A 56197-nucleotide genomic window follows, 5' to 3' on the forward strand; every position below is an offset into this window, starting at 1 on the left:
CATCGAGGATCTCGATCGAGGCCTGTACCCGAGCAGCAGGTGTCATCGCGTTTTCCGTTCGTCTACACGATCAATTTCGAGAGACCCCCTGAAGGGTCTCACAAACTTACATCACGCGATAATTGGGGCTTTCCCGTGTGATCTGAACGTCATGCACATGGCTTTCCTTCAAACCTGCGCCAGTGATTTTGACAAAGTTGCAGTTCTGGCGCATCTCATCGACGGTGGCACAACCGGTATAGCCCATCGCCGCGCGCAAACCTCCAACCAGTTGGTGCACAACAGCGCTTGCGGACCCTTTGTACGGCACCTGACCTTCGATCCCTTCGGGCACCAGCTTGTCATTCGCGGCGTCCTTCTGGAAATAGCGATCCGCCGAGCCGCGTGCCATCGCACCCAGGCTGCCCATGCCGCGATAGGATTTGAACGAACGTCCTTGATACAGAATGACTTCGCCCGGGCTTTCATCCGTACCAGCGATCATTGAGCCGACCATGGCACAAGACGCACCCGCCGCTATGGCCTTGGCAAAATCGCCCGAGAATTTGATCCCGCCATCCGCGATGACCGGAACATCCCCGGCCGCAGCAGCGCAATCCATGATCGCCGTCAACTGTGGAACCCCAACGCCCGCAACCATCCGTGTTGTGCAGATAGATCCCGGCCCGATGCCCACCTTGATTGCGTCAGCGCCCGCGTCGATCAACGCCTTCGTTGCCTCAGCTGTGGCGACGTTCCCGGCGATGATCTGCACCTCATTCGACAGTGTCTTGGCGCGCTTTACCGCGTCCAGCACCCCCTGCGAATGGCCGTGTGCCGTGTCCACAACGATGATGTCGACGCCTGAATCCACCAGCTGCTCAGACCGCTCAAATCCTGTATCACCAACCGAGGTAGCCGCTGCCACCCTCAGGCGACCCAGGCGGTCTTTGCATGCAGTAGGGTTCAGCACAGCCTGTTCGGTGTCTTTCAGGGTCAGCAAACCGGTCAGTTTGCCACCACCGTCAACAACCAACAGTTTTTCGATCCGGCGCGCGCGCATCAGGCTTTTGGCTTCTTCGAGATCGGCAGGCTCTTGCAGCATCGCCAGATTGTCCGAAGTCATCATCGCGTGGATCGGCGTATCATCCGAGGTTGCAAAGCGCATATCTCGGTTCGTGACGATACCAACGACCCGGCCACTTTCGTCTACCACAGGGAAACCTGTGAAATTATACCGCTCGACCAAAGCCTGCGCATCCGCCAGTGTCTGATCCGCGCGCAACGTCACAGGGTTATAGACGATACCGGATTCGAACCGCTTTACCCGACGAATTTCACGCGCCTGTTCCTCGACTGAGAGGTTCTTGTGCACAACTCCGATCCCTCCGGCTTGTGCCATCGCGATGGCCATGCGCGCCTCGGTCACCGTGTCCATCGCCGAACTGAGCAGCGGGATGTTCATAGTGATTTCACGCGTCACGCGTGTGCTCGTATCTGCCGTTGCCGGCAGCACAGAAGATGCGCCCGGAACCAGAAGAACGTCGTCGAAGGTGAGTGCCTCACGAATCTGCATTTGATAACCCCATGCAAAAGCCCGTTTGACGGTGACCCTATTGCATGGATTTCACCAGAGGGAAAGCCCCGAACCCAAGTTGTTTTCCCCTGCGGGCTTCTACCACGCCCGAAAACGACGCAAGCAATGCAAAACGTGCCGCTGAATGCCCTTTCCCTTTGCGTTCAAACCCATATGTTCGCCGGCATACGCGCGAATACAAAGGCAGGCCATTCATGACCACCGATCCTCTTGTCGTTTTCACCCCGTCCGGCAAACGCGGGCACTTTCCCGTTGGCACGCCAATCCTGACGGCAGCGCGCCAGTTGGGTGTCGATCTTGATTCAGTCTGCGGTGGACGCGGTATTTGTTCGAAATGTCAGATCACCCCCAGCTATGGCGAGTTTCCCAAGCATGGCGTGACCGTCTCGGAGGACGCGCTGAGCGAATGGAACGCGGTTGAACAGCGTTATGACGACAAGCGAGGCTTGAAACCCGGGCGCCGTTTGGGCTGTCAGGCCTCGGTTCAGGGTGACGTGGTGATCGACGTGCCTCCTGAAAGCCAGGTTCACCGTCAGGTGGTCCGCAAGGCCGCCGCCGCCCGCGCCATCACCATGGACCCTGCTACACGCCTGTATTTCGTGGTGGTGGAAGAACCCGACATGCACTCGCCCACAGGCGATCTGGAACGGTTAGAGCGCGCCTTGCGCGAGCAGTGGAAGATCGACGCAATAACCGCCGACCTGTCCCTGATGTCCAAGCTGCAGCCAGTGCTTCGCAAAGGGAAATGGGAGGTCACGGTCGCCGTCCACAAAGGCCTCAAGGACAACGTGGCCCGTATCGTCGAAATTTGGCCCGGCCTGCACGAACATGGGCTTTACGGTCTGGCTATCGACCTCGGCTCGACCACCATCGCTGCGCACCTGACCGATCTGGAAACAGGTGAAGTCAAGGCTTCTTCCGGCCTGATGAACCCGCAAATTCGTTTCGGCGAAGACCTGATGAGCCGCGTGTCTTACGCCATGATGAATCCCGGTGGCGACAAGGAAATGACCCGGGCCGTGCGCGAAGCGATCAACGATCTGACCACTTCAATCGCTGATGAGGCCGGGATCGATGCCGCTTTGATCGTCGAAACGGTGTTCGTCTGCAATCCGGTCATGCACCATCTTTTGCTGGGTCTGGACCCAGTCGAACTGGGTCAGGCGCCATTTGCGCTCGCGACGTCCGAAAGCATGTCCCTGCCTGCGCATGAGATGGACCTGACCACGATGAATCCACGCGCGCAGGTCTACATCCTGCCGTGTATTGCGGGCCATGTGGGTGCGGACTGCGCTGCCGTTGCCCTATCCGAGGAACCCGGCAAGTCCGACGATCTGGTACTGATCGTGGATGTGGGTACCAATGCGGAAATCTTGCTGGGCAACACCCACCGCGTTCTGGCCTGTTCGTCACCCACCGGCCCCGCATTTGAGGGTGCCCAGATTAGCTCGGGCCAGAGAGCCGCGCCCGGTGCGATTGAACGAATCGAAATCGATCCTGTCACCAAAGAACCGCGTTTCCGCGTGATCGGGTCCGAAAAATGGTCGAATGACGAAGGCTTTGATCAGGACATTGCCACCACGGGCATCACCGGTATCTGCGGCTCAGGCATTATCGAGGCCGTGGCCGAGATGCGCATTGCAGGTCTTCTGGACGAAAGCGGGCTGATCGGCTCGGCCGCGCAGACGGGCACACCGCGTTGCGTTCCCGAAGGCCGCACCAACTCCTATCTGATCCACGACGCCAGCGCCGAGGGCGGTCCGCGTATCACGGTAACTCAGGGTGATATCCGTGCCATCCAGTTGGCTAAATCCGCGCTCTACGCCGGAGCGCGTCTCCTAATGGATGAGATGGAGGTTGACCGTGTGGATCGCGTGGTACTTGCCGGTGCCTTCGGCGCGCATATTTCGACCAAACACGCGATGGTGCTGGGTATGATCCCTGATGCACCGCTGGAGAAGGTCTCCAGCGCGGGTAATGCCGCTGGAACCGGTGCCCGGATCGCGCTGTGTAACATCGGATCGCGGGCCGAGATCGAACGCGTGGTGCGCGAGATCACCAAGGTCGAAACGGCAATCGAGCCCAAGTTTCAGGACCATTTCGTCGCCGCCAATGCGATCCCGCACAAAACCGATCCGTTCCCTGAATTGGCGCAGGTCGTCACCCTGCCCGCTCCGTCCTTCAATACCGGCGGCGGGGATGAGGAAAAATCTGGCCGTCGACGCCGCCGGAGGTCATAGTCGCCCCATCCACAGGAGGCGAATATGACATCAGTGAACGAGGAACAGGCGGAATTCTGGGGAAACTCGGAACAAGGCACCAAATGGCTGACCTTTGAGGATCAGCTTGACCACGCCTTCGCGCCCGTTCTTGATCTCGTTCTGGACCGGGCCGCCCTGTCGGCGGGTATGCAAGTGCTGGATATCGGATGCGGCACAGGCGTCAGTGCAATCGCAGCGGCGCGCGCGGTTGGGGCCGAAGGACACGTATTGGCGGCCGATATATCGCAGCCGTTTCTGGACCGCGCAGCCAAACGTGCTGAAAGCAACGGGATACAGACTATCACTTTTCAGCACGCGGATGCGCAAACCTACGCGTTTGAACCCGGACAAATGGATGCCGCAATCTCCCGGTTTGGTGTCATGTTTTTTAGCGACTCGATCGCAGCATTCCGAAACATCGCCTTGGCACTGAAACCCGGTGGGCAAATGACGTTCGCTTCCTGGGGGCCATTGGACGTCAACCCGTGGTTCAAGATACCCCATGTCGCCGCCGTTCGGCGAATGGGTCAACCGCCCCGCGTAGACCGCTATGCGCCCGGGCCGCTGGCGTTCCACGACATCAACCATGTCAAAGGTCTGATGACCCAAGCGGGGTTGTCTGAAATAACCGGCGACGCGATCACAGTGAACCTGACGGGTTTTGGCGGCGTTGAAGGCACGGCGAGGCTGGTGACACGTGTTGGTCCTGCGGGCCGTGTTGTTGCTCATTTCGAAGGGAGTGAGGCTGATACTGACGCTATTCAAGAAGCGGTCGCAAAAGAGTTCCGACAGTATAAGTCTGGTTCGGAGATCCTCATCCCGGCGATGATCAACCTCTATCAGGCCCGACGCGCAGAATGATTGGAGCGGGTAGCGGGAATCGAACCCGCGCGTTCAGCTTGGGAAGCTGACAGGCTACCATTACATCATACCCGCCGCTGGGCATTGATTAGCACTGCTCTTTACTGGGGTTCAAGGGTCAACAAACGCTGACGAATCGAAAAGGCCGGATCAAAAAATCCGGCCCAATCCATTGTTTTATTTACCTTAAGCGCGGCGACGACGACCACCGCCACGACGTCCGCGTGCACCCTCGCCTTCGGCTCCGGCCTCGGCGGGTGGTTTGTTGAACCTGATCCACTCACCGCCATGTGCGTCGTTGTTGGTCAGCAGGTTGGCGGCGCGGATGGCCTCCATCTCTTTGCCCGCACGCGGAAGGGTCGAACCCAGACCGAACATCTGTACAAAGGTTTCGTCGTCCATATCCTCGGGCAGAATGATACCGGCGGCAGCAACGGCCTCTTTCTTTTCAGCAATCTTCTTCTGCGTAACCGGCAGAGCCACCGGGTTCATGATCGCTGAAGTCATTCCAGCACCCATTGCCATCGGCAGGAAGGCGTTGTTGATACCGTGACGGTTCGGCAGGCCGAACGAGATGTTGGACGCACCGCATGTGGTGTTCACGCCCAGCTCTTCCCGCAGACGACGGACCAGAGCAAACACCTGCTGGCCAGCAGTTGCCATCGCACCAATCGGCATGACCAGCGGATCGACCACGATGTCGTGAGCCGGGATGCCGTGATCGGCTGCACGCTCAACGATGGTTTTGGCGACGGCAAAACGCACATCAGGGTCTTCCGAGATTCCGGTGTCATCGTTCGAGATCGCCACAACGGGTACGTTGTATTTCTTGACCAGTGGCAGAACCAGTTCCAGACGCTCTTCTTCACCGGTGACCGAGTTCAACAGCGGACGACCTTCCGCCGCCTCAAGACCGGCTTCCAAAGCGCCCGGAACCGAAGAATCGATGCAAAGCGGTACATCAACAAGCCCCTGCACCAGCTCGACGATCTTGGTCATCAGCGGCGGCTCGGTCTCGTTCGGGTTGGGGTTCGAGTTGTAGACGACACCTGCGTTGATATCCAGAACGGTCGCACCTGCAGCGACCTGCGCCAGAGCATCCTTTTCGACTGTCGAGAAATCGCCTGCTTCCAATTCGGCAGCCAGTTTCTTACGGCCCGTTGGGTTGATCCGCTCACCGATAACGCAGAACGGTTCGTCAAAGCCCAGAACGGCAGTTTTTGTTTTTGATTCTACGACTGTACGGGTCATGTCCGTTCCTTAGGAGTTAACTGGCTTTGCCGAAGCGCCGCCGTTGTTGATCGCCCAGTTGGCGTTGGTCTTGATCCCCCCCAGCGGGAAGAAGTGAACCTTGGTGATATTGAAATCCGGGTTGGCTGCCTTGTGATTGGCCAGTTCGGTGACCACATCGGTTGGCTCGTAGGGCAAAAGCAGCTTGGACACGTCCATGGCGCGCTTCTGCAGGACTTTCAGCGATGGGCCAACGCCGCAGGCGATAGCGAATTTGATCAGCGTCTGCAGCTTCGCCGGGCCCGCGATACCGATATGGATCGGCAGATCAATACCCGCTTCTTTCAGGCTATCTGCCCAAGCGATGATCGGCTTGGCGTCGAACGCAAACTGAGTGGCCAGCGCCATTTCGGCGTCGGTGGTTTCCGAAAACTTCTGCTTCCAGCGCAGCGCGTCATCGACATTCTTGGTCGAGCCGTCGGGATCGATATCCTTGTTGCCTTCGGGGTGACCGGCTACGTGCAGTCGCTTGAACCCCGCCTTGTCGAACAGTCCGGTTTCCAGCAGCTGCATCGAGCTGTCGAAATCACCATGCGGTTTGGCGACCCCACCGGCCAGCAGAAGCGCCTGCTCGACACCCGCTTCACCCTGATACATGGAAATCCAGTTTTCCAGCGTCGCGGCATCCTTGATGATCCGTGCCGGGAAATGCGGCATGACAGGGTAACCTTCGGCCGCGATGCGCTTGGCGGTTTTGACCATGTCTTCGATTGGCGTGCCCTCGATATGGGCGATGTAGACACGGGTGCCTTCTGGCAGCAGCGCGCGGAAATCTTCGACCTTTTCCGCAGTGCGCGGCATCACCTCGATCGAGTAGCCCTGCAAAAAGGCTTCGACGGTCGGGTTCACAGGGCCGTTTTCGACCGCATCACGTTTCTTGAAGTTCAGCAAAGCCATAGCGGCCTCCCATAAAGATCTGGGGCTCATGCCCAACCGTCATTGGCGATCAGGGTCTTGATACGGTCCTGATCGTACTCTGTTTCCAAACGCGCGGCCTCGGCTTCGGCAATTTCGGACGGGTCGCCCTCAACTGCGAAAGGCTCGGCTTTGCGCCACTCGGCCAGATAGGCATCACTATCCTTGGCGTTCACCTTCATTGCGGCCCGGTCGATGGCTTGTTCAAACCGCTCTTCCAACTGCCGCTTAGCGCCACGACGGCCCTTGCCGACGATGACTTGGGCGGGAATATCGCGCCAATATACGATGGTGACGTCAGGCATTACCGTGATTCCTCCTAACCAGATGGACCGGTTCTAAACTTCAATGTGGGTCCAAGTCGGTCGATTTTCGACATACGGCGTATTTGCAGCGACCTTTTTGCCCACGGCTGCATACCGCAGCTTTTAATGCCTTGGTGGCCAAAACCGAACATCAAAATCCTAATGACTTTAATGAGCGTCTTGCGTGATCCAATTGCGCGACCTATGGTCGGGGTAACTCGAAAATCGGAGGGCGTTTAAGATGGCGCCCAAGCGTCCCAGAGGTGCGGGCGCGTTCCCGAAAGCGGTCGAAAGCCCCGCGCCGGCAAGACCCGATCCAGATGCGTTATATGCGGCACTGGATTTGGGGACAAATAGCTGCCGCATGTTGATCGCCCAGCCCAAGGGCAGTGGATTTCATGTGGTGGACAGCTTCTCCAAATCGGTGCAGTTGGGTGCCGGTCTGGAACGCACCGGGCGGTTGTCGCGGGCGTCTATGGCACGTACCGTACAGGCGCTGCGGATTTGTCAGCAAAAACTCAAACGTAACAAGGTCAAGCGCATGCGCTTGATCGCAACCGAGGCTTGCCGTCGCGCCAAGAATTCACGCGATTTCATCCGGCAAGTTAAACGCGAAACCGGCCTGACGCTCGACATCATCCAGCCCGAGGAAGAAGCACGTCTGGCTGTGATTTCCTGTGCACCGCTGGTGTCGACCAAGACCGAGCAATTGTTGGTCGTCGATATCGGCGGCGGCTCAACCGAATTGGTCTGGATCGACATCTCCTCTGTTCCTCGTCGGGATCGGCCTGCCGCGATTATGAGATTGCATAACGGGTTCCACACGCCTGAAAGCCCTTTCCCTGCGGCCAAGGTGGTTGATTGGATCAGCGTCCCGCTGGGCGTGGCAACACTGCGTGATCAGTTCAACGACGTCGAAGACGATGCCGCGCGTTTTGCGCTTATGAGCTGGTTTTTCGAAGAAAATCTGGCCGATTTCGCACCTTACAAGGATGAACAGGCCCGCGAAGGGTTTCAGATTGTGGGCACCAGCGGAACGGTGACCACTGTCGCCGCCTCACACCTTGGCCTCAAGCGCTATGACCGGACGAAGGTGGACGGATTGCGGATGACCAGCGATCAGATTGACAAGGTGATACGAGGCTATCTAGAACTCGGCCCTCGTGGGCGCCGCCGTGATCCCCGGATCGGAGAAGATCGGCAGGCCCTGATCATGTCCGGCTCGGCCATCTTGCAGGCGCTGTTGCGCTGCTGGCCCACCGATCGCCTTTCTGTGGCGGACCGTGGGCTGCGCGAGGGTTTGCTTTATGCGCAAATGAGTGCGGACGGTGTATTGGAAGACGGACCGTTCTGATGGCGAAGACACCAACTGGCAAAAGCAACTCGGGTCGCGGGCAACGCGACCTGAAGGTGAAGGTCAAGACAGCGCGCGGGCGCAAGCTCAGCTCGACCCGCTGGCTGGAACGGCAGTTGAACGACCCCTATGTCAAACGCGCGCAGGTCGAAGGCTATCGCGGACGCGCGGCATTCAAGATACTTGAGTTGGACGACAAGTTCCGGTTTCTCGTACCCGGCGCGCGCGTGGTCGATCTGGGTTGTGCGCCCGGTGGCTGGCTGCAAGTCGCTGTGAAACGCGTCAATGCACTCGGCGAGAAAAGCGGCAAGCGCATCGGCACCGTTCTGGGGGTTGACCTTCAAGAGGTTGAGCCCGTCGCCGGTGCCACCGCGCATGTCCTTGATTTCATGGAAGATGACGCCGATCAGAAGGTCAAGGACTGGCTGGGTGGCAAAGCGGACGTGGTCATGTCTGATATGGCGGCTGCGTCTTCGGGCCACAAACAGACTGACCACCTGCGGATCATGGCCCTGTGCGAAACGGCGGCTTATTTCGCGTTCGACGTGCTGGAAGAGGGCGGCACCTTCGTTGCCAAGGTGCTTGCTGGCGGGGCTGAGGGGGACCTTCAGAAACTGCTCAAGCAGAAATTCAACAAGGTTGCCAATGTGAAGCCTCCGGCCTCACGTTCTGATAGTTCCGAGAAGTTTGTTGTCGCCACCGGCTTCCGGGGTTAAGCGGCGTTAATCCAGATCGATCTTTCCCGGCGCTATACTCTGTTTCCGCAGAGACGCTGCAGCTATGCCTTGCAGCAATAGTGCTTCGCCATGATTGATATCGACAGGCTTGCGCGCGCGCAGCTCTTCAATACGCTGGTCAAGCGTCGTTTTAAGGGCCGCCGTCAGCGGCTTTGCGAGGGTAGCGGTGCGATCCGGCATACATCACCTGTAGCAATCCGAGTGCTTATACCGGTTGGCTAACCGCAGAATGCGCCGTGAAGATGGCGCAAATCTGCCAGTTCCATGCCAGTTATCTCCCGAGTTCCTGCGCCAGTTGCATTAAGTTTGGATCATCGGGAAGAACTAACAAGGCCTCGTCCAATGTCGCCAACGCAGCCTGAACACCGCGATTGATGTGGGCAAGTTGAACCAGCATCGGCCAAGCCTCAACGCGCTGCGGGTCGAGCGTTACAACCTCGCGGAATGCACGTTCTGCAGCCGGCGCGTTTCTGAGCGTAAGCGCCCAACCACCCAGCACCAAATGGGTCTCAGGAAAGTCCAAACGATTGGAAATGCTACGTTGCCAATCCGCCATGCCCTGCTGCGCGCTTGCGCGTTGGTCTTGCGTCATGGCCTGCGCTGGGATCGATAAGAACTCTTTCGCAGCCGAGATGCGTACATTGCGCATGGGGTCGGATAACAACGGCTCTAACCGCGAAGCGCGCAACTGGGCAGGAACCTGACGCTGCAGTACCGGTCCATTGGCACGTATCAGTGGGTCCGGATCGGCCAGCAACGGTGCCAGACGCTCGGCAAGATCAGGCGTTGCAAAAGGTTGCAACAAATACAGAGCGGTTGCGCGAACGATACCTGCCTGCCCTTCATCCAGAGCGATCGCGACCAGCGTTTCAGGGTCGTCCAATTGACCACTGCCTGCTTCTGCAAATGTCGTGCCATAATGCGCCACTCTATAGGATGATTCCGGGAACCAGAGTTCAATCTGCTGCGCCGCCCAAGACTGATCTTCATCCGCATGGCAATCGGTGCAGGCATCAGTTCCGAGCCCCAGATCAGGGCGGGGAATGCGGAAGCTGTGATCGCGCCTGCCATCTACCCCCATATAGACACGCTCGATCATGTGGCAGTTCTTGCATTGGCCACCCGCAGAATCTTCAGCATGTTGGTGATGCGCGGGCGTGTCATATTCGGCCAGCCGAAGGGTCGGGAAATCCGGGTTGCCAGCGGGGGAGTGGCATTGGGTACACAACCCATTACCCTCGGCTTTTACCTCAGCCCGGTGCGGATCATGGCAATTCACACAACCCACCCCTTCTGCATACATGCGCGACTGCAGGAATGAGCCATAAACATAGACCTCGTCCAAAATCTGACCATCTGGGTGATACAAACCCGGTCGCAGCAACGCCAGGTTATAGGCGTCGTGATACGGCTTGCCGGGAAGCGGATTACCCTCTTCCAACGCCTCGCGCCGGGAATGACAGCCGGCGCATTGCTGAATTTCCGCTTCTGTCTGCCCCCTGCCCCATGTCGTAGGGAATCCGAACTCGCTCAAACCGTCTTGCAACACTTTTCCGGTCGTCCACTCCAAATGCGCAGAGCCCGGCCCGTGGCAAGCCTCGCACCCGACACCAATTTCGACCTGTGTCGAGGCATAGCGCCTTTCCTCAGAGTCGTAGTTCTTCACATAGCCGGTCGCATGACACTCGGCACAGCGGGCGTTCCAATTTTTGTACGGACCGGTCCAGTGCAGCCCATCATTCGGAGGCAGATCCTGATCCGGGTAAAGGTGGAACCAACGGCCCTTTTCGACGTCCCAAACCACATCAAAACTCTGCAATCGGCCGGGTTCGGTTTCGAAAAGATATTGCTGTAGCGGCGCGATACCAACCACTGAATGTACCGGATAGGTCGTTGTAACGCCGTCTTTTTCGGTGACTTGCGCCGTAAGAGCTCCATCTTGATCCGCAAAGGCCACGCTCATTCCATGATGCGAGAATCGTGTTCCATCGAAATCAGCCTGAACATGGCCGTCCTCCACCTCAGTCCAGGCAAGCGCATGGTATGAGCTTTCCCAGGCTTCGGTTTCTTCCTTATGACAATCCGAGCACGCGTCTGATCCAACATAGTCCTGCGCCTGCGACTGCTGCGCGGTCGCCCAAAGGATCGCGGTCATCACGATAGCGCGGAGATACATCATTGCCCCTCTTCGTTTTGCAAATCGATCAGCGCGCCGTTGTATTCAGCCCCGAGGATCAGCATGGCCGAGCATAAGTACAGGAAAATCAGCGCTGCCATTGCCCCTGCAAGCCCGGCATACGTCGCGCTATAGGTCGCAAACTTGGCGATGTAGATTGAAAAGCCCCATCCACCTGCAGCCCACAAAGCCAATGTCAGGATTACGCCCGGCAAGATTTGTAGTAGGCTGTGCCGTCGGGTGGGCAAGATCAGATGAGCCAAAAGAACGGTGCCAGCGGGGACAGCCACGGTAAAGGTCCATCGCAGACGATCCACCGACAGCCAGTTGTCCACATCCACTGCCGTCTTTTCCGAAACCAAACGGGTATAGACCGGCAGAACGACTTCGACCGCCGCGATGGCCAGAATGGCAGCACCGCCGATTATGACCAGCACAAAGCACAGCAGTCGGGTCTTCCAGAACGGCCAATTGTCCGTGTCGTGATAGGCCTGCGCCATCGCCTTTCGCACAGCGGCGACTCCGTTTGAGGCAAAGTAGATCGCCAACAAGCCACCCAAAGTGATCACGCCCGAGCCCGCACCGGCCAGAACAGCACGCAGTTCTGAAACGATGGGATCGGCCACATCTTTGGGCCAGGCGCCAAATATCAGTTCGATCAGTTCATCGGTCACATAGCCCTGTGACAAGGCCCCTGCCAACGCGACCGTGAATAGAACGAATGGAAACAGGGCCATCATCAACGACATGGCGACGTGGCTGCTCATGACGAAGCCGTTTTTGTCATTAAATCGGCGCACAGCAAGCCAGAGCGCACGCAGGAATTGGCCGAACGAGGGAATCAAAACAGTTGGCATTGCGCTAGCCTAGCCTGCCTTTTCCTTTGGCAGAACCGCCAATCGGATCAGGCCACCGATTTCATGCGTATAACCTTCTGTATGGATTGCATAAACCCGCCAGCCTGTGCAGGATCAATCAAAACGCATCCAGGCAGCACTCAGACCAAGGCCATCTTATGACCTCTGACCCAGAAAACAGCCCTTCCCGTGCGCGTCCGCAACTGAGCGTATTGCGGGATGTAGCGATCGTGGCCACGCTAATGGTGCTTGGCCTCTATGCAGGGGCAAACTTTCTGGTGCCGTTGACCATGGCGTTACTGGTCAACGTGCTGATCCTGGCCCTTAGCGACCGGGTCATTGCAGTGACGCGGGTGCCAATCTGGTTGGCGAATGTCGCGGGAGTAACAGTTGTATTGGCCGGTTTGTTCATGATCATGTACATTCTGGGCAGTCAGGCCACGCAGTTTGCACGCTCGATCAACACCTACGAAAGCCAGTTTGACGGGGCTGTTCATAGAATTACCGGGTTGGTCGGCAACGATGTCACAAGTTTTATCCGAGACAATCTGGTCAGCATCGATATGTCCTATGTCGCTCGAATATTGCTGGGCAGCGCCACATCACTGCTTAACCAGTTCTTCCTTATCAGCCTTTATGTCGCCTTTCTGATGGCCGAGCGGTTGGCCTTTCGCAAGAAAATCCAGCTTGCCGCCGGCAACCCGCGGCTGGGGGCTGACCTGGCCTTGGTTCTGGATGCGATTTCGTACAGCCTGCAGCGATATGTCGGCGTGAAAACCTTTATCAGTCTGATCACCGCCACCATCAGCTACGCCGTATTCAAAGCGCTGGGTCTGGAATATGCTGAAACCTGGGCCGTGCTGACTTTCGCCCTGAATTTCATCCCGTCAATCGGTTCGATCATCGCCGTCATCTTTCCCGCAATGATCGCTCTGGTTCAGTTTGAGACGATCGGGCCATTTCTCGTGATCGTTCTGGGGTGCGGCACACTACAGTTTCTAATCGGCAACTTTCTAGATCCGGCCATGCTGGGCCGATCGCTGAACATGTCGACCTTCCTAGTGATTTTGGCATTAACTTTCTGGACTACGGTCTGGGGTCTGATCGGAGCGTTCCTGAGTGTGCCTTTGACCGTCTGCATCCTGATCATCTTCAGCCACATCCCCGCGCTGCGCCCTGTCGCGATCTTGATGTCTTTGGATGGAAGGCTCGGTGAGGATGATCGGTCGTCAACCGAACATTCGGCTTGAACGTCCGTCAACTTTGACAGCTAGCGACGAGGGCGCGTCGATCTTTCAACCTCAGCCGACCATACCCGCCTTCGATCAAGTCCAATTCGATAAGCCTGTGTAATGCTCGGTGAAGCGTTGGCGCAGAGACTGCAATCATAGCCGCCAGCTCTTCCTGCGAAACCGGTATCCAACCCTCTGCGTCGGATGTCACCTCATCCAGATGCAGCAACCTCAGAACCAGCCGTTTCTCGGTGCCGGTCACCGCAAGATTGGCTACGATACGCAGGGCTTTTTGCATGTTTTCATGACTTAAGGCGTAGAAATCCCGAACAAAGTCAGGAGAATCCTGCACCAAGCGTTCTAACCGCGGGGCCGGAAAGAAAAGCGTCTCGGTTGGCCGAGTCGCCACCACGCTGATCAGCCGATGCGCAGTCGCAAACAACGCGAGATCGCCGACCCAAAAGCCACGTCCCTCTTGGTGTATGACAAATTCCTGACCGTCATCTGCGGGGACGGTGATCTTAACACTACCATCCAATACAGCGTGAATCCCGTTGGCGGGATCACCCTGGACAAACAAAGCTTCGTCAGCACCGTAAGTTCGGCGCACGGCGCTGCGCATCAGAGCATCCTGAAAGGCGGGAGATCTGGTTTTGAACCAGGAACTTTCCTGCAGCGCGTCTAGATCAGTTTCAATTAATGCCATCTATATATTTAAACTTCATCATATGATAAATTTCAATCAGGCTCACTGGCCTACATTACTTACACACGAATCCCGCAATCTGGCTATTTTCGCGGGATATCCAATGCTTAACGACTGCAACTAATCCTATTCTGGACACAAGTCTCAGATAGTTCACAGGGACAAATTGTCCACAAGTTCAGGAGTAAAACATGTTAACTACAACCCGGTTCTTGGAAAGCTGGCGTATCGGACTGCGCCGTACCGCAGCAGCGTCGATTGCCGTTCTGGTCGCACTGCCCGCATGGGCGCAGGATCAAAAACCCAACATTTTGGTCATTTGGGGCGATGACATCGGCCAATCCAACATTTCGGCCTACACAATGGGCCTTATGGGATACCAGACCCCCAATATCGACAGGGTCGCCGATGAAGGCATGATCTTCACCGATTATTATGGCGAGCAATCCTGCACAGCTGGCCGCTCATCTTACATCATGGGCCAATCGGTGTTCCGGACTGGACTGTCCAAGGTTGGCTTGCCTGGCGCTAAAGAAGGGATGCAGATCGAAGACCCCACGATTGCAGGGTTGCTTAAGGATCATGGGTACGTGACCGGCCAGTTTGGCAAGAACCACCTGGGCGACCGGGATGAGCATCTGCCGACAAATCACGGATTTGATGAGTTTTTTGGGAATCTCTATCACCTCAATGCCGAAGAAGAACCCGAGCATGAAGATTATCCCGGGGACGCGGTTCTGCCCGACGGGCGCACGTTCCGCGAGGCCTATGGTCCGCGCGGTGTGATCAAGTCCAGCGCAGGCGGCCCCATCGAAGACACCGGTCCACTGACACGCAAACGCATGGAAACGGTGGATCAGGAAACCCTGGAAGCTGCCGTTGAGTTCATTCGTGAGGCCAACCAGAACGGCACACCATTCTATGTCTGGTGGAATGGCACACGCATGCATTTCCGCACCCATGTCGGGGAAGAAATGCGCGAAACAGCCAACGAAATCCTAGGTAGTCCGGCCGATGAATACACGGCGGGCATGATCGAACATGACATTCAGGTCGGCCAACTGCTTGATCTGCTGGACGAACTCGGCATCGCCGACAACACTATCGTTCATTATTCCACCGATAACGGCCCGCATTACAACACTTGGCCGGATGCCGCTTCGACACCGTTCTGGGGCGAAAAGAATACCAACTGGGAAGGCGGCTGGCGCGTACCATCCATGGTGCGTTGGCCCGGTAAGATCGAAGCGGGTTCGATCTCAAACGAAATCGTGCATCACATGGATTGGCTGCCCACCTATCTGGCGGTCGCTGGCGACCCCGAAATCAAGGAAAAGCTGAAAGCCGGCTATTCCTCACCTGCCATGGGTCGCGACTACAAAGTGCATCTGGATGGCTACAACATATTGCCACTGCTGACTGGTGAGACCACTGAAAGCCCCCGCCGTGAAATCTTTTATTTCACGGATGACGGCGACCTGTCTGCTTTGCGTTTTGACGACTGGAAGCTGATCTTTTTGGAGCAAAAAGCATGGGCCACCCTGCGCGCATGGATGGAACCATTCACAGAACTGCGCGTGCCGATCATCGTGAATTTGCGCCGCGACCCTTATGAGCGTGGATACCGTACATCCAACACATACTACGACTGGATGATCGACCGGGTGTATTTCCTAGTACCGGCGCAGCAATATGTGGCGAGTTTCCTGAGTACTTTCCAAGAATTCCCACCACGTCAGAAGGCGGCGAGCTTCAGCCTGGATCAGGTGATGCAGAAATTGGCCACACCGACTTCGAACTAGAAAACAAGACAGGGGCCGCCTTAAAGCGCGGCCCCTTTTTCCAGTATCAGAGGCTATTACATGAGATTTCTCAAACTCACGGCGTTTATAGCCACCGTCCCCCTTGTGGCGTTCGCAGACCCCCTGCCCAGCTGGACCGACTCGGCATCAAAACAGCAGATCATCGACTTTGTTGACGCGGTCAGCGACCCGGCGAATGAACTCTATGTCACTCCCGCCGACCGGATTGCGGTGTTTGACAATGACGGCACGCTCTGGGCTGAACAACCGGTCTATTTTCAGTTCATATTTGCCATGGACCAACTGGCAGAGCTTGCTAAACAAGACCCATCGATCTTATCGACCCCAGCGTTGAAAGCGGCTGCTGAGGGTGATCTGAAAACCATTCTGGACGGCGGGCACGACGCTCTGATCGAAGTGGTCAACGCATCGCATTCCGGCAGCAGCGTTGAAGTATTTCAGGCGTCGGTGGCCGATTGGCTGGACACTGAACGACATCCCGAGACCGATCTGCCCTACGACCAGATGACCTATCAGCCGATGGTCGAGCTGTTGCGCTATCTGCGGGATGAGGATTTCAAAACTTATATCGTTTCAGGCGGAGGCCTGCATTTCATGCGTGTCTTCGCCGAACAGGCATATGGCATCCCGCCCGAACAGATTCTGGGCACCTATGGGGAAACAACTTATGACAGCCAAAACGGCACGCCCGTAATCAACAAGGCCCCCGGCATTGCCTTCATCGATGACAAAGAAGGCAAGCCAATCAACATCGAGCGCACCATCGGCAAACGCCCCATTTTTGCCGGAGGAAACTCGGACGGGGATTTTGCCATGCTTGAATGGACCACCGCAGGCGACGGGCCACGGCTGGGCGTTTTGATCCATCACACTGATGCGGATCGCGAATGGGCCTACGATCGCGAAAGCCCGATTGGACGGCTGGTCGATGGGTTGGACAAAGGCCCGAATATGGGATGGGTCATTGTTGATATGGCCAACGACTGGTCCCGCATCTACACTGGGGCAAACTAAGCAACCCGGATCGCTGCGCCCCGATGTGGACATTACTCGTCTCGTTTTTTCTGTTTTCACTCTATTGCGTAGCGGTCGTCTTTGCAGTTCGCGCTGCGCAGACTGCACGCACACCACAAGGAGCGGTTGGCTGGGTTGTGTTCCTGCTGTCGGCCCCGATGTTAGGCGTGCCGCTGTATCTATTCCTCGGTCACCATCGGTTCAGAGGATACCGGATCGCTCGGCAAGAAAGTGAGCGCGTCGTCGAAGGGATCAAGACCTTTGCCGACTTCTCGAAACCCGACCCTCAGACGATGCGAGTCAATCCTCGCGCGTTTGAAGCGCTGGCCCATTTGCCCGTCTCACGTGGGAATGGAGCCGAGCTGCTGATCGACGGCGAAGTTACGTTTGATGCCATTCTCGACGCCATAGATAAGGCCGAGAATTACGTTCTGATCCAGTTCTACATCGTCCGGGATGATAATCTTGGGCGAAGGGTGCGGGACCGGCTAATCGCCGCGGTCAAGCGTGGCGTACATGTTCGGTTCATGACCGATGCAGTGGGTAGCTATGGCTTGCCGTCCAGCTATTTTGAGACGCTGCGCCAGGCCGGTGTGGATGTTGCAGATCCCCGCGAACAACGCGGGCCCAATTTCCGGTTTCAACTGAACTATCGCAACCACCGAAAAACTGTGATCGTGGATGGCAATGTCGGCTTTATCGGTGGTCACAACATCGGGGTCGAGTATCTGGGACAAAGCCCTCGGTTCGGTCGTTGGCGGGACACACACATCAAGATGACCGGTCACGTGGTCCGTCAATTGCAACTGATCTTCACGGAAGACTGGCACTGGGCGCGCAACGAAGATCTGATCGACCAACTCGATTGGGCTGGAAATGAATCTGATCAGGACATGAATGCGCTGCTGGTGGCAACGGGCCCGGGCGACGAAACAGAAACCGGCGCAATGATGTTCTTTGCGGCCATCACTGAGGCGAAAGAACGGCTTTGGATCGCCTCGCCCTATTTTGTGCCCGACATCGACATCATGACCGCGCTACAGCACGCCGCACTGCGCGGTGTGGATGTACGAATACTCGTGCCGGATGTCATCGACCATCGTCTGCCCTGGCTGGCCGCTTTTGCCTATTTCGACGAAATCCGAGACTGTGGCGCCCGTGTGTTTCGCTATACCGACGGCTTCATGCATCAAAAAGCGTTTGTTGTAGACGATACCTTGGCCGCCGTTGGCACCACCAATCTGGACAACCGATCTTTCCGTCTGAACTTTGAGGCGATGGCCCTGTTCTTTGATCGTCGCGCAGCAAACGCAGTGGCTGCGATGCTGGAAACCGATTTTGAAGCAAGTTACGAATTGACCCGCAATTTGCCCCAGCAACCGTTCCACATCCGTTTTGGTGCGCCGCTTGCACGGTTGTTTGCACCGATCCTCTAGTTCAGGAACCGTTCTTCAAACACCCGCGTCATGAGAGCCACCAGGAACGCGGTCGACAGCCCAAAGGCCAGTAGGCCCGTGACCGATGCAAACGCTCCGAAGATGCGCAGCCCTTCGCCCAAGACGATGTCGCCGTAACCCAGCGTTGTGAACGTCACCAATGAGAAATAGAGGGCCGAATTCCAATCCGGCAGCACATCACCCCAAACCCAGACAATCGCCCAGATCCAGACCTGAACCGTATGGGTCAGCACGATAAACACCAGCGCCACGCTGATCGGGCCTGCGGTTGCAAGGATAGTGCTGCGTGTCTCCCATTTCGCAACCAGTTTTCGGATGACCAGAACGCACCATGTCAGCAGCATGATTTCGATCAGAAAACAAATACCCAGATAGAAGCTGCCCCAAATGATTTGTTGCGACAATGTCATGTAAACGGCCTTTGTTCTGATCGCTGAAAACTGTGCAAGCATGGGGGTTTCGCGCGTTGCCGACAACCCCATGCGATGCGTAAGGCTGCGGCGAATAGAACCGATCTCGGCTCTGGACACTGGCGCGCCGCGTTGCACATTGTGACGGGACCAGATGAGAGTTTGCATGTTGCTATCAATTGATCACGTTCGAAAAGCCTATCCCGGTGGGCGACCTGTCCTGACCGATGTTTCATTGACGTTGGAACAGGGGCAGACCTTGGCGCTGACCGGAGAAAGTGGCAGTGGCAAAAGCACATTATTGCATCTGGTGGCGGCGCTGGATGGGTTTGATGGCGGAGAGATTACTCTGGAAGGGCGCGCCATGTCGGCCCTGAATGATGCGGAACGCGCCGAATTGCGTCGCGGCACCCTGTCTCTGGTCTTTCAGCAGTTCAACCTGATCCCGTCGCTGACCGTTGCCCAGAACCTCTCGATCCATGCGCGACTTGCGGGTCGGAACGACCCGGATTGGGTTGTCCACCTGACCGAGCGCCTTGGCCTGAGAGAACTGCAAGACCGCTACCCCGAGAACCTTTCGGGCGGACAGCAGCAGCGGGTTGCCATCGGACGCGCCATGGCGATCCAACCACGATTGCTGCTAGCGGATGAGCCGACGGGCAATCTGGACGAAACAGCAAGTGCGGTGGTGCTGGACCTGATGCTTTCATTGGTTGCCGATACCGGCGCTGCGCTCCTGCTGGTCACTCACTCGAATGACATCGCCAGCCGTCTCGACCGACGTGCCCACCTGACGGGCGGGCATATCGCATGACACGCGCTGCGGTCCTGGCGCTGGTGTCCCATTGGCGGATGCACCCATTGCAATTGATGACGCTTCTGACGGGTATCGCGCTGGCAACTTGTCTGTGGTCGGCCGTGCAAGCCATCAATGCCGAAGCGCGCGCGAGCTATGAACGCGCCAGCACCCAGCTTGCCATCGGACAATTCGACGAATTGCGCGCCTCCGGTTCCACGATCCCTCTTTCCCGCTACGCCGAGCTCAGGCGCGCAGGCTGGCAAGTGGCGGCCGTCTTAGAAGGCACGCTGCGCATCAAGGGCCGTTCCGTACGTCTGATGGGGGTGGATTTGGTGGCCTACCCTGTCCTGCCCGCGATCACCCAGATCGAGCAAGGCGCGGATGCCCCCGACCCGGCTGATATGCTGACAGCTCCGGGGCGGCTGCTGATGTCACCCGCCCTGGCCCCGCTGTTTCAATCTAACGACAAATTCCCACCGGTGCTTTCCAGCACCGCGCTGCCACCTGATCTGGTGCTCACCGATATTGGAGTGGCCGAGCGTCTTCTGAACCGTCCCGGTCAGATTTCCCGTCTGGTGATCTTGCCCAATCAGCCCCGTGGTGTCCCGTCTCTGTCAGAACTTGCGCCTGAACTTCAACGCATTAGCCCCTCGGCCCAGTTGGATACCGCGCAACTTACCGACAGCTTTCACCTGAACCTCTCAGCCTTCGGCTTGCTGTCTTTCGCCGTCGGCCTGTTCATCGTTCACGGAACGGTCGGCCTCGCCTTCGCGCAGAGGCGTGGCACGATCCGTACATTAAGGGCGTTGGGCCTTCCCATGCGGGGCCTGATCTGGATCGTTCTGGGTGAATTACTTCTCTTGGCCCTGATCGGTGGCCTGTTCGGGTTAATCCTGGGGTATTTTCTGGCTGGAGCCTTGTTGCCTGATGTCGCCGCCACGTTGCGCGGCCTCTACGGGGCAACAATCGACGGGCAGATGTCATTACGCCCCCAATGGGTCGCCGCAGGTCTTGCGATGGCAACAGGCGGCACGTTGGCGGCCAGTGGCCACGCTCTTTGGCGACTTTCGCGCATGCCCATCCTCGCAGGGCCGGGCTTACAAGCTTGGCGTGGCAGTAAAGCCTCGGCCCAGATTACAGGCGCGTGTGGCCTAGCCCTGCTAGCATTGGGCTTTATCGCATATTTCACAATCGGCGGACTTATCGCAGGGTTTGCCTTGCTTGCCGGGATGCTGACCGGAGCGGCCTTGTTGCTGCCGCTCGCACTGTCAGGGATATTGACCTTGTGCCTGCGCCGGGCCCGCACGCCTGTTGGTCAATGGGTGCTCGCGGACATGCGGGCGCAATTGCCCGGTCTGTCACTTGCGCTGATGGCCTTGCTGCTAGCGCTCGCCGCGAATATCGGCGTGGGCACAATGGTTTCAAGCTTCCGCCTCACCTTTACTGGCTGGCTCGATCAACGGCTGACCTCCGAACTTTACGTGACCGCAGCCGACAATGCACAAGGCGCAGCCCTTATCGATTGGCTCGCCCCAAGGGCGTCAGCTGTCCTACCCATTCGCAGCACCGAATTGCTGCACGAGACCGGGCCGTTGTTTCTGTACGGGATTGTTGATCACGATAGCTATCGCAACAACTGGCCACTGATCGCCAAGGATCCCGACGTCTGGGACAACGTCCTGTATCGCGGCGCCGTACTCATCAACGAGCAACTCGCACGACGCGCGGATCTGTGGCCCGGAGATACCGTCGCGATCACACCCGAGCACAGCTTGCCGATTGCAGGTGTCTATTCCGACTACGGGAACCCGACAGGTCAGGCCATCGTCGCAATGCCGATGCTGGATCAGATTGCCCCGGATACGGATACACGCCGCTTTGGCATTCGCATCGCACCGGATCAGGCCTCGGAGCTGGCACAGGCGTTGCGTGACCAATTTGACCTGCCTCCATCGGCAGTTGTGCAGCAGGCCGCTATGAAAGCGCAATCGATGGCTGTTTTTGAAAAAACTTTCGTCGTCACCTCAGCGCTGAATGTGCTGACACTGGGCGTTGCGGGGTTCGCGATACTCACCAGTTTGCTGACATTGTGGACCCAGCGCCTGCCTCAGGTCGCACCGGTCTGGGCGCTGGGTCTAACGCGCGCGCAACTGGCCAAGCTAGAGCTTCTGCGCAGTGTCCTGCTTGCGGTGATGACCGCTTGTCTTGCCCTTCCATTGGGCCTTGTATTGGCATGGGTGCTGCTGGCCGTGATCAACGTGCAGGCCTTCGGATGGCGCTTGCCCATGTATTTGTTCCCAACTGATTGGCTGAGCTTATTCCTGCTGACTCTGGTTGCCGCCGTGCTCGCAGCAGCCCTACCCGCATTACGATTGCTCCGCCTGCCACCTGCTGCGCTGTTGAGGGTTTTTGCCAATGAACGTTAAAGCCTTCATTCTGTTCATCCTCCTTCCAATTACCGGTTGGGCGCAGGGTTATGCCGGGTTGGGCGGCAATGCGGATGGCTTTACGCGTCCTGAACCGGACTACAGCTTTCAGTTTCCGCAAGATCACGGCGCCCATCCGGATTATCGGATTGAATGGTGGTATCTGACGGCAAACCTCAAAGACGCAGAGGGTCGCGACTATGGCATACAATGGACCCTGTTCCGATCGGCCCTGAAACCGTCCGAGGCTGACGGCTGGCAAAGCCCGCAGATCTGGATGGGCCATGCCGCGCTCACAACGCCAGAAACACACTATTTCGCCGAACGACTCTCTCGCGGCGGTGTCGGACAGGCTGGCGTAACGGCCCATCCGTTTGAGGCATGGATCGATGAATGGCACATGCGCGGCGATGATTTGGAAACCCTCAGCCTGACAGCAAACGGATCAGACTTTGGGTATGATCTGACTCTGAAGGCCCAAGGCCCATTGGTGTTTCACGGGGCCGAGGGGTATTCGGTGAAATCCGCCGATGGTCAGGCAAGCTACTACTATTCACAACCCTTCTACACGGTCGAGGGCACGCTCCACCTGCCCAACGAAGATATCGAAGTCGTCGGCCAGGGTTGGCTGGATCGCGAATGGTCCTCGCAACCCTTGGCCGAAGATCAAAGCGGCTGGGACTGGTTCTCGCTCAGCTTTGACGACGGTGACAAGCTGATGGCCTTCCGCCTGCGCGGGGATCGAGGGGATTTCACGGCCGCTACGTGGATTGGGGCCGATGGGCAAACGACCCCCCTGCCCGATGGCTCAGTTCTGCTAATGCCCCTTGAAACCGCCCGCGTGGCGCATCGTGACGTTCCGATCAAATGGCAGGTATCCTTGCCGGATCGCGAGATCGATGTTGAAGTCGATGCCATAAGCCCGAAAGCCTGGATGGGAACCCGGTTCGAATACTGGGAAGGCCCAATCACCATCACAGGTAGCCACACAGGGCGCGGATATCTTGAGATGACGGGGTATTGAAGTTGAAATTTCGTGTTCTTTCAAGCTAGCGGATGTCCCCAAACGGGGTCAGAGCTTGCTGTTCAGGGTCATGCAATACCCAGCGCCCACTTATTCAAATTCGAGACCATGTAGAAATCCAGTTCCCACTCCTGGTCATATTCAGAAACACAAGAAACAACACGCCGAGCCGTACCACACATCATAGTGATATTCCCGAGCTGTTTGCAGGACGTTGCTGGTATTTGATGTCGGAGCTGAAGATCAGTTTCACGACACTGAACCTCGTCGTATTATAACATACTCTGCTATCCTGAGTGTGATAAACACCCGGTCAGGATTGCACATATTATTAATCGATGGGAGGCGAGGGAATCAGAAAAATCGCTATGTCATAACACGTTAACAAAACACGCAAGGAATAGGCAGAAGACTTGCAATAGCTGTCTGGTCTGAGCGAGGCGCAAGCCAAACATTTTTCCATTTCGCTCATGCGGTTGTGCGGAAAATTGAAAAATTCGATCAAATCCACTAGTGTTTAAAACACGGCAATTTCGCCCGTTTCAACAAAACTATTTTTAACTAATCGAATTCGGGCGTTGCCTGTTACACACACTTATTTGAAAGGAATTGAAAATGGCTAATGGCGTTGAAGTGAGCCGCGAAGAGATCGAAGCCTATTTGAACTCACTCGATCTAGGGCAACCAGAACAGGTAAAAGGTATCGATTTTTGCGATGCGTGGCCTGTGGTACGAGTGGTTCTGGAAAAGATCAAAGAAAAGGCGAACGGTGCAACCAAATTTATCATCAAGTGGATCATTGAATTACTTGATGCCTACTACGAGCAAAAGTGTAGCTAACGCTCTGCCCGCTGCGTTCTAAGCAGCGGGTCCCACCCACAGGTCAATTACAAAGCCGCCATCTCGCGCGGCTGGGCATCAGAACTATTAAGAATTGCTGGATGTGACTACTTCAGAGTTCCGCGATTTAGTGGGCAATGGCGCGTTGCCTCAACCAATATCGCACTGGCGGGATCGAGCGCTGGAACGCGCGTGATTAGCACCCATTCTGAATACCGAAACCGACCGTCCAGAAAATGTTATGGAAGTGTGAAATATCTGCATAAACCTAGAATTGTGAAGCCACGGCTTGTCCAGAAATGGCGATATGACTCGTGCATTCAAAGCAAACTCGTTGATGAATCAAAACAATTCAAAGTAAATGTCCCCAAAAGAAAAAACAGCGAGCCGGCTCCCCTAACTCACTGTTTTTACTTTGGTACCCAAGGCCGGACTCGAACCGGCACGGTATCACTACCGGGGGATTTTGAATCCCCTGCGTCTACCATTCCGCCACTTGGGCCACGAACACTGGATTAGCGCCCTACCGAGAGAAGGTCCAGAGGCAAAAAACAACCACTGCTCTGAATGTTTCATCGAAGGAGGTTGACGGTCAGTCGGGTGCATGGTTTGGCTTGCCGCAGCGGTTACCAGGATACTTATTCTTCATGTTGCGATCTCTTTATGACTGGACCATTCGTCTGGCCGAACATCCTCATGCGCTCTGGGCGCTGGCTGTTGTGGCTTTTGTCGAAAGTTCGTTTTTTCCGATCCCACCCGATGTTTTGATGATTCCCATGATCCTTGCGCGTCCGTCGCGGGCCTGGCTGATCGCGACGGTCGCCTTGGTTGCCTCGGTGCTGGGTGGGATATTGGGTTATGCAATTGGGGCATTCTTTTACGAAAGCCTTGGGCAGCCTGTTCTGGAAGCCATGGGCAAAGCCCACGCAATGGAAGAATTCAATACCCGCTTCAATGATTTCGGCTTCTGGGCCGTGCTGGCGGCTGGTGTGACGCCTTTCCCATATAAGGTCATCACCATCATGTCGGGCTGGACCGGGATGCCGATTGGGACGTTCATAGCCACCTCGATCCTGGCGCGCGCCTTGCGCTTCTTTCTTGTGGCCGGGCTGCTGTGGAAATTTGGGGAACCGATCCGTGACTTCATCGAAAAACGGTTGGGTTTGATGTTTACCCTATTCATAATCCTGCTGTTTGGCGGCTTTCTTGTGGTGAAATACTTATGACGCGCAAAAGACTTCTGGTTCTGGTTGCCGCATCCGGCTCGGCCGCGTTGCTACTTGGGGCTTGGGGCTTTCAATACGTCGGTGGGCTCGCGCCGTGCAAAATGTGCATCTGGCAGCGGTATCCCCATGGTGTCGCAGTGATTCTTGGTGCTCTAGCCTTTGCCTTCCCGGGCGTCCGCCCCCTGCCCCTACTAGGCGCTCTGGCCGCGGCCACAACGGCGGGAATAGGGTTTTACCATGCTGGGGTCGAGCAAGGCTGGTGGGAGGGCCCATCGACCTGCACATCTGGTGATATCGACGGCCTGAGTGCAGAAGAGTTAATGGATCAGATCATGTCCGCCCCGCTCGTGCGTTGCGATGACATCCCGTGGGAGATGTTCGGGATTTCCATTGCGGGCTGGAATGGATTGATTTCGACGGGTCTGGTCCTGATCTGGATCGCAGCCTGGCGCGCGCGCTAGGGTTTATAGCTGATCCAGTTCGGCATCCCAGTAGAGGAAGTCGATCCAGCTTTCGTGCAGATGGTTCGGGGGGAACTTCCGACCGATATTGCGCAAAGCCTCAGCATCCGGCTGACGCGGCGGTTTATTCAGAGACATTCTGGCTTGTCGCAGGGATTTTGAGCCCTTGCGCAGATTGCACGGACTGCACGCTGCAACGACATTCTGCCAACTTGTGACCCCGCCCGCAGCGCGCGGTACAACATGATCAAAGGTCAGGTTTTCACGGTTGCCGCAGTACTGGCATTTGAATTCGTCCCGCAAAAATAAATTAAAGCGCGTGAAGGCCACGCGCTTTCTGGGTTTTACATAGTCTTTCAGGACAACCACCGAGGGTATTCGGATCTCGGTACTGGGACTGCGGACAACCTCGTCATATTCCGCAACAATATCCACCCTGTCCAGCCAGGCAGCTTTGATCGCCTCCTGCCACGGCCATAAAGACAACGGGTAGTAGGAAAGAGGTCTGTAATCGGCGTTCAAAACCAATGCCGGATGATGCTTGAGAGCACCGGTTTCCCTGACAAATTCGGTCCTGAAGTCTCCGTCCATAACAGAATCGCTCCTCGCTCTGTACTGCCCGTTTGTGACATCAGAGCGGGGAACACCCGCCCCGGCCTTAAGTTAACTATATATCGTGTTAAATCTCTGACAAGTGCCGAGTTCACACAACATCTCGGGTATTGGTTAGGCCGAATACGTAACAGATAAGTGACACTTATCCACAGGTTGCGCAGATGTGGTCTGCAAGCTATGGCGGGGCATGTCCTGGTTCATCCGTTTCAACAAACCTTACGATGTATTGCCGCAGTTCACCGACCGCGCCAATTCTGACTCGCCCCGCAGCACGCTCTCGGAATTCATCGACCTGCCCGGTGTCTATCCTGCGGGACGCTTGGACCGGGATAGCGAGGGTTTGATGCTGCTGACTGATAATGGGCGATTGCAGGCGCAGATATCAGACCCCAAGCACAAGATGCCTAAGACATACTGGGTTCAGGTCGAAGGCATTCCCGATACAGCGGCACTAAAGGCGTTGCGGGAAGGTGTTGAACTTAAGGATGGTTTGACGCGCCTCGCCAAGGCGCGGCTGATTGACGAACCCGAATGGCTGTGGCCACGCACCCCGCCGATCCGGGTTCGCCAAACGGTGCCCGACAGTTGGATTGAACTGACGATTAAAGAGGGCCGCAACCGTCAGGTTCGCCGGATGACAGCCGCAGTCGGGCACCCAACTCTGCGCCTGATCCGAGCCCGTGTTGGAGATTGGTCTTTGGACGGCCTTGACCCCGGTCAGTGGGAAAGCCTGCCGATGCCAGCTGTTGACGTAGCACCGTCGCGCAAGCGGGACCGCTGCCCGCGCCGGTGACAAAAACTGCGTGATGTGATAGGCTTAGGGCATGAAGGTCACACCGGATATCCCTGCCCCGTCTGCCATCCTGGAAGCCGCGCTGTATGTCGACGATCTAGATGCGGCCGAGGATTTCTATGGTCAGATATTGGGGCTAGAGAAAATCCAGCGCGTCACCGACCGCCATGTGTTCTATCGAATCGGCGGGTCCGTCCTGTTGCTGTTCAATGCCAGCGAAACCGAGAAACCGCCAGGCAACCCTGATCTGCCGGTCCCACCGCATGGGGCGCGTGGCCCCAGCCATGTTTGCCTTGTCCTGAGCCGCGATGAAATCACCGTGATGCGCAAGCATCTGTTGGACTGGAACATCCCTGTCGATGCCGAGTTCGACTGGCCCAACGGAGCCCGGTCGCTCTATGTACGAGACCCTGCAGGCAACTCGGTCGAATTCTCGGAAGGAAGGCTTTGGGAGTGATCGATCAGCGAAGCGGCTGCTTCTCGCCCCCGATCACACGGTAGATTTCGCTAGAGACAACACCGACCTCACCAAGTGCCGCCTGAAAAGCAGCCATATGAGGGGTCGCAAAATGGGCCTCAAGCGCGGCCTGACCCTGCCATTCCTCATAGACCCGAAAGCGGGTCGCCTGACCCAGGATTTGACTGAATTCATAGATCAGGCATCCGGGTTCTTTCAGGGTTTCCGCAACCATCACCTGCGCAGCGGCAATGGCTTTCTCGACCCCTGCATCTGAAACTTCGACCACTCCTGTCACGATCAGCATCATGCTCTCCTTAGATCGCCCCGCAAGTCAGAGGCTCAGCTTATCCCGCATGAAGGCCAGCGCAACACTCAAGCCATCCGGAGCAATCCCGTGGCCGGTGCCCTTCATTATATGGGCATAAACCTCTTTGAACCCGGCCGCCTGAAGTGCCTCAGCTGCTTCTGGCAACGATTGCGGCGGTACAACGTCATCAGCATCGCCATGCACCAGCAGGATTGGCATGCGACTTACGGTTTCGTCTGGCAGCAAATCAGGTTCCAGCAAACGGCCCGAGAACGCTACGATCCCGGCCACTGGGTCTTCGCGGCGCGGGGCTACATGTAAGCTCATCATCGTGCCCTGGCTGAAACCGAACAGCACTACCTGCTCTGGCAGGACATCCTCATCCACCATCAGCGCATCAAGGAACGCGTTGAAATCCTCAACTGCCATTTCCATACCCCGTCGGGCTTCCTCCTCGGATGAGCCATCAATCCACGGGATCGGGAACCACTGGAAACCGTTGGGCATACCGATGATCTGTTCAGGCGCGTCCGGAGCTACAAACAACGTATCCGGCAGATGCTCGCCCAACGGATCAGCCAGCCCCAAAAGATCGGCCCCGTTTGCACCATAACCATGCACAAACACCACGACCGAGCGTGTGTCGCCTGAAACCGGCTCTTTCCTGAGCGCGTTCAAAACCCGTGTCATCTGATCCCTTCTCTGTCTTTTGCGACCCGGTAATAGGCCCACAGCACCCGCGCCGCAACCGATCGCCACGGCGACCATGCTTCAGCCATCTGGCGTAACTCTTTGTCTTTTGGTCGTTCTGGCAATTCATAGAGGATGCGTGCAGCTTCCTGTAAGGCCAGATCGCCCGGTGCAATCACATCGGCGCGACCCAGCGAAAACATCGCATAAATCTCGGCGGTCCAGACACCGATTCCCGGTACCTCGGTCAGAATTGCGACCACTTCGTCATCTGGCGCATCACGCAACGCTTTGTAATCGATCCGCGCTTCGGCCAAGGCGCGGGCATAGCGAATTTTCTGACGGCTGAGACCCACAGCGCGCAGATCATCATCAGTGGCCCACATAATCTTGCGCGGACCGGTCAGTTTTGCGTCCTGCAGCCTCTTCCAGATTGCGTTTGCCGAGGCCACGCTGACCTGCTGACTGACAATCGCGCTGAGCAATTCGGCGAACCCGTCAGGCTTGCGCCTGAGTGGCAGGGGTCCGGTTTGCTCCATCGCATAAGCCATCCGGGGGCAGGCCTCAGCCAACCACTCGGCCCCTTCGGTAACGCAGTCCGGTGTTTCGATGATGCGTCCGACGGACATGCGCTCTCCGATAAGTGATCCTTGTCCGCACGTTAGGCGGATGTGCCGCATATGCAACCCGCTTGTGCCAAGTCTCAATCGTAGATAACCATTCGCCCATGACAATGATCGCTGCCACCCCTGACGATAGTCAGGCCAAACGCAACGTCGCCGTTTTGGTGGCAGCACAGGCAATCCTGGGTGCACAGATGCCCATGATGTTCATCGTCGGCGGGCTGGCAGGCCAATCGCTGGCCAGCAACGCTTGCCTTGCGACGCTGCCGATTTCACTGATCGTTCTGGGTTCAATGCTGGCGGCCACGCCGATTTCGGCCATCATGCAACGCTGGGGACGCCGTGCCGGGTTTCTTGTGGGATCAACTGCAGGTGCCGCAGGGGGCGTTATCGGGGCTTACGGCCTTTATCTCGGCTCGTTCCCGATCTTCCTAATTGGCAGCTTCCTGACCGGCATATACATGAGCGCACATGGCTTTTATCGCTTTGCAGCGGCTGACACTGCATCGGATGCGTTCCGGCCCAAGGCGATCTCATACGTCATGGCCGGAGGGCTTGCGGCGGCGATCATCGGCCCTCAGATCGTCAAGCTGACCTCGCAGGCGTATGTGGTCCCGTTTTTGGGCACTTATCTGGCGGTGATCGCGATCAACGTTCTGGGGTCGGCGTTGTTCTTTTTCCTCGACATCCCGACCCCGCCGAAACCAACCGAAGACGAGCCGAAAGGCCGGACCCGATTGGAACTGCTGAAAACCCCGCGCATCGCAGTGGCGATCATTTGCGCCATGGTCTCTTACGCGCTGATGAACCTTGTCATGACCTCTACGCCTTTGGCCGTCGTCGGGTGCGGATATACCGAAGGTGATGCCGCGGATATCGTCACCAGCCACGTACTGGCGATGTACATTCCCAGCTTCTTCACCGGCCACCTGATCGCGCGGTTTGGGGTCGAAAAGATCGTAGCTCTCGGTTTGGCAATCCTTGGCGGCGCAGGCATTGTCGCCCTGCAAGGTGTTGATCTAGGTAACTTTTTCGTCGCCCTGATCCTGCTTGGCATCGGATGGAACTTTGGCTTCATTGGCGCCACCAGCATGTTGGCAGACTCGCATGAAGTGCACGAACGCGGGCGAATGCAGGGCCTGAATGACTTGCTGGTGTTTGGCGGCGTGACCTTTGCTTCGCTTGCCTCTGGCGGATTGATGAACTGCTCGGGCGGTTCAGCGGTCGAGGGTTGGACGGCCGTAAACCTCGCCATGATCCCGCTGCTGACCCTTGCAGGTGGCGCGCTGCTGTGGCTGGTTCTGAGGCCTTCGGACCCACAAACCGTCTGACGTTACCAGCGCCCGGTCGCTGCCGTTTTCATCAGGGTAAACCGACGTCGGATTTCACCCTGAGCCAACGCACCTGCGGCCACCCGGTCCGGTCTGGCCAATGCAGTCCGCAACACCCATTCCGTCTGCCACCCCGCATAGAGCGCAGGCCGTGCTTGTGCCGAGACCTCGTTGCGGGCGGACCGCGCCTGCGCCAATCGGTCCAAAGCCTTCTGCGCCAGCGCCCGAACCCCGTCATGGGTTCCGTCCAGCAAAGGAATGCGCCCACGTGCCTCAAGCTCGGGAATTGCGCGCAGCCAATTCGCGATCCCCGCTGCATATCCGAAATCACGCAGAACAGTTTCATCCGCCGAACCCAAAGCCTGCGCCGACACCACCATTAATGTCCCAGCGCTATGGGCAATATAGGCGTCAAAATGCGCCTCATCCTCGAACGGATCAAGATAGATATCCCAACGCCTTACGGCCACATATTCATCCAGCAGCGCTGCCAGATGCGGAGAAATCACGCGCGACAATGGCGTAACAACCTCGTGCCGACGAACAGATGGACCTTCGGCAATCTCTTGCAAGGCATCGCGCCACCATTGCAGCCGCATCTCGGCGATCATGCTCTCTTGCGTCACCCACGGGGCACGGGCCACCTCGACGTTCAGCGCATAAATCGGGAACAAAACTGCCCGTGCCTCAACTGGCGCGGCCATGGCAGCCATAAAGCGATCGGGATCGGCCCGATGAACCAGCGCAGCACAAGCCTTGATGTCGTCGTCGAACTCCACCTTATTCGGCGGCCGCTGACTGCGGGGCGCAATCGCTCACCAGTTTCCACTGAATCGCATCCAGCAGCGCTTCGAACGAGGCATCAATTATGTTCGCACTCACCCCAACCGTAGACCAGCGCCGCCCTTGCCCGTCTTCGCTGTCAATGATCACGCGCGTGACCGCCTCGGTCCCGCCCTGAGTGATGCGCACCTTGAAGTCGACCAGCCGCATATCCGACAGTATCTGCGAATACTGCCCCAAATCCTTAGCCAGAGCTTTGGCAAGCGCGTTCACCGGACCGCGATCGCTACCGCTTTCATCCAGCGACTCACTTACCGACAGCTTCTTCTCGCCATCCACTTTCACAACAACAACCGCTTCGGACAGGCTGACCATCTTGTTGTATTTGTTTTTCCGGCGCTCAACGGTCACCTTATAGCGCTTGACCTCAAAGAATTCGGGCAATTGCCCCAACTCATCCCGCGCCAGCAGCTCAAAACTAGCCTGCGCGGTGTCGTAGGAATACCCCTCGGCCTCGCGCAGTTTTATCCGCTCAAGGATACGTCCCAACGCCGGATCGCCCGCTTCTACGGCCAATCCCGCATCGGTCAGACGTTTACGCAGGTTCGATTGCCCAGCCTGGTTCGACATCGGAATGATGCGCGCATTTCCAACACTTGCCGGATCGATATGCTCATAGGTTGTCGGGTCCTTGAGGATCGCGCTGGCATGCAGCCCGGCCTTATGCGCAAAAGCCGACGCGCCCACATAGGCGCTCTGCTTGCTGGGCACTCGGTTCAGGATATCATCCAGCATCCGGCTGATGCGCGTCAGCCCGGCCAGCGCCTCGGGCATCACTCCGATGTCATAGCACGAGGCATAGGTTTCTTTCAGCATCAGCGTTGGGATCAAAGCGGTCAGGTTGGCATTGCCACAGCGCTCTCCCAACCCATTCAACGTACCTTGAATTTGCCGCGCCCCCGCATCGACTGCAGCCAGCGAGCACGCCACTGCGTTCTCGGTGTCGTTATGCGTATGAATGCCCAGCCGATCCCCCGGCAGACCGGCCGCAATCACCTCGGATACGATCCGCCCGACCTCTGCCGGCAATGCTCCGCCATTGGTGTCACACAGAACCACCCACCGTGCCCCTGCATCGAGCGCAGCGCGGCAGACTTCAACCGCATATTCCGGGTTGTCCTTGTAGCCATCAAAAAAATGCTCGGCATCAAACAGAGCCTCCCGCCCCTGCGCCACGATATGCGCGACCGAGGCGCGAACGTTCTCGGTGTTTTCCTCCAGCGTGATACCAAGCGCGTGGGTCACGTGGTAATCGTGCGATTTCCCCACGAGACAAACGGCTGGTGTTCCCGCGTTCATAACAGCAGCCAGAACGTCATCATTCTCAGCCGACCTGCCCGAGCGTTTGGTCATTCCAAACGCCGTAATACAGGCCGACGTCTCAGGCGCGCTCTCAAAAAACGCACTGTCGGTCGGGTTCGCTCCGGGCCAACCCCCTTCGATGTAATCAATCCCCAGCGAATCCAACGCCTGCGCAATCTGCACCTTCTCGGTAGTCGAAAACTGCACACCCTGAGTCTGCTGCCCATCACGCAGCGTGGTGTCATAGAGGTAGAGGCGTTCTTTGGTCATTTGTTTGGCTCTTTGGCTAAGCTCGAAGGCACCCGTTCACAAACTGTGAACGAGAACTTTGAGTTAATACTTACGTCTTCGCGAGCAGGTCATTGAAACTCCGTTCTCCAAGCGCGCGCGCATCTTTCAACTGCCTAATCGTCTGGCCTAGTAGATCGTCCTTGCTCCGCTGGAATGCTTCTTCTGTCACGACACCGTCGGGGGTCCTAATTGAAACGACTGTTAATACGTTAAGAAGTTCCCAATCGTAACCGTCTTTTGTGTCCTTCACTTTGAAACCTATTTCGCTCAAGACTTTGTCTCTCAGATCAGTTCTCAGATCAAAAATGTTTCCCGCGACCTCTTTTTCCCCAGCTTTGATTAGACCTTTCGCTTCACTTTTTATGTTGGTTAGCAAAGCCTCCCAGAGTTCGATTTCTTCCGAGAAATCTCCAACTTGAAGTTTATCGCGGTCATTAATCCATACACTCAAATCACTTGTCAGCAGCCCTAGCAACTGCCCACTCGCCAACAAACCAGCGGCGTCTCCGTCCGCCGCCAGGCGATGCAGTTCCGCGATGGCACCTGCCGTGTTCAAATCGTCCGAAAGCGCATCGATAACCGCAGGTGCTGCGGTGGCGGCGGGCTCGATGCCCGCTGTCAGCGCCCGCCACTTGCGCAACGTTGCCTCGGCTTCGCGCGCCTTCTTCTCGGTCCAGTCCATCGGCTTGCGATAATGGGTCTGCAAGAACACAAACCGGATCACTTCACCCGGCACACCCTGCTCAAGCAGATCATGAACGGTGAAGAAATTGCCCAGCGATTTGGACATTTTCTTGCCCTCGACCTGTAGCATCTCATTATGCATCCAGACACGCGCGAATTCGCCATGCGGGTGGGCACATTTGCTCTGGGCAATCTCGTTCTCGTGGTGCGGGAACATCAGATCGTTGCCGCCACCGTGAATATCAAAGCTCTCGCCCAGCAATTCATAGCTCATGGCCGAGCATTCGATATGCCACCCCGGACGCCCCCGGCCCCATGGGCTGTCCCAGCCGGGCAACTCATCGGTCGACGGCTTCCACAGCACAAAATCCGTCGGGTTCTTCTTGTAAGGCGCGACCTCGACCCGCGCCCCGGCGATCATGTCATCAACCGACCGCCCCGACAGCGCACCATAGTGTTCCTTCCAGCTGTCCACCGCGAACAACACGTGACCCTCGGCAGCATAAGCGTGCCCCTTGGCCATCAGGTCTTCGATCATCGCAATCATCTGCGCGATATACTCTGTGGCGCGTGGCATTGCTTTTTCATGGCTGCCATCGAGGATGGATGGCTTCAGCGTGCCAAGCTTACCCATATCATGAAGATACCAGCCGATGGTTTCGTCCGAACGTTCCTGCACCAACTGTTCCAAAGACCCGTCAGCCCCAGCCTTCTTGCGCGACAATGCGGTGGCGTTGATCTTGTCATCCACGTCGGTGAAATTGCGCACATAGGTCACGTGATCAGCACCGTATACATGCCGCAACAAACGATAGAGCACGTCGAACACAACCACAGGCCGTGCGTTCCCCAGATGCGCCCGATCATAGACCGTCGGACCACAGACATACATCCGCACATTATCGGGATCGATCGGCGCGAAATCCTCTTTCGTCCGTGTCCTTGTGTTGTGCAGTTTGATCGTCGTCATCGGGTCGTGCTCCTGAAACAGCATATACGTCACGCGTTGGCGCGGGCTTAGCAACTTGTCTCAGAGATGAAAACGAAAGAAACCGGCCCGCTTGAGAAATCAGCAGGTAATGCAGCAGATAATGATGCAAGTTTTCCGGTTCATGCGCTTTGCCTAGCACGGGATTGATGCTGAGCCAAGCCTTGAGTTTCAACCTCCACAGAGGCAGTCTGCCCACCATGACCCGTGATTACGTCAATTCCGTATGCGCAGACCTGCCCGGTGCCGAACTTTCGGACCCTTGGGGTGGCGGCCACGACGCATGGAAAGTTGGCGGCAAGATGTTCGCCTGCGTCGGCTCGGTCGGGGATGGTGTATCGGTCAAGACTCCCGACATTGAGACCGCGCAGATGCTGATCGACGCAGGGATTGGCACCAAGGCCCCGTATTTTCACCGCAGCTGGGTTCGCCTGCCGTGGGAAACTGACGCCGACGAGATGCAACATCGCCTGATCACCTCATACGATATCATCCGTGCATCGCTGACCAAGAAGATACAGGCGAGTTTGCCGCCGCGAAGCTGATTGACAAAATTGCTGTGCTTTGCCCCATTCGGCGTCATAGCCGGTCGGGAGAATCCCTTGAAACTATCGCATCGCATTACGCATCTGACCGAGGGTGGATCAGACGGCTGGGAGGTGTTCATCCGCGCGCGTCGGATGATTGCCGAAGGCCATGCCGTTACCGAGTTGACGATCGGCGAGCATGACATTCGGACCGATCAGTCAATATTGTCGGCCATGGAAAGTTCGGCCCGCAGCGGGCACACAGGATACGCGATGGTTCCGGGCACTGATCTGCTGCGTGATACTGTGGCCGCCCGTGTCCAAATGCGAACAGGTGTAGCGACCACACGCAACAACGTTATCATCACCCCTGGCGGTCAGGCCGCATTGTTTGCGGCACACACCGCGCTTTGCGATCCGGGCGATATCGCGCTCTACCTGGATCCGTATTATGCCACCTACCCCGGCACGATCCGTGGCGTTGGAGCGGAAGCCAAACGCATAGAAACACGCGCCGAAGATTTGTTCCAACCTCGCGCTTCCGATATCGATGGCGCGGCAGGCGGGGCGGTGTCGCTGCTGATAAACTCCCCAAACAATCCAACTGGTGTGGTCTATTCCGCCGAAACACTTTCTGCCATCGCCGAGGTTTGTCAGCGCCGCGATCTATGGCTGATTTCCGATGAAGTCTACGATACGCAGGTTTGGGAGGGTGAACACATGTCACCTCGCGCCCTACCCGGCATGGCTGAGCGCACTCTAGTCGTGGGTTCAATGTCGAAATCTCATGCCATGACTGGCTCGCGTTGTGGGTGGATCGTTGCTCCGGAAAGCGTCATCGACCACCTGATCAACTTGGCAACACACACAACCTATGGTGTGCCCGGCTTTATACAGGATGCGGCCAACTATGCGCTGAGCGTGGGACAACCTCTCGAAGACAAAATCGCCGCGCCGTTTCGCCGCCGCCGCGCTCTGGCGATTGAAGTGCTGGCTGCGCAGCAGGTCGTCACCTTAATACCGGCGCAAGGCGCGATGTATCTGATGCTGGATATCCGGGCTACGGGTCTTAGCGGTGATGTGTTCGCAAATGCGCTGCTGGACACGCATGCCATCGCTGTGATGCCCGGTGAAAGCTTTGGTTCTGCCGCCGCAGGTCACATCCGCGTGGCCATGACAATCGATGACGAGAAATTCGTCACATCGCTACAGACCCTATGCGAATTTGCCGCTCAATTGGCAGAGGGATGACAATCGACCACCGAGTTTCAGAAGCGGAATGTGGTGCGCAAGTTGAACACATTTGCGTCGAGGCTTCGACCAGACTCCGGTATATCATCGAAGTTCTGCCGCAGCGCTTCGCCACTGATTACAAACCGATCGCCAAGCGGATAGGCAACACCGATCCCGTAAACGGCTGCCGTATCACTGTCACCCGACGTACTGGCCCGCGCGGTTCCAAGGACGACATAGCCAAGGGCTGATCCAAAATCGTAGCCGCCGCGCAACTTCAATCGCGACATACTATCAAGGCTTCCTTCGGATTGTCCCAGATCAAGATTCAGGCGGTTATATTCCAACTCACCGCCAAGCACGAAATTTCCAAAATCATAGTCGTATCCGATCAGCGGGCCAAAACTGCCCCCGCTTCCGCCTGCCCCTCCGGACCCATCAACATCTGCATAACCAAAGCTGAAACCAGCATACGCCCCTGTCCAGTCTTCTGCCACAACCTGCCCTGCACCTGTTATCAGTGCTGTGGCGAGTGCGGCCAGTAATGACTTCATGCAGACCTCCAAACATCCGTTGCCGGTTTGGGCGCATCCCCGAGGCAGCGATCTGCTGATCAGCCAACCCCAGTATTTACTTAAACCTAAGGTACAAATCCAAATAACTACGTGCAGATTAACAGATTCTTACCGCAATTGGAAAAAAACATTTAGTCACGAGGATTTGCGCCCAGTTCATTTTGACTGACGACCCAATAAAATTAGTCCAAAGTCGCAAACAGAACAGATTGTCCAGAAGTGCATTGAAACAATGGGCGCATCAGACTGAGGAAGTTGATGCATAACGAAGTTTGGAAGATTCGACTGGTCAGCCGCACCATTGGTGCGGATCGCGGTCGTGCGGCACGAGGACGGCCAGCACTGGTCTAGGTACACTCACCCACAACGTACTTTATTGACCGGACACACACATGAACGAACAAACCCGAAACTCATCCCGCAGCGGTGGCCGCGCCGCGCGTCGTGCCGCCCGTGCGTCAGCTCTTCCGGAACATCTTCGCCCGATTCGGCCTGGTATGGAGGGCGGAACCCTGAAGGTTCTGACCCAAGCACAGATCGAACGCATCCACGAGGCCGCTCTGACCGCACTGGAAACCATCGGCCTTGCTGATGCGCCACAAAGTGGGATCGACTATCTCGTGGCTGCGGGATGCACCTTGGGCGACGATGGCCGCATCCGCTTTCCGCGCGCATTGGTCGAGGACACAATCGCCAAGGCCAATCGCTCGATCACTCTGCACAGCCGGGACGGCAAATCGGATCTGGAGCTGTCGGGAACGCGTGTCCATTATGGCACCGCAGGCGCAGCGGTCAGCATGGTCGACGTGCATGGGCAGGAATATCGCGACTCGACCCTGCAGGACCTGCATGACGCGACTCGCATCTGTGAACAGCTTGAAAACATTCACTTTGTTCAACGCCCCATGGTGTGCCGAGATATCGCCGACAACCTTGAGATGGATCTGAACACGGTCTACGCCACCACCTCAGGCACGTTCAAACATATCGGTACGTCGTTCACGGAGCCCAGCCATGTGGCCCCCGCCATCGAGATGCTGCACATGATCGCGGGCGGAGAGGACAAGTGGCGCGAGCGGCCCTTCATGTCCAACTCCAACTGCTTCGTTGTGCCCCCGATGAAATTCGCCACCGAAAGCTGCGAGGTGATGGAAGAATGCATCAAGGCCGGAATGCCGGTTTTGTTGCTTTCTGCGGGCATGGCAGGAGCTACCGCACCCTCGACCGTTGCCGGAGCGATCACACAAGCCACCGCCGAATGTCTGGCGGGTTTGGTTTATGTAAACGCCGTAAAGCCCGGTGCTCCCGCGATTTTTGGCACTTGGCCTTTTGGTCTGGACCTGCGCACGGGTGCAATGTCCATCGGCTCGGGTGAACAAGCTCTGCTAACCGCTGGCTGCGCGCAAATGCACCAGTTCTACGATCTGCCCGGTGGTGCCGCAGCTGGTGCATCGGACGCGAAATTGCCCGACATGCAGGCCGGTTGGGAACAAATGTGTTCGAACGTCATGGCTGGGCTGTCAGGCCTGAACATGGTGTATGAAGCCGCAGGCATGCATGCCTCGTTGCTGGGGTTCTGCCACGAGAGCCTGATCCTGAGCGATGACCTGATCGGACAGGCACAGCGCTGTGTGCGCGGAATCGAGGTAACGGACGAGACGCTGGCACTGGATCAGATGGCCGAAGTCTGCATGGGTGGTCCTGGGCATTATCTTGGCACCGATGCGACGCTAGGCCGTATGCAGGCAGATTACGTCTATCCTACCTTTGGTGACCGATCATCTCCGAAGGAATGGGTTGAGCTTGGCAAACCAGATCTGATCAAAAAGGCAGTGAAGCGGAAGGAAGAGATCCTCGCCGTGCCATCCCCGGCCAGATTCGACCCGCTTTTGGACGCGGAAATTCGCGGCAAGTTCAACATTTACTTACCCGCGTAAGCCGCTGAAAAATAAGCGGCCCGGATATTCCGGGCCGCCAGCATTCCTGCTTGATCAGCCGTTGGACGGCGGCAGCAGGCCCGCTTGTTCAGCAATGGTGATCTCATCCTGATCCAGTGCACCGTCGCCGTTTGCGTCCATCTGCGCAAAGCCTTCGGCATCAACGTCAGGCACGACGGCCTGAACTTCATCGATCGTCAGCACGCCGTCGCCGTTGGTATCGGCGGCGCTTTGGCCAACGGCCAATGTCGGCAGGCCAAGTGCGAAGGTTGAGATAAGGGCCATTATTTGCAGTTTCATGTTATGCCTCCTGATTGCGTTTTCTTGAGTGTTTGCGTCCGGACAAGCGCCAAAAAAAGGCCATCTTGAAAGCGTGTCACCCGCTCAGATTGATATGACCGCATTCGAGCCAATCTCTGCGTGTTTGACTGAGTCGCATTTGCGGAGGCTTGCCGGGCGAAATCGCCCGCGCAGGTTTCGGCAACTCTTGCCCGATCCAAACGGGATGATCCGGCAATGCCCTGCTCAAATCCACGACTCAGGGTTGAAAAAAGAAAGGGGGCCGAAGCCCCCTGTCAGTTTCGCCTTCCAGGCTCATTTCGTTGACCGCCCGGTGTTTTTTTGCCTGCGGCCTGGACAGCGCATGGGACGAGCGCACCCGTCCCGTGAGAGAGTGGGAGGGAGCAAATATTCCGCCCCACCCTGTTCCCGGCCGACACGGGCATGTCGGCCGAGTGAAACAAGGCATCGATGGTAAGTCTCAGCGCCTTGCTTCGTATTCGTCGGGGCCGGTTACTGTGGCAGCATCCGACCCCTGCACCCCGGGTTGCCGGGGCGCTAAACTCAGCTACACCCGCTAGTCGCGCCGCAGGTGTTGCATTTCATGCAGGTGCCGTTGCGCACCAGCGTGTAGTTTCCGCATTCGCCGCATGGATCGCCCTCGTACCCTTGCATCTTGGCTTTGGTACGGGCGTCCATTCCGGTCGCAACCGCCGTCTCAGCGGGTGCTTCGAATGTCGCTGCGGTTTCGGCCATACCGGACACGTCGGCTTGACCACCATTGAAGACCATCAGATCCTGCGGTAGCCGCTTGCGCAGATACCCAGTCGAGCTGATTTGTTTCAGCACTTCCAGAGATTTGGTTGCCGCGCTTTCACTGATTTCCGATACGTTGGACAGACCATCCTCTTCGCCGCGACCCAGATCGTCGAAGGTTGCGCCTTCGGGTTTGACATGCGCCAGATCGGTGCGGTCCAGATAGGACACAGCCAGTTCGCGGAAGATGTAATCAAGGATCGACGTCGCGTTTTTGATCGAGTCGTTGCCCTGCACCATCCCGGCCGGTTCGAACTTGGTGAAGGTGAAAGCGTCGACGAACTCCTCCAGCGGCACGCCGTATTGCAGGCCAACCGACACAGCGATGGCAAAGTTGTTCATCATCGCCCGGAAGCCAGCGCCTTCCTTATGCATGTCGATGAAAATCTCGCCCAATTTGCCGTCTTCGAACTCGCCAGTCCGCAGATAGACCTTGTGGCCGCCAACGATCGCCTTTTGGGTATAGCCCTTGCGGCGATGCGGCAGTTTCTCGCGGTGGCTGCGGATCATTTCCTTGACCACAACCTTCTCGATCACCTTCTCGGCCAGAACGACGGCTTTTTCTTGCGTCGAACCGCTTTCTAGTACTTCGGCTGCCTCATCGTCATCTTCGACCAGCGCCGCCGCCAGAGGCTGCGACAGTTTCGAGCCGTCGCGGTACAGCGCGTTCGCCTTCACACCCAGCGACCAGCTGAGTTCGTATGCCTTCTGGCAGTCCTCGATGGTCGCGTCATTGGGCATGTTGATCGTCTTTGAGATCGCGCCCGAGATAAAGCTTTGCGCTGCAGCCATCATGGTAATGTGGCTATCAACCCCAAGGAAACGCTTGCCTTTCTTGCCGCACGGGTTGGCGCAGTCGAAGATCGAATAGTGCTCTTCCTTCAGATGCGGCGCACCTTCCAGCGTCATGGTTCCGCAAACATGGTCGTTGGCCGCGTCGATATCCGCCTTGGTAAAGCCCAGATGGCGCAGCAAATCGAAAGTCGGGTCATTCAGCTTGGTCGCCGGGATGCCCAGAACGCCGGTGCAGAAGTCTTCACCCAGCGTCCACTGGTTGAAGACGAACCGGATGTCGAACGCGCTTTCCAGTGCGGCATCTACTTTTGCCAACTCGTTCGGGCCAAAACCATGACCGGTCAGCGAGGTGTGGTTGATCCCCGGCGCGTTGCCGATGGTGCCATGACCAACCGCATAACCCACGATCTCTTCGATCTGAGCCGAGGAATAGCCCAGCTTTTCCAGCGCCGAAGGCACCGAGCGGTTGATGATCTTGAAGTAACCACCGCCGGCCAACTTCTTGAACTTGACCAGAGCAAAGTCCGGTTCGATCCCGGTCGTGTCGCAATCCATCACCAGACCGATGGTGCCGGTTGGTGCGATAACTGTGGCCTGCGCGTTGCGATAACCGTTCTTTTCGCCGAGGCTCAGCGCTTCATCCCAAGCTGACATGGCCAGATCGATCAAACGCTTATCCGGGCAATTGTCGTGATCCAGAGGCACCGGCTTAACAGCCAGTTTTTCATAACCATCGGTCACTCCTTGCGACGCACGACGGTGGTTGCGGATGACGCGCAGCATATGGTCTGCGTTGCGCTCATATCCTTTGAACGGGCCAAGCTCGCCTGCAATCTCTGCCGAGGTCGCATAAGCCACACCGGTCATGATCGCGGTCAGCGCGCCACAGATCGAACGCCCCTCATCCGAGTCATAGCTATAGCCCATGTTCATCAGCAGACCGCCAATGTTGGCATAACCCAGACCCAGCGTACGGAAATCGTAAGAGAGCTTCGCAATTTCCTTAGACGGGAACTGCGCCATGGTCACCGAGATTTCCAGCGTCAGCGTCCAAAGCCGCGAGGCGTGCATATAGTCCGCCGCCTGGAACTCACCGTCCTTGAAAAAGGTCAGCAAGTTCATCGACGCCAGGTTACAGGCAGTGTCATCGAGGAACATGTATTCCGAACACGGGTTCGAACCGCGGATTTCACCGTCTTCGGGGCAAGTGTGCCATTCGTTGACAGTATCATGGAACTGGATGCCAGGATCGGCACAGGCCCATGCGGCGTGGCCGACCTTTTCCCACAAATCACGAGCTTTGACTGTACGAGCAACCTTGCCGTCGGTGCGGTTGATCAGTTCCCAATCCGCGTCTTTTTCAACTGCGGTCAGGAACGCATTGGTCACCCGGATCGAGTTGTTCGAGTTTTGGCCCGAGACCGAGCTATAAGCCTCCGAATCCCAGTCCGTATCGTAGGTCGGGAATTCAATGCTATCGTGGCCCTGCTTGGCGTAGTCCAGAACGCGCTTGATGTAAGTTTCTGGGATCGCGACCTTTTTCGCTTCGCGAACCGCATTTTTCAGGGCGTCGTTTGCGTTTGGATTATAGGCATCATCGGCAGAGCCGTCCCAAGACCGGATGGCCTCGAAAATGCCGTTCAGCATCTTCTCGTGCATCTTCGATCCGGCAACGATCGAGGCCACCTTCTGCTCTTCGATCACTTTCCATTCGATGAATTGCTCGATGTCCGGGTGATCTGCATCGACGATTACCATCTTTGCTGCTCGACGGGTTGTACCGCCTGATTTGATCGCGCCAGCGGCGCGGTCGCCGATCTTGAGAAATCCCATGAGGCCCGAAGACTTGCCGCCACCCGAAAGCGCTTCACCCTCTGCACGCAGATGGCTGAAGTTGGTTCCGGTGCCCGAGCCATACTTAAACAGGCGCGCCTCACGCACCCACAAGTCCATGATGCCGCCTTCGTTGACCAGATCATCGTCGACCGACTGGATGAAGCACGCATGCGGTTGCGGATGCTCATAAGCGGATTTCGATTTGGTTAGCTTGCCGGTTTTGTAGTCAACATAGTGGTGCCCCTGCGCCGGGCCATCGATCCCATATGCCCAGTGCAGACCGGTGTTGAACCACTGCGGCGAGTTCGGAGCTGCACGCTGGGTCGCCAGCATATAGCGCATCTCGTCAAAATAGGCGCTCGCGTCCTCTTCAGTCGAGAAATAGCCGCCCTTCCATCCCCAATAAGCCCACGCGCCGGCCAGTCGATCAAAAACCTGTTTCGATGAGGTTTCGCCATCAAATTCAGCATCTTCCGCAGGAACCGATCGCCACAGGAATTCGGGAACGTTCTTTTCCTTAACCTTCTTCAGCTTGGAGGGAACACCGGCCTTGCGGAAGTACTTCTGTGCGATGACATCGCTAGCCACCTGGCTCCATTTTGCAGGCACTTCGATCTCGTCCAGACGGAACACGATTGTGCCATCCGGATTGCGAATCTCGGATGTTGCGGACACAAAATCCAGATCGGCATATGCATCCTGTCCCGGTTTGGTGAATTTTCTCTCAATCTTCATGTCCGCTGCCCCAGCTTCGATCTGTCCAAATTTCAAGTCCCGGCACTAAATCTTGATGCTGCGGGGTGCCGCCCGCACTACCGACGAATTTGAGACGCAAGGGACCGGACGCTGCCTAGAACAGCGCAGAACCGCGAATACGGTCTACGTCTTAGTGGTATGCTTTCCGTCCCTCGCCCGATGCCTTTTCCGGTCATTGCCTACCAGATTTAGTGGCTCGTCTTTCGGCCCATACAATCTGACGTATATTCCCATAGTTGGTCAACGGGCTTTTTCGGTCATTTTTGGAATCTTTTAGCTTGACCTGTTTTGCTGAACCGGCGGAATTTCGCCGCATCGCGATTCCTCCACAGACATGTCCCGGACGACCAGCCCATTCCGCCTTGATGTGTCAGAGTGATTTCTCGTGTTTTCCGCCACAGTTAGAGGTCATTGATCAACCGATCCCGCGTTAAGGAGATGTTCAGAGAATCATCGTCACGACATCGCAGCGCGTGCCATACTTGAAATCACACGACATTTCTGGATGGGAAATCTACTCTACATGCGTTTGATTTCATTGTTAACTATTGTGGCGCTAATCGTGTCCTGCACATCACAGGAAGCACCACCTGCATCTCGCAGCGCGCAATTCGACGGTTATCCGCAGAACCTTTTCAATTCCTTCAGGACCGACTGCGCGGGGCCGGGCGACAAGTATATCAAGACCACCGCAAGCATCTTTGAATGCCGCGAGACCTTGCCGCCCGAGGCAACGGCGTATTTGATTCTCAGCTTCAACGGCTATCCGCAGAACTTGCCGCAAATCGTAACGCGGCTGAGCTCGACCAAGAATCAGGCCGGGTATCGCGTGGACGCAGAGTTGTACTTTCTGGTTCCGCAGAAAGATGGTTCAACTCTTAGAATACCTATTGAAAGCAAAGATTTGGACAGGGATTTTTCCAAACTCTACACCGACTATGGCGGAACGCCAGTGTAGAGGAAAAATGGTCGGGGCGGCAGGATTCGAACCTACGACCCCCTGTACCCAAAACAGGTGCGCTACCAGACTGCGCCACGCCCCGGACCGTGCGCCTTCCTAAACGTGCCGATCTGATTTGAAAAGCCCTAACAGGGCCAAATTGCAGGACCTTGCGAAAAAACTTCGTGGCGCATCTGCGAACCAGGCCGAATGGCGTAACGCTCGGCTAGGCCAGCGTTGATTTCCAGGACCGCATAAACCGAATCGCCGCCTTCGATTGGGCTCAGATCCCCCGGAATTGCACCTTCGTGCACACGCGTCACCGTGCCCGCGCGATCAACAAAGATCATATCAAGAGGAATCAGGGTATTCTTCATCCAGAACGCAACAGGTTGCGGCGGATCAAAAACAAACAGCATTCCAGATCTGTTCGGCATGCTTTCGCGAAACATCAATCCGCGCGATCGCTCTTTCGGTGTGATGGCCAGCTCAACGTCGAAGCGAACCTCTGCCAGATCATTTCGAAGCTCGACACGATCCGGACGGCATTCAGCCCGCGCGATCCCGCCAATCAAAAAACTCAGGAGCGCCAGTACGAAAGCCGTTCTCATCATTCAGAACCTAGTCGTTCAGGGCCGCTTCCCAGGCCAGAACCTGCGCGGCCATTCTTCCGCGCTTGCCATCAATGACCCGCATGGCCAGCGCTTCGCCCGGTTGCAGATCTGCCAACCCAGAACGACGTAGCACCTCGATATGCAGGAATACGTCTTCACTGCTGCCGAAAACATTGGCAAAGCCAAACCCTTTGCCCTTGTCGAACCATTTGACGCGCGCAGCCTCAAGCGGAGCGCTGCCGATCACGGTTGGATCAAGCTCGGCAAAATCGGCCAACATCATAGTTTCCGCGCGAACAGGCGGGTCAACACTGATCACTTCGACCGCTTGAACACCGCGATCAGTTTTGTGGGTCATGATCTCGATGCCGGCGCCATCCGCGACCGAGCTTTGCCCGAAGTTTCGCAGCACGTTGACGTGCAACAGAATGTCCGGGCCGCCTTCGTCAGACACAACAAATCCGTATCCCTTGGCGGGATCGAACCATTTTACGTGTCCACGGACGCGGTACATGCTGTTCAGATCTTCTGGCACTGTTTTCCCATTACGATAGGCAAGTCGTTAAGGGTTTCTTGTTTATGTTTTGGCTCGCAAATTCAAGCTGAAAAAAGCTATTGTCTGCAAACAGTTGCATTTCACGCAACGCGAACGTCATGGATTTAACCTCAGCACTTGCCAGTCGGAATCGACATTTTGTCGCTTCCACTGAAACCTGTCATGCAACCTGAAGGCACCATCGGCCCAGAACTCGACTTCGACAGGTGTTACACGGTATCCCCCCCAAAATTCAGGGCGAGGCGGGTTGGCACCCAACTTTGCGGTCACTTTAGCCACTTCGGCCATCAGGGATGCACGACTTTCCAGCGGTTGCGACTGGTGTGACGCCCAAGCACCCAAGCGGCTTTTGAGCGAGCGCGAGGCGTAGTACGCGTCCGCCTGCGGCCCATCTTCCTTGGTGATTGTACCACGAACACGGATTTGTCGCCGCAAAGATTTCCAATGCATCACAAAAGCCGCTTTGTGGGCGCTGTCCAACTCCTGAGCCTTGGCGCTGTGATAGTTCGTATAGAAAACAAACGCGTCCTTCTCGATTTCCTTCAGCAGAACCATACGGGCATTCGGCAAACCTTCCGGGTCCACGGTTGCCAAAGCAATCGCATTAGGATCATTCGGTTCGGTCTTTTCTGCCTCGGCCAGCCACCGATCCGCGATTTCAAACGGATCAGCCCCGGCGAAGATGCCATTATGCTCGTTCATTTCCATCCCCAGGAAACAATTAACATGACCCTAAGGCGAGAACCCGCTGCGGGCAAGAGCGCATGGCCTTGAAGCAGGACAATCAATGGCATAAACCAACCGAACACAATGCGACGACAGGCGGAGAACCGAAGATGTCAAATCAGTTGATGGCCGGAAAACGCGGCCTCATCATGGGACTGGCCAATGACAAATCAATCGCATGGGGTATCGCCCGCGCCTTGTCCGACGCCGGGGCCGAGCTGGCCTTTTCCTATCAGGGGGACGCCCTGAAAAAACGCGTCGATCCATTGGCGGCGCAGTTGGGCAGCGAGATCGTTTTGCCCTGTGACGTCAGCGACGAAGAATCAATTAATGAACTCTTCGGCGCGCTCGAAAAGAAATGGGGTAAACTGGATTTCGTCGTCCACGCCATTGGCTTTTCTGACAAGAACGAATTGCGCGGGCGTTACGTCGACACATCGCGCGCGAACTTTAACCTGACGATGGATGTTTCGGTCTACTCTTTCACCGCCGTTATGCAGCGCGCGGAAAAAATGATGAACGAAGGCGGCAGTGCGATCACCCTCACCTATTACGGCGCCGAACAGGTCATGCCACACTACAATGTAATGGGTGTTGCCAAAGCCGCCCTTGAGGCATCCGTAAAGTATCTGGCCGAGGATTTGGGCAAAGACGGCATTCGCGTGAATTCGATCTCGGCAGGCCCGATCAAGACGCTCGCGGCCAGCGGCATCGGCGATTTCCGTTACATCATGAAGTGGAACGAGTATAACTCGCCCCTGCGCCGGAATGTGACCATCGATGATGTTGGTAAATCGGCCCTGTATCTGCTGTCTGATCTCAGCAGCGGAGTGACAGGTGAGAATCTGCACGTGGATTCAGGCTATCACATCGTCGGAATGAAGGCCGTCGACGCGCCGGACGTTGAAAAAGGATAACAGACCATGAGCGCCAAGGACCGCCTGCCACACGAAAAAGGCTTCCACATCAGCTGGGATCAGATTCATCGCGACTCGCGCGCTCTTGCGTGGCGTCTGGATGGGCAAGGACCAGATGACGGCGCTTGGCGTGCGGTCGTGGCAATTACACGTGGCGGCATGGCCCCCGCGATGATCGTCAGCCGCGAACTGGATATCCGTACGGTCGATACTGTCAGCGTGAAGTCTTATCATCATCAGGCGCAGGGCGAAGCAGAAATTCTCAAAGCGCCCAATGCAGATCTGATGGGTGATGGCACCGGTATTCTGATCATCGACGATCTGGTCGATAGCGGCAAAACGCTGGAACTCGTGCGCGAGATGTTCCCCAAAGCGCATTTCGCGACCGTATACGCCAAGCCCAAGGGCCGTCCGATGGTCGACACCTTCATTACCGAGGTAAGTCAGGACACTTGGATTTTCTTCCCATGGGACATGGCGCTGCAATATGTCGAACCCTATCGGGGCACCGATTAATCAAGCGTTTTTCATAAGCGCTGAAATCACGGACTCACCATGACAATGACCCGCACTGCCGCCACCTTTGCCCCTCCGGTGATGGAGGCACGCCGTTGGCTGGACGGGGTCGAGTTCGCGGTCGACAGTCCGTTGATCAATGTCAGTCAGGCGGCTCCGGTCGATCCGCCCCCGTTAGCGCTGCGGCAAGCAATGGCCGAATTCGCGGTCGAGCAGGACAGCGCGCATCTATACGGCCCGGTTCTGGGCAACGATGAACTGCGGTCCGAACTCGCGGCTCAGATCAGCGCACATTATGCGGCTGAGGTATCGGCGAATCAGATCGCAATCACCTCGGGTTGCAATCAGGCCTTTTCAGCCGTGATTTCGGCAATTACCGATCAGGGGGATGAGGTGATCCTTCCGACCCCTTGGTATTTCAATCACAAGATGTGGCTGGATATGGCTGGGGTAAAAACCGTTGATTTGCCCACAGACGATGATTTGCTTCCCGATCCGGAACGGGCCCGCGCCCTTATCACCGAAAAGACACGGGCGATTTCGTTGGTGACGCCGAACAATCCCGGTGGTGTCGAATACCCTTCGGACTTGGTGCGCCGCTTCTATGATCTTGCGCGGGAAACGGGGCTTCGTCTGTTGGTTGACGAAACCTATCGCGATTTCGACAGCCGATCAGGCGCGCCTCATGACCTGTTCCAGCAATCGGGTTGGGACGGTACGTTTGTCCATCTCTACTCGTTCTCAAAAGCCTATCGCCTGACCGGTCACCGTGTTGGCGCGATTTCAACCAGCCCCGCCCTTTTGGCGGAGATCGAGAAATTTCTGGACACGGTCGCAATCTGCCCCGGCCAGATCGGCCAGTTTGCCGCGCTTTGGGGCATGCGGAACTTGACCCAATGGGTTGCGGGTGAACGAGATGAAATTCTCGACCGAAGAGCGGCCATCGCGGAAGGAATGCCACGCCTTGAAGACAAAGGCTGGCGTCTTTTGGGACTTGGCGCTTACTTTGCCTACCTCGAACATCCCTTTGGCATCGCTTCCGACGAATTGGCCCGGCGGCTGGTACCCGAGGCAGGTATACTGCTTTTGCCGGGTGCCATGTTCATGCCAGAGGGCGATTCCGCGGGAAAGCGGCAGGTTCGTGTAGCATTTGCCAACCTCGACCGCGCCGGTATCGCGCAATTGTTCGACCGATTGCAGGGCTTGTCCTTCTAAGCTTGCCCCCCGGCTGCACGCATCGTATTCAGGGCCGCAACCGACTGGGCAGACATTTGCCGACAAAACCAAGAGGGCACCATGGCCGCAGGCATGAAAAACCTATCCAAAACCTTTGTCTGGATTCTCATGGGTCTTTTGATGCTGGGCCTTGCGGGCTTTGGCGCCACCAGCCTGACCGGAACCGTTCGTACGGTTGCGCAGGTCGGTGATGAAAGCGTTTCGGTCGACGCGTATTTTCGTGAGCTTCAGCGCGAGATCCGGGCCGTCGAAGCGCAAACCGGACAGGCAATGCAGATTTCGCAGGCACATGATCTTGGCCTCGATCAACTTGCCCTTTCGCGCCTGATCGCGCTGGCCGCAATCGATAACGAGGTCGGACAGCTAGGCATTTCGATCGGTGACGAGAACCTGCAGGACGAGATTGTACAGATACCGGCGTTCCAAGGTGTAAACGGTACATTCGACCGCGAAGCCTATCGCTTTCAGCTGGAACAGGTCGGAATGACCGATTCCGAATTCGAATCGGATCTGCGCAAAGAATCTTCACGCACCATCGTTCAGGGTGCGGTCATGAGCGGTGTTGAAATGCCCCGTACGCTGACCGAGGCTTTGTCGAACTATGTGCTAGCCCGCCGCAGCTTTACCGTGGCGACCCTGTCTGCCGACCTTCTCGAAACGCCCGTGGCCCAACCCACAGACGCGCAGATTCAGACATATTACGATGAGAATACCGATCAGTTCACCCTGCCCCGCACCAAGCAACTGACCTACGCCATTCTGTCGCCCGACATGCTGCTCGACACGATCGAAGTGGACGAAGATTCTCTGCGCCGTCTATACGACCAACGCGCTGACGAATTTTTCCAACCCGAGCGCCGCTTGGTCGAGCGTCTGCCCTATCCCAGCGAAGAATCCGCAACCGAGGCGCTGGCACAACTTGAAGTTGGCGGGGCCGATTTCGAACAGTTGGTCCGCGAACGTCAGCTTGAGCTGAGCGATGTTGATCTGGGCGATGTCACCCGTGAAGATCTGGGCGATGCAGCCGACGCCGTGTTTGCCGCCGAGATCGACGATGTGGTCGGCCCGCTTCCCACGGTGTTCGGCCCTGCCCTGTTCCGGATCAATGGATCGCTGGCCGAGAACAATGTCAGTTTCGAAGACGCCGAACCCGAACTTCGTGCAGAACTCGCCGCCGACCGAGCGCGCCGTCAGATCGAAGCACAGGCCGAAGACATCAACGACCTGCTTGCAGGTGGCGCAACACTGGAAGAACTGGCCGGTGAGACCGAGATGGAACTGGGTCAGATCGACTGGACCCAGCAAAGCGACGATGGCGTCGCCGCGTATGACGGCTTCCGCGCAGTGGCTGAGGCTGTGCAAGAAGGTGATTTCCCAGAGGTCGCGTTCCTTGAAGATGGTTCGATCTTTGCGCTGCGCTTGAATGAAGTGCTAGAGCCGCGCCCGGAACCTCTGGAAAGCGCCCGTGACCGTGTCGCCGAGGCATGGCTGCAGGTAGAAACTGCGAAAGCGCTGCAAAATCAGGGCAACACGGTTCTGACCCAGCTGGCAACAGATGGCGACTTTACCGCCACAGGCCTGCCCTTCCGTGTCGAAAATGCGCTGACACGTACCGCATTCCTCGAGGATGTTCCCGTGGACTTCATGACTCAGGTGTTTGAAATGGACCCTGGCGAGCTGCGTGTCATTCCCGGAAACGGTAACGCCCTGATCGTGCGTCTGGATGAAGAGCTGCCTCCGGCGGAAACCGATGAGCAACGCCAGATGCAGGATGCACTGGCTGCGCAATTGAGCCAGGCGCTGGCGCAGAACATCTTTGACATCTATGTGCGCAATGCCCAGACACGCGCACGCCCTGTGCTGGATCAGCAAGCGCTGAACGCGGTACGGGCCAGTTACTAAAAGAGACAGAACATGGCCCTGACCCCGGATTTCGAAAGTTTCGCGCGCGCTTATGATGCGGGCGAAAATCAGGTCGTCTATACCCGCCTCGCCGCTGATCTGGATACGCCGGTTTCACTGATGCTGAAACTGACAGGCGCTCAGAAAGACGCCTTCATGCTCGAGTCGGTAACCGGGGGTGAAGTGCGTGGGCGCTATTCGATCATCGGAATGAAGCCCGATCTGATTTGGCGCTGTCAGGGCGAGACATCGGCCTTGAACCGATCAGCCCGCTTCGATGCCGAGGCGTTCGAGCCACAGGATGGCAACCCGATGGACAACTTACGCGCCTTGTTGGCTGAAAGCCGCATCGCGCTTCCCGTTGACCTGCCGCAGGCCGCCGCTGGCCTGTTTGGCTATCTGGGCTACGACATGGTCCGGTTGGTGGAATACCTGCCGGATGTGAACCCTGACCCGTTGGGCCTGCCAGATGCGATCATGCTGCGCCCCTCGGTCATTGCTGTGTTGGACGGCGTCAAAGGCGAGGTTACCGTGGTGTCGCCCGCATGGGCCAGCGAGGGCCAAAGCGCCAAAGCCGCCTATGCGCAGGCCGCCGAGCGTGTGATGGATGCCGTGCGTGATCTTGAGCGTGCCATGCCGGCCGAGACGCGCGATCTGGGTGACGCAATAGAAGTTGGGGCTCCTGTCTCTAACTTCACCAAATCGGGCTATATGGAAGCCGTTGAAAAGGCCAAGGAATATATCCGTGCAGGTGATATCTTTCAAGTCGTCCCAGCCCAACGCTGGACACAGGATTTTCCGCAGCCGCCATTTGCTCTCTATCGCTCGCTGCGGCGCACCAACCCGTCGCCGTTCATGTTCTATTTCAACTTCGGCGGCTTTCAGGTCGTAGGTGCAAGCCCAGAAATTCTGGTGCGTGTCTTCGGCAATGAGGTCACGATCCGCCCTATCGCGGGTACCCGCCCGCGTGGCGCGACGCCCGAAGAAGACAAAGCCAACGAAATCGACCTGCTGGCCGACAAGAAAGAACTCGCCGAGCACCTCATGTTGCTGGACCTGGGCCGCAATGACACCGGGCGTGTTTCTAAGATTGGAACCGTGCGTCCCACCGAAGAGTTCATCATCGAGCGCTACAGCCACGTGATGCACATCGTATCAAACGTGGTCGGTGAACTGGCCGAAGACAAGGACGCATTGGACGCGTTCTTTGCCGGGATGCCTGCAGGCACGGTATCAGGCGCGCCCAAAGTGCGCGCGATGGAGATCATCGACGAGTTGGAGCCTGAAAAGCGCGGCATCTACGGTGGCGGTGTCGGGTATTTCAGCGCAGGCGGCGACATGGATATGTGCATCGCACTGCGGACGGCCATTGTGAAAGACCACAAACTGTATATCCAAGCTGGAGGCGGCGTTGTCTATGACAGCGACCCAGAAGCGGAATACATGGAGACCGTCCATAAATCGAACGCCATTCGCCGCGCGGCTGCGGATGCGGCGCGGTTTACAGGCAGCGGAAACAGCTAGTAGGGCGGCGGATGGTCGCTGCCGTCACCCGTCCGTCAGCGATCCGGCAACGCCCTGCTGGACTTCTTTCATCATCACGGCAGAAATTGGGGCCATCGCCACGCGGCTGCCGCGATCCTCAAGCCCCCACAGCAATAGAGCCGAGATCGTCTCGGGACGCAGACGCCCCAGCATCACCACGGCACCTTCCTGTCCGGCGCGGAAGGCTGCCTGATCCAGAAAACGCCGCATGATCTTGGGGTCCTGTTTGGCACCATCGAAATCGCGGAACACTACGCTGGATGGAATGCCGTTGCGCGCTGCAAGCTTTTGCGCAGTGTTTAGACCATTGTCCTGCGTCACCAGCCCGCGCCCGGTATCTCCGGCAATCGCCGCAACCTGATCAGCCAGCTTTCGGTTGCCCTGAATGCCGCTTCCGACACCTTCCAGAATGCCAACGGTTTGAGGCAATTGATCCAACCACACCGACAACGACACCTCAGCGTCCTGAGCACTGGCGGCTTCGTGCATGTCAACCAAGGCCAATACTTCAAATCCAGCCTCGCGATGACGGGCCATTTTTTCCGCTGCATTCGGGTCAGACGGGCTTACGGCAAAACTTAGCGGGTATGGGAAATCCTGCAACGCCTCGGCCCCAAAAGCCCCTTCATCATCGATCAGAATGATCGACATCAATGGCTTGGATTCTGGATTTTCGAAGGTGGCAGCATGTGCTTCGATGGGCTTGGCCACCACTTCTGGAGTAATCACGGCTTGTTCGACGGGCGGGTCATCCCTTTCGGTTAGGGGCACGACACGCTTGCCGATCAACGAACCGGAACCTGTGGCCCCCTCTCCGCCAATTTGCGGCAGGGTCAATACGCGCGGCTGACGTACAGGGCGGGTATCTTCTTCACCCTCAACCGCGATTGGATTTTCATCAGGCACGGGTTCCGCTTCCTCAGCCTCTGGCGCGGCATCCGGCAATTCCACGGCCTCAGGCTGCAGGGCTGCGACCTGAGGGGCCTCCTTGGGCGTTTCTTCCGCCACCTGCGGTTTCGGGGCTTCCTCGGGCGCAGGCGCTGCTGGAGCGTCCGCGAGCGCTCCCGGTTCGGCTTCCTGACGTGGCGAGGTTGGTTCGGCAAGTGGATTTGGCGGTGCCGCGGGCGCTTCGGTTTGAACGGTCACGTCAGAAGATGAGATCGCTGCAGGTGCCTCGGCTACGGTCGGTGCTCCACCCGCCTCAGGACGGGCACCGGGCTCAAGCTCGATACCTGCCAAGCCATCCAGCGAATCTGATGATAGATCGGGGGTTTCAGGGCCGGATGGTGGCAACTCAACCAGATCAGCATCGGCATTGCTTTCTTCAACTTTCGCAGCCTCCAGGGGCTGCGGAGTATCAGCCACTTCGGGCGCGGTTGCCGTCACATCTGGTTTACGTGACAAAGGAGTTGTCAGCGAAAGAACCGCGCCCAGTGCCAATACCGAGACCGCCCCGGCGATCACTCCACCGTAAAATCCGCTCATCGAAATCTCGCCTCTCGCGTTGTTTCGTGCCTCATCTGCCCAGACGCCATCTTCCGCGACGCTCACCTGTACGGTGTCAAGTTGGGTATGTCCTCTTGACGCTGCCGCACAAGCCTGAGCATGTATGTCCCGACATTATACCGCGCTCAGGGACTGCATCGCCAGCCCGAAATGCCCATAGGAAGATAAGTGCCCAAATGCTGCTGCTGATCGACAACTATGACTCGTTTACCTACAACCTCGTTCATTATCTGGGTGAGCTCGGGGCCGAGATGGTCGTGCGCCGGAATGACGCGCTGGATGTGCAGGAAGCAATGGCGATGAACCCGGCTGGTATTCTGCTCAGCCCCGGCCCATGTGACCCCGATCAGGCGGGTATCTGTCTGGCGCTGACCGAGGCGGCAGCCGAAACGCAAACACCGCTGATGGGTGTCTGTCTGGGGCATCAAACCATCGGTCAGGCATTTGGCGGCAAGGTTGTGCGCTGTCATGAGATCGTGCACGGGAAAATGGGCACGATGAAACACACCAGCAAAGGTGTATTCGCTGGCCTGCCCTCACCCTTCGAGGCCACCCGGTATCATTCGCTTGTTGTAGAACGCGAAAGCCTGCCCGATTGCCTTGAGATCACGGCCGAGCTTGAGGATGGCACGATTATGGGTCTGCAGCACAAAGAACTGCCGATCCACGGCGTCCAGTTTCACCCGGAATCCATCGCGTCCGAGCATGGTCACGCCCTGCTTAAGAACTTCCTGAACGAAATGAAAGTCCCCGCATGAGCGACGCTCTGAAACCTCTGATCGGTGCTGCGGCCGATCGACCTTTGACCCGTGCCGAGGCTGAACAGGCCTTTGGCATCCTCTTTGATGGGGCCGCCACGCCCAGCCAGATCGGCGGGTTGCTGATGGCAATGCGCACGCGCGGCGAGACGGTCGAGGAATACGCCGCCGCCGCTGCCGTAATGCGCGCGAAATGCAATGCAGTGAAAGCTCCCGCTGGCGCGATGGACATCGTTGGCACGGGGGGCGACGGCAAAGGAACACTCAATATCTCGACAGCCACGGCTTTTGTGACGGCTGGCGCCGGTGTCACCGTTGCAAAACACGGTAATCGGAATCTGAGCTCGAAATCCGGCGCAGCAGATGCTCTTGGGCAGCTAGGTATCAACGTAATGGTCGGCCCGGAAGTCGTTGAGAAAGCGCTGAAAGAGGTCGGTATCGGCTTTATGATGGCCCCAATGCACCACCCGGCGATCGCCCATGTCATGCCTTCGCGGCAAGAACTGGGGACGCGCACGATTTTCAACATTCTGGGCCCCCTGACCAACCCCGCCGGAGTGAAGCGCCAACTGACCGGTGCGTTCAGCCGCGACCTGATCCGCCCGATGGCCGAAACTCTGGGTCTGCTTGGGGCTGAACATGCCTGGCTAGTCCACGGCTCAGACGGTACGGATGAGCTTACGATCACCGGGGTCAGCTGGGTCGCATCGGTTGAGGACGGCGTTGTCAAAGAGGTCGAGCTTCACCCCGAAGATGCAGGCCTTCCGGTGCATCCGTTCGAAGATATCATCGGCGGCACGCCCGAAGAGAACGCGGTCGCCTTCCGCGCCCTGCTGGATGGGGCACCTTCAGCCTACCGCGACGCGGTGTTGCTGAACTCGGCAGCGGCGCTGGTCGTTGCAGATGCGGCAAGCGATCTGCGCGAGGGCGTTGCGATGGCCACAGAAAGCATTGATAGCGGCAAGGCCCGTGAAAAGATCACCGCGCTGGCGCGCATTACACAGGAAGCCGCATGACCGAGACCGTTCTGGACAAAATCAAAGCGTACAAGCTGGAAGAGATCGCTGCGGATAAGGCGCATAAGCCTCTGGAAACACTAGAATCTGAGGCACGGAACGCACCCGAGGTACGCGGTTTTGCCGAAGCCCTGCATTCGGCTATGCGCAAGGGGTACGGATTGATCGCCGAGGTCAAAAAGGCCAGCCCGTCCAAAGGTCTGATCCGCGCTGATTTCGATCCGCCCGCGCTTGCCAAAGCTTATGAAGAGGGCGGCGCGGCTTGCCTGTCGGTTCTGACGGACACGCCTAGCTTTCAGGGTGACAAGTCCTTTCTGACCGAAGCGCGCGCGGCCTGTTCGTTGCCAGCATTGCGGAAGGACTTCATGTACGACCCCTATCAGGTGGTCGAAGCGCGTGCATTGGGTGCGGATTGCATCCTGATCATCATGGCATCGGTCAGCGATGCACAGGCCGCCGAGCTTGAGCAAACCGCGTTTGACTGGGGCATGGATGTTCTGATCGAAGTCCATGACGCAGACGAGCTTGAGCGGG

At 57.1% G+C, this 56197-nt stretch carries 53 protein-coding genes and 3 tRNA genes (2 of these 56 cut by a window edge); 29 read left to right on the forward strand and 27 right to left on the reverse strand.

Annotated features, from left to right (window positions below):
• Positions 1-46, reverse strand: partial view of an RsmB/NOP family class I SAM-dependent RNA methyltransferase gene (locus ACR0CZ_RS11320; RefSeq protein ID WP_170393022.1) — the 5' portion only. Its footprint begins 1118 nt before the window's first position; the window shows 46 of its 1164 coding nt (coding positions 1-46); its start codon is at positions 44-46; its stop codon lies off the left edge, out of view.
• Positions 47-106: 60 nt separating this feature from the next.
• Positions 107-1555 (reverse strand): IMP dehydrogenase, encoded by a 1449-nt coding sequence (gene guaB, locus ACR0CZ_RS11325; protein ID WP_480536938.1) that lies wholly within the window; start codon positions 1553-1555, stop codon positions 107-109.
• A 215-nt stretch (positions 1556-1770) separates the two neighbouring features.
• On the opposite strand from guaB, the gene ACR0CZ_RS11330 reads away from it, so the two are divergent.
• Both ACR0CZ_RS11330 and ACR0CZ_RS11335 read left to right on the forward strand, forming a co-directional pair.
• Positions 1771-3816 carry an ASKHA domain-containing protein gene (locus tag ACR0CZ_RS11330; protein WP_170393020.1) on the forward strand — a complete coding sequence of 682 codons (2046 nt, stop codon included), beginning with the start codon at positions 1771-1773 and terminating at the stop codon, positions 3814-3816.
• Between the two features lie 24 nt (positions 3817-3840).
• On the forward strand, positions 3841-4698 hold the full coding sequence (locus tag ACR0CZ_RS11335) for a methyltransferase domain-containing protein (protein ID WP_170393019.1): 858 nt from the start codon (positions 3841-3843) through the stop codon (positions 4696-4698).
• Between the two features lies 1 nt (position 4699).
• Here ACR0CZ_RS11335 and ACR0CZ_RS11340 read toward each other — a convergent pair.
• The 4 genes from ACR0CZ_RS11340 to ACR0CZ_RS11355 all read right to left on the reverse strand — a co-directional run bounded on the left by ACR0CZ_RS11340 (position 4700) and on the right by ACR0CZ_RS11355 (position 7208).
• Positions 4700-4773 (reverse strand) — tRNA-Gly (locus ACR0CZ_RS11340).
• 111 nt (positions 4774-4884) lie between these two features.
• A complete protein-coding gene (locus ACR0CZ_RS11345) occupies positions 4885-5949 on the reverse strand; it encodes a methyltetrahydrofolate cobalamin methyltransferase (RefSeq protein ID WP_170393018.1) in 1065 nt (354 codons plus the stop codon).
• A 9-nt stretch (positions 5950-5958) separates the two neighbouring features.
• Positions 5959-6885 (reverse strand): methylenetetrahydrofolate reductase, encoded by a 927-nt coding sequence (locus tag ACR0CZ_RS11350; RefSeq protein ID WP_170393017.1) that lies wholly within the window; start codon positions 6883-6885, stop codon positions 5959-5961.
• Positions 6886-6911: 26 nt separating this feature from the next.
• The gene (locus tag ACR0CZ_RS11355) at positions 6912-7208 is read right to left on the reverse strand and encodes a virulence factor (RefSeq protein ID WP_170393016.1); all 297 of its coding nucleotides are present in this window, start codon (positions 7206-7208) and stop codon (positions 6912-6914) included.
• 241 nt (positions 7209-7449) lie between these two features.
• On the opposite strand from ACR0CZ_RS11355, the gene ACR0CZ_RS11360 reads away from it, so the two are divergent.
• Both ACR0CZ_RS11360 and ACR0CZ_RS11365 read left to right on the forward strand, forming a co-directional pair.
• The gene (locus ACR0CZ_RS11360; RefSeq protein ID WP_170393015.1) at positions 7450-8562 is read left to right on the forward strand and encodes a Ppx/GppA phosphatase family protein; all 1113 of its coding nucleotides are present in this window, start codon (positions 7450-7452) and stop codon (positions 8560-8562) included.
• Positions 8562-9278, forward strand: coding sequence for an RlmE family RNA methyltransferase (locus ACR0CZ_RS11365; RefSeq protein WP_170393014.1), 717 nt, complete (start codon positions 8562-8564; stop codon positions 9276-9278). The genes ACR0CZ_RS11360 and ACR0CZ_RS11365 overlap by 1 nt, the downstream gene beginning before the upstream one ends.
• A 6-nt stretch (positions 9279-9284) precedes the next feature.
• Here ACR0CZ_RS11365 and ACR0CZ_RS11370 read toward each other — a convergent pair whose 3' ends face one another.
• From ACR0CZ_RS11370 to ACR0CZ_RS11380, 3 genes are all read right to left on the reverse strand, one after another.
• Positions 9285-9479, reverse strand: a complete 195-nt coding sequence (locus tag ACR0CZ_RS11370) for a hypothetical protein (RefSeq protein WP_480536937.1) — start codon at positions 9477-9479, stop codon at positions 9285-9287.
• A 91-nt stretch (positions 9480-9570) separates the two neighbouring features.
• A complete protein-coding gene (locus ACR0CZ_RS11375; RefSeq protein ID WP_170393686.1) occupies positions 9571-11475 on the reverse strand; it encodes a cytochrome c3 family protein in 1905 nt (634 codons plus the stop codon).
• Positions 11475-12332, reverse strand: coding sequence for a YihY/virulence factor BrkB family protein (locus ACR0CZ_RS11380; RefSeq protein WP_170393012.1), 858 nt, complete (start codon positions 12330-12332; stop codon positions 11475-11477). Before ACR0CZ_RS11380 ends, ACR0CZ_RS11375 begins: the two co-directional genes overlap by 1 nt.
• Before the next feature lie 158 nt (positions 12333-12490).
• Between ACR0CZ_RS11380 and ACR0CZ_RS11385 the strand changes: the two genes are divergently transcribed.
• On the forward strand, positions 12491-13582 hold the full coding sequence (locus ACR0CZ_RS11385) for an AI-2E family transporter (RefSeq protein WP_170393011.1): 1092 nt from the start codon (positions 12491-12493) through the stop codon (positions 13580-13582).
• Between the two features lie 7 nt (positions 13583-13589).
• On the opposite strand, the gene ACR0CZ_RS11390 is transcribed toward ACR0CZ_RS11385, so the two are convergent.
• Positions 13590-14270: a Crp/Fnr family transcriptional regulator gene (locus tag ACR0CZ_RS11390; RefSeq protein ID WP_170393010.1), complete on the reverse strand. Its 681-nt coding sequence runs from the start codon at positions 14268-14270 to the stop codon at positions 13590-13592.
• 191 nt (positions 14271-14461) lie between these two features.
• Here ACR0CZ_RS11390 and ACR0CZ_RS11395 point away from each other — a divergent pair, with 191 nt between their 5' ends.
• Genes ACR0CZ_RS11395 through cls form a run of 3 tightly spaced genes read left to right on the forward strand, consistent with a single transcriptional unit; the run spans position 14462 to position 18543 of the window.
• Positions 14462-16072 carry an arylsulfatase gene (locus ACR0CZ_RS11395; protein ID WP_255612093.1) on the forward strand — a complete coding sequence of 537 codons (1611 nt, stop codon included), beginning with the start codon at positions 14462-14464 and terminating at the stop codon, positions 16070-16072.
• 60 nt (positions 16073-16132) lie between these two features.
• Entirely contained in the window at positions 16133-17107 is a 975-nt protein-coding gene (locus tag ACR0CZ_RS11400; protein ID WP_480536936.1) for an HAD family hydrolase, read from the forward strand.
• A gap of 23 nt (positions 17108-17130) precedes the next feature.
• Positions 17131-18543: a cardiolipin synthase gene (cls, locus tag ACR0CZ_RS11405; protein WP_480536935.1), complete on the forward strand. Its 1413-nt coding sequence runs from the start codon at positions 17131-17133 to the stop codon at positions 18541-18543.
• Here the strand turns inward: cls and ACR0CZ_RS11410 are convergent.
• Entirely contained in the window at positions 18540-19142 is a 603-nt protein-coding gene (locus ACR0CZ_RS11410) for a potassium channel family protein (protein ID WP_370644421.1), read from the reverse strand. The two genes, cls and ACR0CZ_RS11410, sit on opposite strands and share 4 nt — an antisense overlap.
• Between ACR0CZ_RS11410 and ACR0CZ_RS11415 the strand changes: the two genes are divergently transcribed.
• The 4 genes from ACR0CZ_RS11415 to ACR0CZ_RS11430 all read left to right on the forward strand — a co-directional run bounded on the left by ACR0CZ_RS11415 (position 19141) and on the right by ACR0CZ_RS11430 (position 24063).
• Entirely contained in the window at positions 19141-19788 is a 648-nt protein-coding gene (locus ACR0CZ_RS11415; RefSeq protein ID WP_170393007.1) for an ABC transporter ATP-binding protein, read from the forward strand. The genes ACR0CZ_RS11410 and ACR0CZ_RS11415 overlap by 2 nt on opposite strands.
• Positions 19785-22199 (forward strand): FtsX-like permease family protein, encoded by a 2415-nt coding sequence (locus ACR0CZ_RS11420; RefSeq protein ID WP_170393006.1) that lies wholly within the window; start codon positions 19785-19787, stop codon positions 22197-22199. Before ACR0CZ_RS11415 ends, ACR0CZ_RS11420 begins: the two co-directional genes overlap by 4 nt.
• Positions 22189-23223: a lipocalin-like domain-containing protein gene (locus tag ACR0CZ_RS11425; RefSeq protein ID WP_170393005.1), complete on the forward strand. Its 1035-nt coding sequence runs from the start codon at positions 22189-22191 to the stop codon at positions 23221-23223. The genes ACR0CZ_RS11420 and ACR0CZ_RS11425 overlap by 11 nt, the downstream gene beginning before the upstream one ends.
• 615 nt (positions 23224-23838) lie before the next feature.
• Complete coding sequence (locus ACR0CZ_RS11430; RefSeq protein WP_170393004.1) at positions 23839-24063, forward strand: hypothetical protein; 225 nt, start codon at positions 23839-23841, stop codon at positions 24061-24063.
• Positions 24064-24479: 416 nt separating this feature from the next.
• Here ACR0CZ_RS11430 and ACR0CZ_RS11435 read toward each other — a convergent pair.
• A tRNA-Leu gene (locus ACR0CZ_RS11435) sits at positions 24480-24565 on the reverse strand.
• 145 nt (positions 24566-24710) lie between these two features.
• Here ACR0CZ_RS11435 and ACR0CZ_RS11440 point away from each other — a divergent pair.
• The gene (locus tag ACR0CZ_RS11440) at positions 24711-25289 is read left to right on the forward strand and encodes a YqaA family protein (protein ID WP_170393003.1); all 579 of its coding nucleotides are present in this window, start codon (positions 24711-24713) and stop codon (positions 25287-25289) included.
• A complete protein-coding gene (locus ACR0CZ_RS11445; protein WP_170393002.1) occupies positions 25286-25750 on the forward strand; it encodes a disulfide bond formation protein B in 465 nt (154 codons plus the stop codon). Before ACR0CZ_RS11440 ends, ACR0CZ_RS11445 begins: the two co-directional genes overlap by 4 nt.
• Positions 25751-25753: 3 nt before the next feature.
• Here ACR0CZ_RS11445 and ACR0CZ_RS11450 read toward each other — a convergent pair whose 3' ends face one another.
• A complete protein-coding gene (locus ACR0CZ_RS11450) occupies positions 25754-26341 on the reverse strand; it encodes an HNH endonuclease (protein ID WP_170393001.1) in 588 nt (195 codons plus the stop codon).
• A 211-nt stretch (positions 26342-26552) separates the two neighbouring features.
• Between ACR0CZ_RS11450 and ACR0CZ_RS11455 the strand changes: the two genes are divergently transcribed.
• Both ACR0CZ_RS11455 and ACR0CZ_RS11460 read left to right on the forward strand, forming a co-directional pair.
• Positions 26553-27158 carry an rRNA large subunit pseudouridine synthase E gene (locus ACR0CZ_RS11455; RefSeq protein WP_170393000.1) on the forward strand — a complete coding sequence of 202 codons (606 nt, stop codon included), beginning with the start codon at positions 26553-26555 and terminating at the stop codon, positions 27156-27158.
• 31 nt (positions 27159-27189) lie between these two features.
• Positions 27190-27615 carry a VOC family protein gene (locus tag ACR0CZ_RS11460; protein WP_170392999.1) on the forward strand — a complete coding sequence of 142 codons (426 nt, stop codon included), beginning with the start codon at positions 27190-27192 and terminating at the stop codon, positions 27613-27615.
• 4 nt (positions 27616-27619) lie between these two features.
• Here ACR0CZ_RS11460 and ACR0CZ_RS11465 read toward each other — a convergent pair whose 3' ends face one another.
• From ACR0CZ_RS11465 to ACR0CZ_RS11475, 3 genes are read right to left on the reverse strand one after another with little or no spacing between them, the layout of a single operon-like run.
• Complete coding sequence (locus tag ACR0CZ_RS11465; RefSeq protein ID WP_170392998.1) at positions 27620-27922, reverse strand: putative quinol monooxygenase; 303 nt, start codon at positions 27920-27922, stop codon at positions 27620-27622.
• A 27-nt stretch (positions 27923-27949) separates the two neighbouring features.
• A complete protein-coding gene (locus ACR0CZ_RS11470; protein ID WP_170392997.1) occupies positions 27950-28615 on the reverse strand; it encodes an alpha/beta fold hydrolase in 666 nt (221 codons plus the stop codon).
• Positions 28612-29244 (reverse strand): DNA glycosylase family protein, encoded by a 633-nt coding sequence (locus tag ACR0CZ_RS11475; RefSeq protein WP_170465342.1) that lies wholly within the window; start codon positions 29242-29244, stop codon positions 28612-28614. The genes ACR0CZ_RS11470 and ACR0CZ_RS11475 overlap by 4 nt, the downstream gene beginning before the upstream one ends.
• Before the next feature lie 98 nt (positions 29245-29342).
• Between ACR0CZ_RS11475 and ACR0CZ_RS11480 the strand changes: the two genes are divergently transcribed.
• Positions 29343-30569 (forward strand): MFS transporter, encoded by a 1227-nt coding sequence (locus tag ACR0CZ_RS11480; protein WP_170465340.1) that lies wholly within the window; start codon positions 29343-29345, stop codon positions 30567-30569.
• 2 nt (positions 30570-30571) lie between these two features.
• Here ACR0CZ_RS11480 and ACR0CZ_RS11485 read toward each other — a convergent pair whose 3' ends face one another.
• From ACR0CZ_RS11485 to cysS, 3 genes are all read right to left on the reverse strand, one after another.
• Positions 30572-31348 (reverse strand): squalene/phytoene synthase family protein, encoded by a 777-nt coding sequence (locus tag ACR0CZ_RS11485; protein WP_170392994.1) that lies wholly within the window; start codon positions 31346-31348, stop codon positions 30572-30574.
• Between the two features lies 1 nt (position 31349).
• Complete coding sequence (gene cimA, locus ACR0CZ_RS11490; RefSeq protein WP_170392993.1) at positions 31350-32984, reverse strand: citramalate synthase; 1635 nt, start codon at positions 32982-32984, stop codon at positions 31350-31352.
• A gap of 70 nt (positions 32985-33054) precedes the next feature.
• On the reverse strand, positions 33055-34659 hold the full coding sequence (gene cysS / locus ACR0CZ_RS11495; RefSeq protein ID WP_170392992.1) for a cysteine--tRNA ligase: 1605 nt from the start codon (positions 34657-34659) through the stop codon (positions 33055-33057).
• A gap of 218 nt (positions 34660-34877) precedes the next feature.
• Here cysS and ACR0CZ_RS11500 point away from each other — a divergent pair, with 218 nt between their 5' ends.
• The gene (locus ACR0CZ_RS11500) at positions 34878-35222 is read left to right on the forward strand and encodes an MmcQ/YjbR family DNA-binding protein (RefSeq protein WP_170392991.1); all 345 of its coding nucleotides are present in this window, start codon (positions 34878-34880) and stop codon (positions 35220-35222) included.
• A gap of 57 nt (positions 35223-35279) precedes the next feature.
• Complete coding sequence (locus ACR0CZ_RS11505; protein WP_170421790.1) at positions 35280-36455, forward strand: pyridoxal phosphate-dependent aminotransferase; 1176 nt, start codon at positions 35280-35282, stop codon at positions 36453-36455.
• A gap of 17 nt (positions 36456-36472) precedes the next feature.
• Here the strand turns inward: ACR0CZ_RS11505 and ACR0CZ_RS11510 are convergent, their stop codons facing one another.
• Positions 36473-36991 (reverse strand): outer membrane beta-barrel protein, encoded by a 519-nt coding sequence (locus tag ACR0CZ_RS11510; RefSeq protein ID WP_170392989.1) that lies wholly within the window; start codon positions 36989-36991, stop codon positions 36473-36475.
• A gap of 413 nt (positions 36992-37404) precedes the next feature.
• Between ACR0CZ_RS11510 and ACR0CZ_RS11515 the strand changes: the two genes are divergently transcribed.
• Complete coding sequence (locus tag ACR0CZ_RS11515) at positions 37405-38949, forward strand: trimethylamine methyltransferase family protein (RefSeq protein ID WP_170392988.1); 1545 nt, start codon at positions 37405-37407, stop codon at positions 38947-38949.
• Positions 38950-39003: 54 nt separating this feature from the next.
• Here the strand turns inward: ACR0CZ_RS11515 and ACR0CZ_RS11520 are convergent, their stop codons facing one another.
• Positions 39004-39249 (reverse strand): CREC-EF hand family protein, encoded by a 246-nt coding sequence (locus tag ACR0CZ_RS11520; protein ID WP_170392987.1) that lies wholly within the window; start codon positions 39247-39249, stop codon positions 39004-39006.
• 543 nt (positions 39250-39792) lie between these two features.
• Positions 39793-43410 (reverse strand): vitamin B12-dependent ribonucleotide reductase, encoded by a 3618-nt coding sequence (locus ACR0CZ_RS11525; RefSeq protein ID WP_170392986.1) that lies wholly within the window; start codon positions 43408-43410, stop codon positions 39793-39795.
• A gap of 526 nt (positions 43411-43936) precedes the next feature.
• Between ACR0CZ_RS11525 and ACR0CZ_RS11530 the strand changes: the two genes are divergently transcribed.
• Positions 43937-44389, forward strand: a complete 453-nt coding sequence (locus tag ACR0CZ_RS11530; protein WP_480536934.1) for a hypothetical protein — start codon at positions 43937-43939, stop codon at positions 44387-44389.
• Between the two features lie 8 nt (positions 44390-44397).
• Here ACR0CZ_RS11530 and ACR0CZ_RS11535 read toward each other — a convergent pair.
• The 4 genes from ACR0CZ_RS11535 to pdxH form a co-directional block, all read right to left on the reverse strand.
• Positions 44398-44474 (reverse strand) — tRNA-Pro (locus ACR0CZ_RS11535).
• A gap of 43 nt (positions 44475-44517) precedes the next feature.
• On the reverse strand, positions 44518-44985 hold the full coding sequence (locus ACR0CZ_RS11540) for a DUF192 domain-containing protein (protein WP_170392984.1): 468 nt from the start codon (positions 44983-44985) through the stop codon (positions 44518-44520).
• A gap of 7 nt (positions 44986-44992) precedes the next feature.
• Complete coding sequence (locus ACR0CZ_RS11545) at positions 44993-45520, reverse strand: cold-shock protein (RefSeq protein ID WP_170392983.1); 528 nt, start codon at positions 45518-45520, stop codon at positions 44993-44995.
• A gap of 117 nt (positions 45521-45637) precedes the next feature.
• A complete protein-coding gene (pdxH, locus tag ACR0CZ_RS11550) occupies positions 45638-46243 on the reverse strand; it encodes a pyridoxamine 5'-phosphate oxidase (RefSeq protein ID WP_170392982.1) in 606 nt (201 codons plus the stop codon).
• 134 nt (positions 46244-46377) lie between these two features.
• Here pdxH and fabI point away from each other — a divergent pair, with 134 nt between their 5' ends.
• From fabI to trpE, 5 genes are all read left to right on the forward strand, one after another.
• Entirely contained in the window at positions 46378-47184 is an 807-nt protein-coding gene (gene fabI / locus ACR0CZ_RS11555) for an enoyl-ACP reductase FabI (RefSeq protein WP_170392981.1), read from the forward strand.
• Between the two features lie 6 nt (positions 47185-47190).
• Positions 47191-47700: a xanthine phosphoribosyltransferase gene (gpt, locus tag ACR0CZ_RS11560; protein WP_170392980.1), complete on the forward strand. Its 510-nt coding sequence runs from the start codon at positions 47191-47193 to the stop codon at positions 47698-47700.
• Between the two features lie 39 nt (positions 47701-47739).
• Positions 47740-48915: an aminotransferase gene (locus ACR0CZ_RS11565; protein ID WP_170392979.1), complete on the forward strand. Its 1176-nt coding sequence runs from the start codon at positions 47740-47742 to the stop codon at positions 48913-48915.
• An 81-nt stretch (positions 48916-48996) separates the two neighbouring features.
• Positions 48997-50838, forward strand: a complete 1842-nt coding sequence (locus ACR0CZ_RS11570) for a SurA N-terminal domain-containing protein (RefSeq protein ID WP_170465336.1) — start codon at positions 48997-48999, stop codon at positions 50836-50838.
• Between the two features lie 12 nt (positions 50839-50850).
• The gene (trpE, locus tag ACR0CZ_RS11575; RefSeq protein WP_170465335.1) at positions 50851-52362 is read left to right on the forward strand and encodes an anthranilate synthase component I; all 1512 of its coding nucleotides are present in this window, start codon (positions 50851-50853) and stop codon (positions 52360-52362) included.
• Between the two features lie 24 nt (positions 52363-52386).
• Here trpE and ACR0CZ_RS11580 read toward each other — a convergent pair whose 3' ends face one another.
• The gene (locus ACR0CZ_RS11580) at positions 52387-53868 is read right to left on the reverse strand and encodes a divergent polysaccharide deacetylase family protein (protein WP_480503275.1); all 1482 of its coding nucleotides are present in this window, start codon (positions 53866-53868) and stop codon (positions 52387-52389) included.
• A 197-nt stretch (positions 53869-54065) separates the two neighbouring features.
• Between ACR0CZ_RS11580 and ACR0CZ_RS11585 the strand changes: the two genes are divergently transcribed.
• The 3 genes in view from ACR0CZ_RS11585 to trpC are tightly spaced (each overlapping or abutting the next) and all read left to right on the forward strand, a layout consistent with a single transcriptional unit that may run on beyond the window.
• The gene (locus ACR0CZ_RS11585; protein WP_480536933.1) at positions 54066-54647 is read left to right on the forward strand and encodes an anthranilate synthase component II; all 582 of its coding nucleotides are present in this window, start codon (positions 54066-54068) and stop codon (positions 54645-54647) included.
• Complete coding sequence (gene trpD, locus ACR0CZ_RS11590) at positions 54644-55663, forward strand: anthranilate phosphoribosyltransferase (RefSeq protein ID WP_170465332.1); 1020 nt, start codon at positions 54644-54646, stop codon at positions 55661-55663. The genes ACR0CZ_RS11585 and trpD overlap by 4 nt, the downstream gene beginning before the upstream one ends.
• Positions 55660-56197, forward strand: partial view of an indole-3-glycerol phosphate synthase TrpC gene (gene trpC, locus ACR0CZ_RS11595; RefSeq protein WP_170392973.1) — the 5' portion only. The gene runs 275 nt beyond the window's last position; 538 of the gene's 813 nt are visible here — the first part of the coding sequence; its start codon is at positions 55660-55662; its stop codon lies off the right edge, out of view. Before trpD ends, trpC begins: the two co-directional genes overlap by 4 nt.

Source organism: Ruegeria sp. H9 (assembly GCF_056532915.1).

Bases quoted from the DNA above. Each gene is read 5' to 3' on its own strand.
- guaB (WP_480536938.1), bottom strand. From the start codon at position 1,555: ATGCAGATTCGTGAGGCACTCACCTTCGACGACGTTCTTCTGGTTCCG.
- ACR0CZ_RS11330 (WP_170393020.1), top strand. From the start codon at position 1,771: ATGACCACCGATCCTCTTGTCGTTTTCACCCCGTCCGGCAAACGCGGG.
- ACR0CZ_RS11335 (WP_170393019.1), top strand. From the start codon at position 3,841: ATGACATCAGTGAACGAGGAACAGGCGGAATTCTGGGGAAACTCGGAA.
- ACR0CZ_RS11345 (WP_170393018.1), bottom strand. From the start codon at position 5,949: ATGACCCGTACAGTCGTAGAATCAAAAACAAAAACTGCCGTTCTGGGC.
- ACR0CZ_RS11350 (WP_170393017.1), bottom strand. From the start codon at position 6,885: ATGGCTTTGCTGAACTTCAAGAAACGTGATGCGGTCGAAAACGGCCCT.
- ACR0CZ_RS11355 (WP_170393016.1), bottom strand. From the start codon at position 7,208: ATGCCTGACGTCACCATCGTATATTGGCGCGATATTCCCGCCCAAGTC.
- ACR0CZ_RS11360 (WP_170393015.1), top strand. From the start codon at position 7,450: ATGGCGCCCAAGCGTCCCAGAGGTGCGGGCGCGTTCCCGAAAGCGGTC.
- ACR0CZ_RS11365 (WP_170393014.1), top strand. From the start codon at position 8,562: ATGGCGAAGACACCAACTGGCAAAAGCAACTCGGGTCGCGGGCAACGC.
- ACR0CZ_RS11370 (WP_480536937.1), bottom strand. From the start codon at position 9,479: ATGCCGGATCGCACCGCTACCCTCGCAAAGCCGCTGACGGCGGCCCTT.
- ACR0CZ_RS11375 (WP_170393686.1), bottom strand. From the start codon at position 11,475: ATGTATCTCCGCGCTATCGTGATGACCGCGATCCTTTGGGCGACCGCG.
- ACR0CZ_RS11380 (WP_170393012.1), bottom strand. From the start codon at position 12,332: ATGCCAACTGTTTTGATTCCCTCGTTCGGCCAATTCCTGCGTGCGCTC.
- ACR0CZ_RS11385 (WP_170393011.1), top strand. From the start codon at position 12,491: ATGACCTCTGACCCAGAAAACAGCCCTTCCCGTGCGCGTCCGCAACTG.
- ACR0CZ_RS11390 (WP_170393010.1), bottom strand. From the start codon at position 14,270: ATGGCATTAATTGAAACTGATCTAGACGCGCTGCAGGAAAGTTCCTGG.
- ACR0CZ_RS11395 (WP_255612093.1), top strand. From the start codon at position 14,462: ATGTTAACTACAACCCGGTTCTTGGAAAGCTGGCGTATCGGACTGCGC.
- ACR0CZ_RS11400 (WP_480536936.1), top strand. From the start codon at position 16,133: ATGAGATTTCTCAAACTCACGGCGTTTATAGCCACCGTCCCCCTTGTG.
- cls (WP_480536935.1), top strand. From the start codon at position 17,131: ATGTGGACATTACTCGTCTCGTTTTTTCTGTTTTCACTCTATTGCGTA.
- ACR0CZ_RS11415 (WP_170393007.1), top strand. From the start codon at position 19,141: ATGTTGCTATCAATTGATCACGTTCGAAAAGCCTATCCCGGTGGGCGA.
- ACR0CZ_RS11410 (WP_370644421.1), bottom strand. From the start codon at position 19,142: ATGCAAACTCTCATCTGGTCCCGTCACAATGTGCAACGCGGCGCGCCA.
- ACR0CZ_RS11420 (WP_170393006.1), top strand. From the start codon at position 19,785: ATGACACGCGCTGCGGTCCTGGCGCTGGTGTCCCATTGGCGGATGCAC.
- ACR0CZ_RS11425 (WP_170393005.1), top strand. From the start codon at position 22,189: ATGAACGTTAAAGCCTTCATTCTGTTCATCCTCCTTCCAATTACCGGT.
- ACR0CZ_RS11430 (WP_170393004.1), top strand. From the start codon at position 23,839: ATGGCTAATGGCGTTGAAGTGAGCCGCGAAGAGATCGAAGCCTATTTG.
- ACR0CZ_RS11440 (WP_170393003.1), top strand. From the start codon at position 24,711: ATGTTGCGATCTCTTTATGACTGGACCATTCGTCTGGCCGAACATCCT.
- ACR0CZ_RS11445 (WP_170393002.1), top strand. From the start codon at position 25,286: ATGACGCGCAAAAGACTTCTGGTTCTGGTTGCCGCATCCGGCTCGGCC.
- ACR0CZ_RS11450 (WP_170393001.1), bottom strand. From the start codon at position 26,341: ATGGACGGAGACTTCAGGACCGAATTTGTCAGGGAAACCGGTGCTCTC.
- ACR0CZ_RS11455 (WP_170393000.1), top strand. From the start codon at position 26,553: ATGTCCTGGTTCATCCGTTTCAACAAACCTTACGATGTATTGCCGCAG.
- ACR0CZ_RS11460 (WP_170392999.1), top strand. From the start codon at position 27,190: ATGAAGGTCACACCGGATATCCCTGCCCCGTCTGCCATCCTGGAAGCC.
- ACR0CZ_RS11465 (WP_170392998.1), bottom strand. From the start codon at position 27,922: ATGCTGATCGTGACAGGAGTGGTCGAAGTTTCAGATGCAGGGGTCGAG.
- ACR0CZ_RS11470 (WP_170392997.1), bottom strand. From the start codon at position 28,615: ATGACACGGGTTTTGAACGCGCTCAGGAAAGAGCCGGTTTCAGGCGAC.
- ACR0CZ_RS11475 (WP_170465342.1), bottom strand. From the start codon at position 29,244: ATGTCCGTCGGACGCATCATCGAAACACCGGACTGCGTTACCGAAGGG.
- ACR0CZ_RS11480 (WP_170465340.1), top strand. From the start codon at position 29,343: ATGACAATGATCGCTGCCACCCCTGACGATAGTCAGGCCAAACGCAAC.
- cimA (WP_170392993.1), bottom strand. From the start codon at position 32,984: ATGACCAAAGAACGCCTCTACCTCTATGACACCACGCTGCGTGATGGG.
- cysS (WP_170392992.1), bottom strand. From the start codon at position 34,659: ATGACGACGATCAAACTGCACAACACAAGGACACGGACGAAAGAGGAT.
- ACR0CZ_RS11500 (WP_170392991.1), top strand. From the start codon at position 34,878: ATGACCCGTGATTACGTCAATTCCGTATGCGCAGACCTGCCCGGTGCC.
- ACR0CZ_RS11510 (WP_170392989.1), bottom strand. From the start codon at position 36,991: ATGAAGTCATTACTGGCCGCACTCGCCACAGCACTGATAACAGGTGCA.
- ACR0CZ_RS11515 (WP_170392988.1), top strand. From the start codon at position 37,405: ATGAACGAACAAACCCGAAACTCATCCCGCAGCGGTGGCCGCGCCGCG.
- ACR0CZ_RS11520 (WP_170392987.1), bottom strand. From the start codon at position 39,249: ATGAAACTGCAAATAATGGCCCTTATCTCAACCTTCGCACTTGGCCTG.
- ACR0CZ_RS11525 (WP_170392986.1), bottom strand. From the start codon at position 43,410: ATGAAGATTGAGAGAAAATTCACCAAACCGGGACAGGATGCATATGCC.
- ACR0CZ_RS11530 (WP_480536934.1), top strand. From the start codon at position 43,937: ATGGGAAATCTACTCTACATGCGTTTGATTTCATTGTTAACTATTGTG.
- ACR0CZ_RS11540 (WP_170392984.1), bottom strand. From the start codon at position 44,985: ATGATGAGAACGGCTTTCGTACTGGCGCTCCTGAGTTTTTTGATTGGC.
- pdxH (WP_170392982.1), bottom strand. From the start codon at position 46,243: ATGAACGAGCATAATGGCATCTTCGCCGGGGCTGATCCGTTTGAAATC.
- fabI (WP_170392981.1), top strand. From the start codon at position 46,378: ATGTCAAATCAGTTGATGGCCGGAAAACGCGGCCTCATCATGGGACTG.
- gpt (WP_170392980.1), top strand. From the start codon at position 47,191: ATGAGCGCCAAGGACCGCCTGCCACACGAAAAAGGCTTCCACATCAGC.
- ACR0CZ_RS11565 (WP_170392979.1), top strand. From the start codon at position 47,740: ATGACAATGACCCGCACTGCCGCCACCTTTGCCCCTCCGGTGATGGAG.
- ACR0CZ_RS11570 (WP_170465336.1), top strand. From the start codon at position 48,997: ATGGCCGCAGGCATGAAAAACCTATCCAAAACCTTTGTCTGGATTCTC.
- trpE (WP_170465335.1), top strand. From the start codon at position 50,851: ATGGCCCTGACCCCGGATTTCGAAAGTTTCGCGCGCGCTTATGATGCG.
- ACR0CZ_RS11580 (WP_480503275.1), bottom strand. From the start codon at position 53,868: ATGAGCGGATTTTACGGTGGAGTGATCGCCGGGGCGGTCTCGGTATTG.
- ACR0CZ_RS11585 (WP_480536933.1), top strand. From the start codon at position 54,066: ATGCTGCTGCTGATCGACAACTATGACTCGTTTACCTACAACCTCGTT.
- trpD (WP_170465332.1), top strand. From the start codon at position 54,644: ATGAGCGACGCTCTGAAACCTCTGATCGGTGCTGCGGCCGATCGACCT.